Raw genomic sequence first — 47,470 nt, 5'->3', positions numbered from 1 at the left:
CGCGCGCACCCTCACCCGCAGCGCCGACAGCGCCATGTACCACGCCAAGGCCGGCGGCAAGAACCGGTTCGCGCTGTTCGACCCGGAGATGGAGCGGCGCGCCCAGAAGCGCATGAAGATCGAGGCCAACCTGCGCCGCGCGCTGGCCGAGGGCGAGCTGCGGCTGCACTACCAGCCGCAGATCGAACTGGCCAGCGGGCGCGTGGTCGGGGTCGAGGCGCTGGCGCGCTGGCACTGCCCGGAACTGGGCCACGTGGGCCCGTCCGAATTCATCCCGGTGGCCGAGGAGAGCGGCTTCATCGTCGCGCTCGGGCGCTGGGTGCTGCAGACGGCCTGCCGCCAGGCCGCCGCCTGGCGCGGGCTCGGCCTGCTCGACACCATCGAACACGTGGCGGTCAACCTGTCGGCGCGCCAGGCGCGCGAGGCGTCCCTGATGGACGACATCAGCGCGGCGCTGCGCGAGTCGAAGCTGCCGGCCGGCCTGCTCGAACTCGAAATCACCGAGGGCGTGCTGATGGAGAACGTGAACGCCAATGTCGACCTGATGCAGCGCTTCCAGAACGCCGGCATCCACCTCTCGATCGACGACTTCGGCACCGGCTACTCGTCGATGGCCTACCTCAAGCGGTTCCCGATCGACCAGCTCAAGATCGACCGCAGCTTCGTGCGCGACGTGCCCGGCGACGGCGAGCCGATCGCCACGGCGATCATCGCGATGGCGCACAGCCTGGGCATGACGGTGGTGGCCGAGGGCGTCGAGACGCGCGCCCAGCTCGATTTTTTGCGCGGCGCCGGCTGCGACATCGTGCAGGGCTTCTATTTCGCGCGGCCGATGGCGGCCGGCGAGCTGACGGCGCTGCTGCGCGAGCGGCGCGGGCAGTGGCCGCCGGCCGCGCCGGCGCCCGCCCCCGCCGGGGCCGTCAGGCCAGCCTGACGGCGTGCTCGCGCGTGGCGTGGAACACCAGCTTGGGCCAGCGCTCCTCGGTCAGGCGCAGGTTGACGTTGGAGGTGGCCAGGTAGGCCAGGTTGCCGGCCGCGTCGTAGGCCACGTTGTGGCCGAGCGCGGCCTCGAAGTCGGCCAGCACCCGCTTGTCGTCGCCGCTGACCCAGCGCGCGCTGCTGATGCTGGTGCCCTCGAACACGGCGTCGACCCCGTACTCGTTGAGCAGGCGGCTGGCCACCACCTCGAACTGCAGCACCCCGACCGCGCCGAGCACCAGCTCGCCGCCCTGGACCGGCTTGAACACCTGCACCGCGCCCTCCTCGCCGAGTTGCTGCAGGCCCTTGTGCAGCTGCTTGATTTTGAGCGGGTTGCGGATGCGCACCGAGCGGAAGAAGTCCGGCGCGAAGTACGGGATGCCGGTGAACTGCAGCATCTCGCCCTCGGAGAAGCTGTCGCCGATCTGCATGTTGCCGTGGTTCGGCAGGCCGATGATGTCGCCAGCAAAGGCCTCCTCGACCTGCTCGCGCGAGGACGCCATGAAGGTCACCACCGACGACACCTTGATCTCGCGCCCGAGCCGCAGGTGCTTGACCTTCATGCCGCGCTCGAAGCGCCCCGAGCACACGCGCAGGAACGCGATGCGGTCGCGGTGGGCCGGGTCCATGTTGGCCTGGATCTTGAACACGAAGCCCGAGAACGGCTGCTCCGCCGGCGCGACCACGCGCACGGTGGCGTCGCGCGCGCGCGGCGCCGGGGCCCAGTCGACCAGCGCCGAGAGGATCTCGCGCACCCCGAAGTTGTTGATCGCCGAGCCGAAGAACACCGGGGTCTGGATCCCGGCCAGGAAGCGTTCGAGGTCGAACCGGTGCGAGGCCCCGTGCACCAGCTCGACCTCCATCTTGAGCTGCTCGATCTCGAGCGGGAACATGGCCGACAGGCGCGGGTTGTCGATCCCCTTGACCACCTCGAAGGCCTGCTCGGCCTTCTCGTCGCCGGCCTTGAACAGCATGATCTCGTCGCGCAGCAGGTGGTACACGCCGCGGAAGTTCTTGCCCATGCCGATCGGCCAGGTCACCGGCGCGCATTCGATCTTGAGCACCGATTCGAGCTCGTCGAGCAGCTCGAGCGGATCGCGGCATTCGCGGTCGAGCTTGTTCATGAAGGTCACGATCGGGGTGTCGCGCATGCGGCACACGGCCAGCAGCTTGATGGTCTGGGCCTCGACCCCCTTGGCCGCGTCGATCACCATCAGGGCCGAGTCGACCGCCGTGAGCACGCGGTAGGTGTCCTCGGAAAAGTCCTGGTGGCCCGGGGTGTCGAGCAGGTTGATCACGTGGTCGCGGTGCTCGAACTGCATCACCGAGCTGGCCACCGAGATGCCGCGCTGCTTTTCGATCTCCATCCAGTCGGACGTCGCGTGGCGCCCGCTCTTGCGCGCCTTGACGGTGCCGGCGAGCTGGATCGCGCCCGAGAACAGCAGCAGCTTCTCGGTCAGCGTGGTCTTGCCCGCGTCCGGGTGCGAGATGATGCCGAAGGTGCGCCGGCGCGCCACCTCGCGCGCGATCGCGGCGGCCGGCTTGTGGCCGGTGCTCTCTGGGGTGTCGGACGGGGCCGGCGAGGTCATGTCGAGGTCGTTTGCCATAGTGGAGCCCGGGAGGGCCCTTGCGGAAAACCGGTGATTTTAGCAGAAGCGGGGCCATTCCCCCAGAGCGCCGATCGGCCGGCGCCCCGCGCCGGGCGGATAAATGTTGCATTGTCAGCATTTTGTCAGCAAAGATTCAGGCAAATGCAAGCTAGTATGTTTATACTGGGAAACATATTGAAATTCCCACGCCGTCCCCGCGAAAGCCGACCATGAGCCAAACCCGCATTTTGCGCCCCCCCCGCCCCCCCTTTTTTCCGCGGCCGCGCCACAACGGCTTCACGCTGATCGAATTGATGATCACCGTGGCCATCATCGGCATCCTCGCGGCCATCGCGTATCCCTCGTACACGGCGCACATGATCAAGAGCAACCGCGCCGCCGCCCAGGCCTACATGCTCGAACTGGGCCAGGCCCAGGCCACCTACATCAACGACAGCCGGCGCTACGCGACCAGCACCACGGAACTGGCCCTGACGCCGCCGATGGCCGTCTCGGGCAAGTACGCGGTGACCATCGCGGCCTTCAACGCCACCCTGCCGCCGTCGTTCCTGATCACGGCCACGCCCGTGACCGGCAGCAGGCAGGCCAGCGACGGCGGCCTCACCCTCAGTAGCACGGGCGCCAAGACACCGAGCGACAAATGGTAGGCCAGCCGGTAGGCCAGCCGCCGGCCGCGCGCCGCGCCGCCGGCTTCACCCTGATCGAGCTCCTCGTCGCGCTGACGGTGTTGGGCGTGCTGAGCGCGGTGGCGCTGCCCTCGTTCCGCGAAATGGTCGCCAACCAGCGCCTCAAGACCGTCAGCAGCGACATCTACACGGCGCTGGTGCGCACCCGCGGCGAGGCGATCAAGCGCAACACCCCGGTCACGCTCGCGCCGATCGATGCCAACCAGTGGGCCAGTGGCTGGCGCATCATGAACCCGACCCAGGCCGGCGTGGTCCTCGAGGAGCACGAGCCGCTCAAGACCACCACGATCGTCGCGCCGGCCACCGTGACCTATCTGGCCAACGGCCGCATCAGCGGCTCGGACGCGCCGGTCTTCAACATCGTCGTCGACGGCAGCGACAACCTGCGCTGCGTCACGGCCGACCTGAGCGGGCGCCCGCTCATCACCAAACTAGCTTGCTGACACCATGGCCAACCACCGCCCCCGCCGCCACGACGGCACCACCCTGATCGAAGTGCTGGTGACCATGGTCATCCTCGCCTTCGGCCTGCTCGGCCTGGCCGCCTTCCAGTCCAAAGTGCAGATCGGCTCGCTCGAATCGTACCAGCGCGCCCAGGCCGTGATCCTGCTGGCCGACATGCAGGCGCGCATGAACGGCAACTACGTCAACGCCGGCTCGTACGTGGGCGCGACCTACGGCGCCGGCGACACCGTCACCTCCTGCGCCGGGGTGGCCGCGGGCGGCGCGCGCGACCGGTGCGAATGGAGCCTGGCCTTGCTCGGCGGCAGCGAGAAGGGGACCGACGCGAGCAATCTCGGCGCCATGACGGGCGCGCGCGGCTGCGTCACCCAGATCCAGGCGCGCGTGTCGAACCCTGGCGTGTCGTGCGTGCGCGGCATCTACCTCGTCAGCGTGGCGTGGCAGGGCCTGCACGCGACCATCCCGCCATCGCCGGTCTGCGGCAAGGGCCAGTACGGCGAGGACACGATGCGGCGCGTGATCACCGCGCGCGTGGTGGCCGGCACGCCCGAATGTTTTTGAACAGGACCACCATGCACACCCCCATCCCCCCCTCCAAACGGGCGCCGGCGCGCGCCGGCGGCTTCTCGCTCGTCGAACTGATGGTCGCGATCGCGATCGGGCTGATCATCATGGCCGGCATGACGACCCTGTTCGTCAACAACAGCGCCGCCCAGGCCGAGATCGAAAAGGTCAACCGCCAGATCGAGAACGGCCGCTACGCCATGTCGACCCTGACCAACGACCTGCGCAACGCCGGCTTCCTGGGCGAATACTCGCCCGCCGCGCTGGCCACGCCGTTGGCGCTGCCCGACCCATGCGCCGTCACCGAGGCGGCGCTCGTGGCCGCCCTGCCGCTGCACGTGCAGGGCGTCGACAGCGTCGGCTCGGCCTCGCTTGGCTGCATCACCGACGCCATGCCCGGCACCGACGCGATCGTGGTGCGCCACGCGCGCACCTGCGTGCTCGGCGCGGCCAACTGCGGCGGCGTCGACGACCCCGGCCCGTTCTTCCAGGCCTCGCTGTGCAACAACAAGCTCGAACTCGACAGCGGCGACGCCGGCGACCACTACGCGCTCGCGATCGCCAAGACGGCCATGACGCGCACCAGGAAGGATTGCCTGACGACGGCGGTGGTGCGGCGCTACCTGGTCCACATCTATTACGTGGCCAACAACGGCGTCGGCAGCGACGGCATCCCGACCCTCAAGCGCGCCGAGCTCGAGGCGACCGACGGCGGGGCGCTCGAGTTCAACGTGGTGCCTCTGGTCGAGGGCATCGAGAACCTGCAGCTGCAATACGGCATCGACAACGCGCTCCCCGCCGACGGCGTGGCCGACAGCTACAGCGCCAGCCCGGCGACGGCGCAGGGCTGGCGCGACGTGGTCTCGGTCAAGATCAGCCTGCTGGCGCGCAACCTCCAGGCCAGCCCGGGCTACAAGGCGGGCAAGACCTACACGCTGGGCGCCGACGTCAACGGCAACGACATCGTCGTCACCAAGGCCGACGGCTACAAGCGGCACGTGTTCCAGGCCGTCGCCAGCATGGCCAACCCGGTCGGAAGGAGGATGCCATGAACGGCCACCCGCGCCCGCCGCGCCCGCAACGCCAGCGCGGCATCACATTGATCACCGCCCTGATCATGCTCGTGCTGTTGACCATGCTGGCCCTGACCAGCTTCAACCTGGGCAAATCGAACCTGCAGGTGGTGGCCAACATGCAGCAGCGCGACGAGGCCATCGCGGCCGCGCGCGAGACGCTCGAGGAGGTCATCAGCTCGCCCAATTTCACCGACGACCCGGCGGCGGCGCTCGCGGCCACCTGCGGCCCGGCCAACCAGCGCTGCGTCGACAGCAACGGCGACGGCACGGCCGACGTCAACGTGGTGCTGGCGCCGACACCGGTGTGCGCCAAGGTCCAGGCGATCAAGAACAACGACCTCACGCTCGGGGTCGCGGACGACGACAAATGCAGCAACGGCAACCTGATGACCGGCATCCAGGGCTCGAACACGGGCAACTCGGATTGCTCGGACACCACGTGGGACATCACCGCCGTGGCCACCGATGTGCTGACCGAGGCGCAGGTCAGCGTGACCCAGGGGGTCGCGGTCCGCGTCGACAACAACGTAGTAGAAAACTTCTGTCCATGAAAGAGGGTGCCATGAAAATTTACAACGGACCGACACTGGCGGCGCTCGCGCTCGGTGCCAGCATGCTCGCCGCGGCGCCGCTCGCGATCGCCGAGGACATCGACATCTTCACGGGCAAGTCGGCGGGCAACGCGGCCAAGCCGCGCATCCTGATCGTGCTCGACAACACCTCCAACTGGTCGCGCAACGACCAGGCCTTCACCAGCGGCGCCCCCAGCAACACCCCCATGAAGCAGGGCGAGGCCGAGGTGATGGCGATCATCCAGTCGGTGCCCCTGCTCGGCGCCGACGTGCGGGTCGGGGTGATGGAGTTCGTCACCAACGGCACCAAATCCGACAACGGCGGCTTCATCCGCTCGGCCGTGCTGCCGATGGGCCCGACCGAGCTGCGCGCCGACGGCACCAGCAACTACAACTACCTCAAGGGCCAGATGCTGACCGCCTACGGCGCCATCAACGGCCCCGGGGAGAAGGCCGCCTCGGGCCTGGGCTACGGCAACCTGATGTACGACGCGCACAACTACTTCGCCGGCGACAGCGCGTTCGCCCCGGGCGCGACCGACGCCGACCGGGCCGACGAGTTCGGCTACACCTCGGCCTACGGGACCTTCAAGTCGCCGCTCGATCCCGGCGAGACCTGCGGCAAGAACTTCATCATCTTCATCGGCAACCCCGACCCCAACGGCCCGACCCCGGACGGGGCGCCCAATCTGGCCGCGTTGAACGACCTCAACGGCACAGCCGTGACGCCGCTGCTGATGCCCTCGACCATCAGCAGCACGGCCAGTCCGGTGGTCAGGACGCTCGGCACCACGGCCGCCTGCTACGCGAGCAGCGCCGCGGCCGAGGCCGGCATTGCGTCCTACGCCGCCCGGTGCGCCCTCGCCTCCGAGGGCTGCAGCATCGGCGCGGCGGCCCCGGCCGCCGGCCAGACCTGCGCCGCCGGCACCAGCAGCTACACCGTGGTGCAGACGACCAACCACCCGGCCGGCGGCGCCGCACCGGTGGTCGGCGCGGCCGTCGCCACCACCGCCCCGAGCACGGGCTTCTACGCGAGCGCGGCGGACGTGCCCTCGGGCGACCGCGGCACCCTCGCGTGCCCGGCCAGCACCAGCACCACCAGCGGCGGCGAGACCGTGGTGACGAGCTACTCGTGCACCTACAGCGTTGGCGCGGCCGTCGGCAGCACCACGCCGACCACCGCGAACGCTTTCGCGAGCGCCTGCTACAAGGGCGTCGGCACCTCGAACCTCTTCTGGAACAAGCTCACGACCACGGATAAGGGCGGGCTCGACGCGACCTGCCCGGCCAACAACACGTGCACCTACGACGGCGCGCTCGGCGCCAGCTGCGGCGGCCAGAAGTTCAAGGTGCTGGTCACCCGCACCGCCACCCCCAAGAACCAATACACGATCACCCAAAGCGCGGTGCCGACGAGCACCAGCAGCGCCTCGGTGCCGGCCTACACCTCGAGCAAGGTGCTCGGCACGACGACCGGCTGCTACGCGAGCGGGCCGGCCAGCACGGACGACTACGCCAGCCAGTGCGTCGGCATCGCCAATGTCAGCTGCACCTACAACAACGCGCCGACCTCGACGAGCGGCAAATTCTGCGCCATCAACACCAACCAGTACAACGTGGTCAGCACCGACATCGTGACCACCGCGACCATCGGCGACGGCACCATCGCCGACACCGTCCCGGGCCGCTACGCCGACGAGTGGGCCAAGATGCTGTACCAGAAGGGCGTGCGCATGAAGGGCGCGGCGCTGGGCGACTTCCGTCCGCTCGTGACCACCTACACCATCGACGTGTACAACAAGAAGCCGAGCGCCGATCACACCGCGCTGCTGCTGAGCATGGCCAAGCACGGCGGCGGCAAGTACTTCGCCGCCAAGGACCAGAACGCGATCGTCGACGCGCTCACCAGCGTGTTCTCCGAGATCCAGGCCATCAACAGCAGCTTCGCCTCGACCAGCCTGCCGGTGTCGGCGACCAACCGCTCGCAGAACGCGAACCAGGTGTTCATCGGCATGTTCCGTCCCGACCCCGAAGCCAAGCCGCGCTGGTTCGGCAACCTCAAGCGCTACCAGCTGATCAAGGGCGCGGGTGGCTCGATCGACCTCGGCGACATGAACGGCCTGGCCGCGGTCAACAGCCTGACCGGCTTCGTGACCCCGTGCGCCCACAGCTATTGGACCACCGACAGCGCCAAGGACGGCAAGGGCTACTGGGACGGCATCACCATGAAGCCGGACCCGGTCGGCAGCTGCGACAGCGCCAATTACCTGCCGTACTCGGACGCGCCGGACGGCCCGCAGGTTGAAAAGGGCGGCGCCGCCCAGGTGCTGCGCCAAGGCAACATCAAGGCCAACAACGCCACCATGAACAACCTCAACCGGAACATGCTGACCCAGAACGGAAGCGCCGATTTCGTCCCGTTCACGGCCGCCACGATCGGCCTTGGGGACACCGCGCTGGTCGATTTCACCAAGGGCGCGGACATGATGAAGGAAAAGGCGGCCGAGGCCTCCGCGACCACGACGCGGCCGTCGATCCACGGAGACGTGATCCACTCGCGGCCGCTGCCGATCAACTACAGCGGCACCGCCGTCGACCAGGTCACCGTGTACTACGGCGCCAACGACGGCGCCTTCCGCGCCGTCGACGCCGATTCCGGCGTCGAGCAATGGTCCTTCGTGGCCAGCGAGCATGCCGGCAAACTCGAGCGGCTCAAGACCAACACCGACCTGGTCAGGTACGCCAACAACGACACCGGCGGCACCAGTCCCAAGGATTACTTCTTTGACGGCTCGACCGGGGTGTACCAGGATGAGAACAACAGCAACATCTGGATCTACCCGACCATGCGCCGCGGCGGACGCATGCTCTACGCGATCGACGTGAAAAGCAGGACCACGCCGAAATTCATGTGGAAGGCCGGCTGCCGCGACGCCGGCGACGCCGACTGCACCGACGCCAAACTGAAAGGCATCGGCCAGACCTGGTCGACCCCGGTGGTGGCCTTCATCAAGGGCTATTCGACCACCAGGCCGGTGCTGGTCATCGGCGGCGGCTACGACGAGTGCGAGGACGAGGACAGCAAGACGCCCGCCTGCGGCTCGACCACCGGCAACGCGATCTACCTGTTCGACGCCCAGGACGGCACGCTCCTCGCCACGGCCCCGACCGACCGCTCGGTGGCCGGCGACATCAGCCTGTCGGACATCGACAACGACGGCAAGGCCGACTACGCGTACGCCGCGACCACCGGCGGCGGGATCTACCGGGTCGACTTCATCGACGGCCCGACCACCCGCGTGGCGCTGCCTATCCTCGCCGGCATCACCGTGCTGCCGTCGCGCAAGGTGGCCTCGACCACGGCCGGGGCCGGACGCAAATTCCTGTTCGCGCCGGCGCTGTTCACCTCCAAGACGAGCGTCTACGTGGCCATCGGCAGCGGCGACCGCGAGCATCCGCTGGCCAAGCACTACCCCTACGCGGGCGTGACCAACCGCTTCTATGTGTACGCGGACGACCTGACCCTGCCGGCCTCGACCCCCACGCAGAGCCTCGACGCGATGCGCGACGCCACCACCGACCTCGGCTGCGCGGCGCCGAAGGCGATTCCGGGCTCGGGCCTGAAGGGCTGGTTCATGGACCTGCAGGCGGGCGAGCAGACCGTCACCACGGCCCTGATCAGCGGCGGCATGGCCACCTTCAGCACCAACCGTCCGCTGCCCGACGCGGTCGGCACCTGCGCCACCTCGCTGGGCGAGGCGCGCGGCTACTGGGTCAACCTGCTCAACGGCTCGGGCGCGATCGGCGTCGACGGCATCTGCGGCGGGACCCGCTCGTCGATCTTCGCCGGCGGCGGCCTGCCGCCCTCGCCGGTGCTCGCCTCGAGCGTCAAGGTCGGCGGCAAGTACGTCTCGGTGATCATAGGCGCGGTCAAGAAAACGGGCGAAAGCGTCACCGGCCCGATCGAGTCCCAGCTCAAAAGCACGACGATCTCGCGCAAGCGCAAGCGCACCTACATCTACACCTCGGGCGACTGAAAGCCCGGCGGGGCCCGGCGATCAGGCCGGCGCCCCGCTTTGACCCCGCCCCTTTTTGCTTCGGGCCGCCGCCAGGCGGCCTGTTTTTTTGCGCGCGCGGGCGCCGGCCGGCCTCTCAGGCGCGCGGGAAGCGCACCGTGACGACCAGCCCGGCGCCGCCGGCATGGTCCCCGAGCGCGATCTCGGCCCCGTGCGCGAGCGCGATGTCGCGCACGATCGCCAGCCCCAGACCGCTGCCGCTGCTCTTCTCGTCGAGCCGCACGTAGCGGTTGAACACCAGAACGCGCCGGTGCGGCGCGATCCCCGGCCCCGAATCCTCGACCCGCAGCAGGCCCGCCCCGCCCTCGGCGCGCACGCGCACCGTGACGGTGCCGCCCGGCGGCGTGTAGCGCACCGCGTTGTCGACCAGGTTGTCGACCAGGTCGCGCAGCAGGAAGCGCTCGCCCGCGACCATGGTCGGTTCGAGGTCGAAACCGATGTCGATGCCCTTTTTGCCCGCCTCCTCGACGAAATACTGGATCGACTCCTGCACCAGCGCGGCCAGGTCGAGCTGGCCGAGGCGGGCCTTCTCGAAATGGGCCGGTTCGGCGCGCGCGAGCGCGAGCAGCTGCTTGGTCTGGCGGATCATACGCTCGCCGGCGAGCAGCATCAGGCGGATCGAGTGGACCGACTCCGGGTCGTTCGCGTGGCGCGCGCTGAGCCACTCGAGCTGCAGCGCGAGCCCGGCCAGCGGGGTGCGCAGCTGGTGCGCGACGTCGGCCAGGAAGTCCTGCTGGGCCCGGGCCCCGGCGCGCACCTTGCCGAGCAGGCCGTTGAAGGCGGTCACCACGGGCGCGAGCTCGTAGGGCACCTGGCCGGCCTCGATCGGGGCCAGCTCGTCGCCGGCGCGCGCGTTGAGGTCGGCGCGCAGGCGCCACAGCGGCTTGAGGCCGTTGGTCACCGACAGCCAGATCAGGCCGACCAGGGCCAGCGTGAACATGCCCTCGAGCAGCAAAAGGGCGCGCACGATCGCCGCGCGCACCTGCAGCCGCTTGCGCAGCGTCTTGGCGACCCCGATCTGCACCGTGTGCGGCCCGACCCGCGCCGTCAGCGTGCCGATGCGCACCGGCTCGGCGCGCATCACGCCGTCGTAGGCGGGCGCGGCGGCGGCGCCGGCCAGCGCCGGGAAGTCGGCGTCGCCGGCGACGAGCCGGCCGCCGCCGTCGCGCACCACGAAATAGATGGCGTCGGTGGCGTCGGTGCGCAGCACCTGCTCGGCCTGCTCGGGCAGGTCGAGCAGCGGCCGGCCCGGGCCCGGCTTGAGGCGCGCCAGCAGGGCCGAGGCGGCGTCGCCGAGGCCCTGGTCGAAGGCCAGCTGGGCCGGGGTCCAGGCCAGCACGTAGGCCAGCGCGGCGCCGGCGATGTTGATCAGCAAGATCGGCCCGATCAGCCACCTGAGCAGGCGCACCCGGATGCTGTTCATCTCACGCCAGCTCAAGCATGTAGCCGAAGCCGCGGATGGTGCGGATGGTGACCCCGGCCTCGCCGATCTTGAGGCGCAGGCGCGAGATGTAGACCTCGACCGCGTTGAGGGTCAGGTCGTTGCCCCAAGGCAGGATGGCGTCGATGATCTGCTGCTTCGACACCACCCGTGCCGCGTGGTGCAGCAGGTATTCGAGCACCGCCCATTCGCGCACCGACAACTCGACGGGGCGCCCGCCGACGTGCGCGCGCCGGGTCTCGGTGTCGAGCGTGAGCGCGCCGAGCGCCAGCATGGCCGGGCGCGGCGCGTTGCGCCGCGCCAGCGCGCGGATGCGCGCGACCAGCTCGGCGGTGGCGAACGGCTTGACCAGGTAGTCGTCGGCGCCCAGCTCGAGCCCGCGCACGCGGTCCTCGACCGCGTCGCGCGCCGTCAGCAGCAGCACCGGCAGAACGCTGCCGCGCGCGCGCAGGCGGCGCACCACCTCGAAGCCGTCGAGGCCGGGCAGGCCGATGTCGAGCACGACGACGTCGGCCGCGCTGCCCTTGAGCAGCTGGTCGGCCAGGTTGCCGTTTGCGACCACCTCGACCGCGATGGCGTGGCCGCGCAACACGCGCGTGAGGCCGTCGGCCAGGATGGCGTCGTCTTCCACCAGTAGTACGTGCATGCGATCCGCCGTGAATGTGCGTGGCGGCGGCCCGCTGCCGCCCCCTGTTGCGCATTATGGGGCATTTGATGCCCGCGCCCAAGGGGGGGGATCGGGCGGGGATGCCTGCTCGACATGCCCGTTAGCGAAAGTTTATGCATGGACGCGGAAAAACGCCGAAAAAGCGCATTTTTCTCCAGTAGGACCAGTCCCACAAAATAATATGACCCAAGCCTACACCGGGGCGACTGCTAATCTTATGTTCGGCAACGGACTATAGATTTAATGTACACACAGCGCGATCCACCGTCCTGGCCCGGCCGGGCGGGACCGGCATGTGCCGCGTTGGCGGATCGTCCGATGTGGTGTAGAGAATAGTGAGGGAAAACATGAACAATACTCAACTTGATGCGACCGCGCAAAAGGCGCAAACGCTCAATCAGCTTCCCTTGAGTGCCCAGGAATTAAAAATCGCCTCCAAGCCCGTCGTCAGCTTCAGCGGCATCCAGCAAAACGAATTACTCGCCGCCCTGCCCCACGCCGACCTCGAAATGCTGTCCGAGCACCTCGAGCTGGTCGCCCTGCCGTTCGGCAAAGAACTGTTCGAGTACGGCAGCAAGCTCGAAAACGTGTACTTCCCCACCACCGCCATCGTTTCCCTGCTGTACGTCATGGAGGACGGCGCCACGACCGAAATCGCCGTGATCGGCCACGAGGGCGTGGTCGGCATGTCCTTGTTCATGGGCGAGCGCGCCATGTGCAGCGCCGTCGTCCAGAGCGCCGGCTACGGCTACCGCCTCAAGACCCAGTTTTTGCGCGACGCCTTCAACCAGGGCGGCGCCCTGCCCCAACTGCTCATGCGCTACACCAACGCGCTGTTCGCGCAGATGGCCCAAAACGCCGTCGGCGGGCGCCACAGCTCGATCGAACAAAAGCTGTGCCGCTGGCTGCTCGACCGCCTCGACCGCTCGCCGTCGAACGAACTCAAGGTCACGCAGGAGCTCATCTCGATCATGCTCGGCGTACGCCGCGAAAGCATCACCGCGGCCGCCGGCAAACTGCAGGACGACGGGCTCATCACCTACCGCCGCGGCAACATCACGGTCATCGACCGGCATGGCCTCGAGGCCTACGCGGGCGAATGCTACAAGGTCGCCAAAACCGAATACGACCGCCTGCTGACCGACGTGGCGCGCTGAATCGAGCGTTGCTTAATCCCTGCGAGGTCCGGGCGGCCGGATTCAGCTTGGACCAGGCGGCGCCTTGCGCGCTTGCGCCGCGCTCGAACCGGTCTTGAAGCCCGATTGCGCCGTGATTGCCCCGGGATTGCCCCGTTAGCGAACCCCGATCGCGCCGCATTTGCGACGTTCCTGAACCGGGTCTGAAGCGGGCGCGAACCCGACCCCGGCCGCCCCCGTCACGGCGTCAAACCAGCCCCTCGGCGGCGCGCAGTGGCGCGGCCGCCAGCTCGACATGCGGCGACGTCGCCTGCGCCGGCAGTGGAATGAACGCCTCGACGCAGGTTCCAACCCCGTTCACGCCCCGCCCCACTTTGAAATATCCGCCAAGCAGCATCGCGCGCTCGCGCATGCCAAGCAGCCCGTGCGATTTTGGCTTGCTGGCCGCATCGACATCGATGCCGACGCCGTCGTCGCTGATCTCGAGCGACAGGCCGGCCGGCGCGCGCGCGAGGTGCACGATGACGGTGCCCGCCTGCGCGTACTTGGCGATGTTGTTGAGCGCCTCCTGCACGATCCGGAACACCGCGATCGCCTGCATCGGGCCCGCGTCGTCGAGCTCGCCCTCGACGAGCAGTTCGCAATCGAGCCGCGTCACGCTGCCGAACTCGGCGCAATAGCTGTTGAGCGCGGCCTCGAGGCCGAGGTTGTCCAGCAGGCTGGGCCGCAGGTTCTCGACGATGCGCCGTTTCAGCTCTACCGTGCCGACCAGGGTCGCGCGCGCGCGATCGAGCATCGCCGCGAGCGCCGGCTCGCGCCCACGCAGGCGGTCGCAGACGGCGTTGAGGTCCATATTGATCGAGGTCAGGTTGGCGCCCAGCTCATCGTGCAATTCGCGCGCCAGGCGCGCCTTTTCCTCCTCGCTCACGCTGATCAGGTGGCGCGACAGCACCGACAACTGCTCGGTGCGCATGGCGACCGTCGTTTCGAGGTTCTCGTTGGCGTTGACAAGCGCGCGCTGGGTCGCCACGCGCGCCACGAAGCTGCTCCGGATCAGGCGGTAGAACAGCACGATGACGAGGATCGCGGCCACGTTGATGAGCACGCCGAGCATGGCGGCGTTCTGGTATTGCGCGTAAAAGGCGGCGCTGCGGCCTGCCAGCAGCTCGTTTTGCTCCTGCACCATGATCACCACCTGCAGGCCGATCTCGTCCATGGCGCTGCCGCTGTCGGACGTTTCGGCGATCTTGACGATGTCGCCGAGCCCGCCGGCGCGGTAGACCGCGAGCGCCTGCCCCATGCCGGCCAGCTTGCGCTCGACCAGGGTGCGCAGCTGCGCCAGGTTCTTGCGCTGCGAGGGATGCTCGACGAGCAGCTCGTCGAGGTCGGCCAGCAGGGGCGCGGTGTCCTTCTCGGCCGTGCGCAAGGGCCCGAGGTAGACCTCGGAGCCGGACAGGAAATAGCCGCGCAGGCTGCTCTCGGCGTCCATCATGAGCACGTTCAGGTACTGGACCCGGTCGATCACGCGCGCGGTGCGGCTTTGCAGTTCGTTGGCGCCCTTGAGCGAAGCGAGATTGTGCACCAGGCTAACCCCGTTGACGATCAGGATCATCACGCAGATCAGGCACAACATCGTCTTGTAGAACGGCAGCGTCGGCGTGCCTTTCGGGTCGGTCGTGAAATACATCGTGTGTTTCCTTTTGCTCGCCGCAGAACAAGTCTGGGGGCAATTATAGACCGGACCGCGCACGGGCGCAGCCACGCCCGGCGCGACGTGCGCGGGCACGTTGTTGTTTATTGGACGGCGTTGAGCGCGGTACGAGGGGTTTTAACAATAGATATTATTCAGAAGCAACAAAGCCGGCCTTCTCGGGCCGGCTTAGCGGGAGGCGGATAAACGGGCGCCTCTCAGTCGAGCAGATTGTTCTTCATCGCGTAATAGGTGAGGTCGCTGTTGGACTGCAATCCCATTTTTTCCATGATGCGGGTGCGGTAGGTCGACACCGTCTTGATGCTCAGCGACAGGGCGACGCCGATGTCGGATACGGTCGCGCCCTTGGCCAGGCGCAGGAACACCTGGAACTCGCGGTCGGACAATTCGGTGTGCAGCGCCGTGTTGGGGTCGCGGTCGAAACTTTGCGCGAGCAGTTCGCCGACCGTCGAGGACACATAGCGGCGCCCCTGGAAGACGGTGCGCACGGCCGTTTTGAGCTCGTCGGCCTCGCACTCCTTGTTGAGGTAGCCATTGGCGCCCATTTTGAACAGGTTCAGCGCGTACTGCTGCGCCGGGTAGCCAGACAAGATGAGCACGGGCAGATTGGGCTGGCCCTGGCGGATCGTGCGCAGGATGTCGATGCCGCTCTGGTCGGGCATGGCGATGTCGAGCAAGAGCACGTCGCAGATCTCGCGGCGCGCGATGTCGAGCGCCTCGCGCCCGGTCGCGCCCTCGGCCACGACGTCGAAGTCGGAGGCCGAGGAGAAAATCTGTTTGAATCCTGCCCGTACTATCTGGTGATCGTCACAAATGGCAACGCGTATCATCGTCTTTCCTTTAAGTTCTCTAGCTGCAGGAAAGCGCACGCGGCGAACTGCTTGCCGGCGTGCTGCACATGCGTCGAGTCATTGGCTTTTGAAAACAGCGCTTGAAAAAGCATGGTTGATTCTATCATCACGGCGTGCGGCTCCACTGCACGTTAGACAACGCACGAGCCGCGTGTTCAGTTCACCTGTAAAAGCGCGCCGCGGGCCGGCCGACAGACCGCGGCGGCGATCCGGCTTTACGGCGCGCCCCTGAGCAGCGCGAGGATCTCGCCGAGCTCGTGCCGCAGCGCCGCGCAGTCGGGCGCCGGGCGGGCCGCCGGCGCGCCAACGCCTTCCGCCTCCGGGGCCTGGCCGGCCCGGCTGTCGAGCTTGTTGCGAGCGCCGCTGATCGTGAAGCCCTGCTCGTACAGAAGTTCACGGATGCGGCGGATCAGCAGCACCTCGTGGTGCTGGTAGTAGCGGCGGTTGCCACGGCGTTTGACCGGCTTGAGCTGCGTGAATTCCTGTTCCCAGTAGCGCAGCACGTGCGGTTTGACGCCGCACAATTCGCTGACCTCGCCGATCGTGAAATAGCGCTTGGCGGGAATCGATGGCAACACCACGAGATCGGTCTTGCTGGGGCGGTCGTTCATATCAATTGGACTCCGGTGGAAACCCGGGCCGCGGGGCGCCGCGGCCTGATGCCAGTTGGTGCTCGCTCAATCAGGCGGCGCGCGCCAGCGGGCTGGTTTCTTCGACCATGACCTTGAGCTTCTGGCTCGCATGGAAGGTCACGACGCGGCGCGCCGTGATCGGGATTTCCTCGCCGGTCTTGGGGTTGCGCCCGGGCCGCTGCGGCTTGTCGCGCAGCTGGAAATTGCCGAAACCGGACAGCTTGACGGCCTCGCCGCGTTCGAGCGCGTTGCGGATCTCGTCGAAGAAGGTCTCGACCATGTCCTTCGCCTCGCGCTTGTTGAGCCCGACCTGCTCGAACAGCAGCTCGGCGAGCTCGGCCTTGGTCAGGGTCGGCAAGTCCTTCTCGGCCGCCTGGCGCACCTTGGCCACGAGCATGGCGCGGTGCAAATCGGCCGCCAGGGCGGACTGGAGTACGGCCGAATCAACGTCGTTGTTATTGATGATGCTGCCCTGCCTTATTTGAAGCGTGGTCCGGGATGGGTCGAGGTCGGTGTGAATGTCAGTGTCAGTGTCAGTGTCAGTGTCAAGCACGCAATCTCGCCTCGTGTTTTTGCACGGCCGCCGCGGTCATCGCGCCCAAAACGGCGTCGACCACATCGTCCTGCAAGGTGTTTTGAGTATCTTGCAAGCTAAAGCGGAATGCAAGGCTTTTTTCATCGTCGGCGAGACCTTTTCCGCGATATTCATCAAACAAAACAATGGCTTGCACAATATTTCCATTGGGCATTACCTGCAACTCGGCGGTGAATGTGTCGAGCAGCGCCTGCACCGCGAGCGCCTGCGGCACCAGCAGCGACAGGTCGCGCGTGGCGCCCGGGAACTTCGAAATCGCGTTGTAACTTGGCAACGGCTTGTGCTGGAGCGCGGCCGCGTCGACCTCGAACAGGACCGGCGCCTGCGGCAGGTCGTATTTTTGCAGCCAGCGCGGATGGAGCTCGCCGATGAAGCCGATCTCAACCCCGTCGAGTTCGACCGCGGCCGAACGGCCCGGATGCAGCGCCGGGTGCGCGGTCTTGACGAAGCGCAGCACGCGCGGCGCGAACATCGCCTCGAGGTCGGCCTTGACGTCGAAGTAGTCGACCGCGCGCGCCGGCGCCGCCCACTGCTCGTCCAACGCGGGGCCGTAGGCGATCGCGCCGACCCGCTTGGGCTGGTCGAAACCGGCCACCGACAGGGCGCCGTCGACGGCCGCGCCGTTGCGCCTGAAAATGGCCCCGACCTCGAACGCGCGCACCCTGCCCGCCTTGCGGTTCAGGTTGTAGCGCACATTGGCCACGAGCGAGCCGATCAGCGACGAGCGCATCACGTTCATCTGGCTCGCGATCGGGTTTTGCAGCCTGATCTGGTCAAGGTTGGCCGAGAAATCAAGCTCCCAGGCGGCATCGACGAAACTCATGTTGACCACCTCCTGGTAGCCGAGGTCGGCCAGCTGGTGGCGCACCGCCCAGATCGAACGGGTGTCCTCGGGCGCGATGCGCATGGTGTTGGGCGCGACCGGCGCGTTGGCCGGGATGTTCTCGAAGCCGTACACGCGCGCGACCTCCTCGATCAGGTCCTCCTCGATCTCGATGTCGAAGCGGTACGACGGCGCCGTCACGGCGAAGCGGCCCTCGCTGTGCGCGAACGGCAGCCCGAGGCGGGTGAAGATGTCTGCCACCATGGCGTCGTCGATCTTGACGCCGATGACCTTTTGCGCGCGCGCGGTGCGCATCACGACCGGCTCGCGCTTGGGCAGGTTGACGCTCTGGTCGTCGACCGGGCCGACGCGGGTAGCAAAGGTGCCGCAGATCTCGACGATCAGCGCGGTGATGCGCTCGATGTGCTCGACCGTGGTGGCGAAATCGACGCCGCGCTCGAAGCGGTGCGCCGCGTCGGTCGAGAAATTGAAGCGCCGCGCGCGGCCCTGGATCGCGTTAGGCCACCAGAACGCGGCCTCGAGGTAGATGTCCTCGGTCTCGAGCGAGACGGCGGCCGAGTCGCCGCCCATGATGCCGGCGAGCGACTCGAGCTGGCCGCCTGCGGCGATCACGCCGATCCATTCGTCGACCTCGACCGTACTGCCGTTGAGCAGTTTGAGCGTCTCGCCCTTGCGCCCCCAGCGCACCTCGAGAGCGCCGTCGATTTTTGCGAGGTCGAACACGTGCGACGGACGGCCCAGTTCGAGCATGACGTAGTTCGAGATGTCGACCAGCGCCGACAGCGGACGCTGGCCGCTGCGCTCGAGGCGCTGGCGCATCCAGTCGGGCGTGGCCGCCTTGGCGTTCAGGCCGCGGATCACGCGCCCCGAAAAGCGCCCGCACAGGTCCGGCGCGCCGATCGTCACGGGCAGCACCTCGTCGCTGGTGACGGCGACCGCGCGCGCGGTCGGCACGTGCAGCGCGGCGCCGGTGAGCGCCGAGACCTCGCGCGCCACGCCCAGCACCGACAGGCAGTCGGCCTTGTTCGGGGTCAGCTTGATGGTGAACTTGAGGTCGTTGAGGGCGAGGTAGTCGCGGATGTTCTGGCCGACCGGCGCGTCGGCCGGCAACTCGAGCAGGCCGGCCGCCTCGTCCGACAGTTTGAGTTCGCGCGCCGAGCACATCATGCCCTGCGACTCGACCCCGCGCAGCTCGCCCACCTTGATCTCGAACGGCTTGCCATCAAGGCCCGGCGGCAGCACCGCGCCGGCCATCGCGCACACGGCCTTCATGCCGGCGCGCACATTGGGCGCGCCGCACACGATGTTGAGGTGGGTGCCGGTGCCGACATTGACCTTGCAGACATTGAGCCGGTCCGCGTTCGGGTGGCGCACCACCTCCATCACCTCGGCCACGACCACGTTCGAGAACGGCGGCGCGACCGCCTCGACCTCCTCGACCTCGAGGCCGGACATGGTGAGCAGGTGGGCCAGTTCGTCCGAAGTCATCTTCGGGTCGACCATGGTGCGGAGCCAGTTTTCGGAAAATTGCATATTTTTCTCAGCCTTGTGCGACAAGATTCGGTGTGGAGCGGGAGCGGGGCGCCGGGCGCGCCCGCCGAGGTCAGTTAAACTGCTTGAGGAAACGCAGGTCGCCCTCGTAGAACAGGCGCAGGTCGTTGATCCCGTAGCGCAGCATGGTCAGGCGCTCGAGGCCGGAGCCGAACGCGAAACCGATGAATTTTTCGGGGTCCAGCCCGAAGTTTTTGACCACCGTCGGATGCACCTGGCCGGCGCCCGAGACCTCGAGCCATTTGCCCTTGAGCGGGCCGCTGCCGAAGGCGATGTCGATCTCCGCCGACGGCTCGGTGAACGGGAAGTACGAGGGGCGGAAGCGCACCTGCAGGTCGTCGGTCTCGAAGAAGGCCTTGACGAAATTGAGGTACACGCCCTTGAGGTCGGCGAAGCTGATGTCCTCGGCGATCCACAGGCCCTCGACCTGGTGGAACATCGGCGAGTGGGTCGCGTCGCTGTCGACGCGGTAGGTGCGGCCCGGCGCGATCACCTTGATCGGCGGGGTGTGGGTGCGCGCGTAGCGCACCTGCATCGGGCTGGTGTGGGTGCGCAGCAGCAGCGGCTTGCCGGTGGCGTCCTTGTCGTCGATGTAGAAGGTGTCCTGCATCGAGCGCGCCGGATGGTTCTCGGGGCTGTTGAGGGCCGTGAAGTTGGTCCAGTCGGTCTCGATCTCGGGGCCGTCGGCGACGTCGAAGCCGATCGAGCGGAAGATCTCCTCGACCCGCTCCCAGCTGCGCATGACCGGATGGATCCCGCCCATCGAGCGCCCGCGCCCGGGCAGCGTGACGTCGATCGCCTCGGCGTTCAGGCGCGCCTGCAGCACGATGTCGGCCAACGCGTCGCGCCGGGCCGTCAGCGCCGCCTCGATCCGCACCTTGGCGCCGTTGATGACGGCGCCCTGGATTTTTTTCTGTTCCGGGTCGAGCTTGCCGAGCCCCTTCATCTGTTCGGTGATCTGGCCGGTCTTGCCCAGGTATTTGGCTTTGGCGTTTTCGAGCGCGGCGGCGTCGTCGGCGGCGATAAAATCAGCCTGCGCGGAGGCGACCAGTTCTTCCAGCGGGTTCATGTTATTCCTGTGCTTTGTACGGGGACGGGCGCCGGGCGCCACAATCAAAAACGGGGCACAGGTTTGAACCTTTGCCCCGCTCTTTTCGCGCCACCCGGGGGCGGCGCTCGCAATCAAACAATGACCGTGCTTACGCGGCGATCTTTGCCTTTACCGCGGCGACAATGGCGGCGAACGCCGGCTTGTCCATCACAGCCATGTCGGCCAGGACTTTACGGTCCAGTTCGATCGCTGCTTTTTTCAGGCCGTTCATGAACACGCTGTACGTCACGCCATGCTCACGGGAAGCGGCGTTGATACGGGCGATCCACAAGCGACGGAACACGCGCTTCTTGTTGCGGCGATCGCGGTAGGCATATTGGCCGGCGCGCATGACTGCTTGCTTGGCGACGCGATATACCTTGCTGCGGCGACCACGGTAGCCTTTAGCTTGTACAAGAATTTTCTTATGACGGGCACGAGCTGTAACCCCACGTTTTACTCTAGGCATAGTATCTCCTTGGTATGAGGTTAGGCTGTTGGCATCATGCGCATGACGGAACGGACGTCAGCTGCATCGACATTGGTGATCCCGCGCAATTGGCGCTTGCTCTTGGTGGTCTTCTTGGTCAGGATGTGGCGCTTGAAAGCGTGACCCGACTTGACGGTTCCACCTGGACGCACGCGAAAACGTTTCTTCGCAGAGCTTTTGGTCTTCATTTTAGGCATAGCAGTTCTGTCCTTGAGACAGCTCCATTATTTAACAGGATTGCAGGTGGCAACAAACTGCTGCACTTAGATGCCTGCTTTCACTTGTTTGCGGCGGATGCGAGTCCGCCACATCGTACATTTCCCGCTAAGAAAAACAGGAAGCGCAGATTTTATCACAGTTCACCCAAGCGGCGAACCAAAAAAATAGGGGCAGAGTCGAATTGTTTGCAACAATTGCAAAAAAATGGGGCAAAAAAAATGGGGCCAGAGTCGAATTATTTGCAACAATTGCAAACAATTCGACTCTGACCCCATTTTCGACTTTCTGCTCTTACTTTTTCTTCTTTGGCGACAGAATCATGATCATCTGGCGGCCTTCCATCTTCGGGAACTGCTCGACTTGGCCGTACGGCTCAAGATCGGCCTTGAGGCGTTCGAGCATGCGGAAGCCGATGTCCTGGTGGGCCATCTCGCGGCCGCGGAAGCGCAGCGTGATCTTGGTTTTGTCGCCCTCGTCGAGGAACTTGATCAGGTTGCGCAACTTGATGTTGTAGTCGCCGTCATCGGTGCCCGGACGGAATTTGACTTCCTTGACGAGGATGATCTTCTGCTTCAGCTTCGCTTCGTGGGCCTTCTTCTGCTCCGAATACTTGAACTTGCCGTAGTCCATCAAACGGCAAACCGGTGGCTGCGCGGTCGGCGCGATTTCCACCAGATCGACGTTCGCTTCTTCGGCCAGGCGGAAAGCTTCGGCCAGGCTCACAATGCCGAGCGGCTCGTTTTCGACCCCGGATAGACGCATTTCAGGGGCGGTGATCTCGCCGTTGATGCGATGTGACTTGTCAGTAGCTATGTTGTTTCCTTTTAATATCTGATGAATAAGCCGCGCTGCGAGTTTCCTCGTTAAGCTTTGGCGTCGATCTCGTGTTTGAGACGTTCGACTAAGGCATCGACGGACATGACGCCCAGATCGATATTGCCCCGCGCTCGCACGGCCACAGTGTTGGCATCCCGCTCTTTGTCGCCTATCACGAGGATATACGGCAGTTTTTGGACGGAATGTTCGCGTATTTTATAGGTTATCTTCTCGTTCCGCAAATCGAGGTGAACGCGGAACCCCGATTTGATCAACTTGGCCGCCAATTCCTTTGCGTATTGGGCTTGCGCGTCCGAAATGTTGAGCACCGCAAGTTGCACCGGCGCGAGCCAGAGCGGCATGGCGCCGGCGCAGTTCTCGATCAGGATGCCGATGAAGCGCTCGAGCGAGCCGACGATCGCGCGGTGCAGCATGACCGGCACCTTCTTGGTGTCGTCGCTGGCCTTGTACTCGGCGCCAAGCCGGCCCGGCATCGAAAAATCGACCTGCATCGTGCCGACCTGCCACGGACGGCCAAGGCTGTCCTTGAGGTGGTATTCGATCTTCGGACCGTAGAACGCGCCCTCGCCCGGCAACTCGGTCCAGCTCACGCCGCAGGCGCGCAGCGCCGAACGCAGCGACTCCTCGGCCACATCCCACACCTCGTCGGAGCCGATCCGGTTGTCCGGGCGCAGCGCCAGCTTGACGTCGATGTTGCTGAAACCAAAGTCGCCATACACCTCCATCGCCTGCGCGTGGAAGGCCGTGACCTCGCCCTCGATCTGCTCCTCGGTGCAGAAGATGTGGCCGTCGTCCTGGGTGAAGCCGCGCACGCGCATGATGCCGTGCAGCGCGCCCGAGGGCTCGTTGCGGTGGCACTGGCCGAACTCGCCGTAGCGCACCGGCAGGTCGCGGTAGCTGCGCATGCCGGCGTTGTAAATTTGCACATGGCCGGGGCAATTCATCGGCTTGAGCGCGTAGGACCGGTTTTCCGAGTCCGTCGAGAACATGTTCTCGCGGTAGTTTTCCCAGTGGCCCGTTTTTTCCCACAACGTGCGGTCGAGGATCTGCGGCGCCTTCACCTCCTGGTAGCCGTTGACCTGGTATTTGTGGCGCATGTATTGCTCGACCTGCTGCCAGATCGACCAGCCCTTCGGATGCCAGAACACCAGACCCGGCGCCTCGTCCTGGAAATGGAAGAAGTCGAGCTGCTTGCCGAGCTTGCGGTGGTCGCGCTTTTCGGCCTCCTCGAGGTTGTGCAGGTACAGTTCCTGGTCTTCCTTCTTGGCCCAGGCGGTGCCGTAGACGCGCTGCAGCATCTCGTTCTTGGAGTCGCCGCGCCAATAGGCGCCGGCCAGCTTCATGAGCTTGAAGACCTTGAGCTTGCCGGTGTTGGGCACGTGCGGTCCGCGGCACAGATCGGTGAAGCCGCCCTCGGCGTACAGCGACACGTCCTCGTTGGCCGGGATCGAGGCGATGATCTCCGCCTTGTAGTGCTCGCCGATCGACTTGAAATAGGCGACCGCCTCGTCGCGCGGCATGACCGAGCGCGTGACCTTCTCGTCCTTTTTGACGAGCTCGGCCATTTTCTTTTCGATCGCGGCCAGATCTTCGGGCGTGAACGGGCGCTTGTACGAAAAATCGTAGAAGAAACCGTTTTCGATCACGGGGCCGATCGTGACCTGCGCCTCGGGGAACAGTTCCTTGACGGCGTAGGCGAGCAAGTGGGCCGTCGAATGGCGGATCACGTCGAGCCCCTCCGGGTCCTTGTCGGTGATGATGGCCAGTTCGGCGTTTTGCTCGATCAGGTGCGAGGTGTCGACCACCTTGCCGTCGACCTTGCCGGCGAGCGCCGCCTTGGCCAGGCCGGCGCCGATGCTGGCGGCGACCTGGGCTACGGTGACTGGGCCGTCGAATTGGCGCTCGGAACCATCGGGAAGGCGGACTGAAACCATGCTGTTCTCCTGAACAAAGACAAACTATAGGACCAACAATTAAATTGCGGAATAATTTACAAAGTGATTTACGAAAATGCGGACGAAAAAAAACGCGGGCTAAGCCGCGTTTATCTTTTCTTGGAGCAAAAGAATCCACCTCGACTAGCGTCGCTGGAACAACTCCGTTGTAGTTCGCGGTGTCATAACCATGGTGCCTTTCTCGCTCTTGCTTTTTGACTTCTATACTGCTTATGATACTTCACTTAAAAAAAATTCTGGTGGGCGGTGAGGAATTCGAATCCCCGACCCCTTGGATGTCGACCAAGTATTCTAACCAGCTGAACTAACCGCCCGAAGACCAGCATTATAGAGAGCCATTCCGAGAAAAACAAGTGCTTTTTTCAAGACAGTTCCAAGCCAGTTTTTTTTGGCAAAAGCGTCTTGCGCCGGGCCCGCGAAAAACGCGCCGCCGCGAGCGGCCGGCCACCCCTTTCCATTACACTAACAGCATCCTTTACAGTTGACGCCACCGATGCAAACAAAAGACCAGTCCCCCTCCTCCCACCTGCACGCCCACCACGCGGGCGACGCCAAGCATGCCCACTTCAGCGAGCAGCGCAGCAAGGCCACGCTGGCATGGGCGCTCGGCCTGACACTATGCTTCGCCGTGGTCGAGGTGCTGGCCGGCTTTGTCTCCAATTCGCTGGCCCTGATCTCCGACGCCGGCCACATGGTCACCGACGCCGCCGCGCTCGGCCTGGCGCTGCTGGCCCAACTGATCGCCAAGCGCCGGCCCTCGGCGCGCCACTCGTTCGGCTTCGGCCGCGCCGAGGCGCTGGCCGCGTTCGTCAACGCGCTGGCGATGCTGCTGCTGGTGGCATGGATCGCGTTCGAGGCGCTGCACCGCTTCAGCACGCCCGAGCCGGTGCAAGGGGCGGTCGTGTTCGTGGTCGCCGCGGTCGGCCTGGCGATCAACCTCGGGGTCGCATGGGTCCTGTCGAGGGACAGCGACAACATGAACACGCGCGCCGCGCTGGTGCATGTGATGGGCGACGTGCTCGGCTCGATCGCGGCGCTGGTGGCCGGCGCCGTGATCCACCTGACCGGCTGGATGCAGATCGACCCGTTGCTGTCGATCTTCGTCTCGCTGCTCATCCTGAAATCGACCGTGGCAATCCTGCGCGAGTCGTACCACTTCCTGATGGAGGGCGTGCCGCGCCAGATCGACTACCTGCAGGTGGGCGCCGACCTGGCCCTGATCGAAGGCGTGGTGTCGGTGCACGACCTGCATGTGTGGGAGATGTCGCCGGGCCAGCCGGCCCTGACCGGCCACCTCGAGATCGGCGACATGAACCAGTGGCCGCGGGTGCTGCGCGAAGTCAAGGCGATGTTGCTGGCGCGCCATGGCATCGACCATGTGACCTTGCAGCCGGAGGCGCCCTGAGCGTTTGAGCGTTTGAGCGTTTGAGCGTTTACTGCTGCGCGGGGCGCTCGCCCCGGTTGCCGGCCTTCTGGCGCAGATTTATCTTCCCTTGGACGTATCGATATCGGCGTCGGTGGTGCCGGGGAACGCGTGTTCGCGCGCGTCCTGCGCATAGACGAGACAATGGCTGCGGGGGCCGCAAAAAGAGCCACGTCATTCCTGCCATTGGCAGGAATGACTTCCCGCGAACGTGCACTGCTGTCCGGGATAAAAACCTTGACATGGCGATGCGCTGAATTGGTCACTACATCGCTTTAGAAGTCGCATCGCTGCCAACTTGCGATTCAAAATCAACGCCCCCCCGAAAGCGGGGACCCATGATGAGCATGCAGTTATGCGCCTTCCAAAAATTTAGACGCACAGTTCCCGGGTCTGAAGGTTTGAACTCCGCGTATAGGCAAGCTCAGCATGGGTCCCCGCTTTCGCGGGGATGACGTGGATGGCGGCGGGGATCACGTGGATGCCAGCGGGGATCACGTGGATGGCAGCGGGGATGACGTCAGCACGAGCTGACGATACGCGCGAGCGCGCCCCTAGGAGCCTGTCGGACTTAGGGAGTCGAAGCGAAAAAAGTGCCGGGCGAGGACAGATTTTGACGATTTCGCAGTGCCAATAGCGAGCTATTGGCCGAGAAAGCGGCGAAATATGGACCGTCCAGCACTTTTTGCAGCCGACGATCCTAAGTCCGACAGGCTCCTAGCCATCGCTGCGCAGCGCGGCGATCGGGTCGAGCGCGGCCGCCTGGCGCGCCGGGAACACCCCGAACGCCAGCCCCACGCCCACGCACGAGAGCACCGCCACGGCCAAGCTCAGGGGCGACCAGGCGACCGACCAACCGGCCAGCGCGGCGATGCTGTAGGCGGCGACCGCGCCGAGCACCACCCCGAGCAGCGCGCCGCTGACGGCGATCACCAGCGCCTCGGCCAGGAACTGCTCGACGACGTCGCGCCGGCGCGCGCCGAGCGCGCGTTTGAGGCCCACCTCGCGCCGCCGCTCGAGCACGTTGGCGAGCATGATGTTCATGATGCCGATGCCGCCCACCAGCAGCGACACGGCCGCGATCGAACTCATGACGATGGTGAAGATGCGCTGGGTCTGCTGGTTCTGGCGGTACAGGCCCATCGGCACGATCAGGTTGGTGTCGTCGGCGCCGGCGTGGCGCTCGCTGATCAGCCGCTGCAGCACGCGCGCGGCGTTGTCGGGCGAGGCCTTGCCGTCGAGGCGCACGCTCAGGCTGTCGACCTCGTCCTCGATGACCTTGAAACCGAAGCGCGCGCGCCCGCTTTCCCAGGGCACGAACAGACGCTCGTCGTCGAGGCCTAGCTTGACGCCCTCGAAGTCGGCCTTGCCCGGCGAGCGGCTGGCCAGCACCCCGACCACCTCGAGCCAGACATGGTTGAGCTTGACGCGCTGGCCGACCGCATCAAGCTCGCCGAACAGGCTCTTGGCCAGGCGCGCGCCGACCACGCACACGGGCGCGAGCGTGGCGCCGTCCTCGGGGGTGAACCAGCGTCCGGCCGTGGTGCGCAGCGCGCCGTGCTCGGCGTACCCGGGCGAGACGGCGAAGGCGCGGCCCTCGACCACGTTCTCGCCGCTGACCAGCAAGTCGACCTTGATCTCCTTCTTGAGCGCGACCGAAACCGCGCCCGGCACCACCGACAAGGCGGCGTCGCCGTCGGCGCCCGACAGGCCGAGCGAGCGCACGCGCACCTCCTTGAGCCGCTCCGGGTCCATCGCCTTGCTCTCGACGATGACGTTGTCGAGGCCCAGTTCGGACACCAGCCGCAGCGCCTCGCGCCGGCTGCCCTCGCCCACCGCCAGCATCGCCACGATCGCGGCCACGCCAAAGATCATGCCCAGCAGCGTGAGGCCGGTGCGCAGCTTGCGCCGTTTCAGTTCGGTGACGGCTTCCAGTATCAGGGCGCGGTTCACGATTTCTTCTCCTCTGTCTCGGGCAGCAGCAACACGCGCGCGCCGGCGGCAACGCCGCTCTTGACCTCGCTGCGCACCGGGCCGCGCAGGCCCAGCACCACCTTGTGCCTGACCGCCTTGCCCTGCTCCTCGGTGTAGACGGCGAAGCCGGAACCGTCCTGCACCAGCGCCATGTTGGGCACCGTCAGCGCCCCCGCCTGGTCGACCAGCTGCACCGTCGCGCGCATGGCCTGGCCCGGCTTGAGGCCGAGCTTGAGCGCGGTCGCCTTGTCGATGGCGGCCTCGAAATCGCTGTACTTGACGGGCGACTCGCCCGACTTGACGCTGGCGGTGCTGCCGACCCGGGTCACCTTGAGCGACATCTCGGTGCCGACGCCCAACAGGCGCACGCGCACCGGCAAGCCGACCTTGAGCCCGAACGCGCGCCCCTCGGCCACGCTGAAGTGCGCCACCAGCATGTCAAGGTCGGGCAGCGAGCCGAATTCCTGGCCGACGCGCTGGCTCGCGCCGATTTCAGCCTTGGTGCCGTCCCAGTCGGCCGCCTGCAGGAACACGCCGTCGTGCGGCGCCACCAGTTCGAGCGCGGCCAGGTTCTTGCGCTTCTGGTCGGCCATGAGCATCACGCTGTCGCGCTGCGAGCGCAGCACGGCGCTGTCGGCGCCGCTGCGCGCGGCCACCTGGCCGCTCTTCCAGCCAAGGTAGCCGCGCTTGGTCGAGAGGTAGCCGATGTCGGCCAGCGCGTCGAGCACCTTGTTGCGGGCGAACACGGACAGGTCGACCTTGGCGTAGCGCTCGCTCAAGGCCAGGTCCGCATCGACCTTGGCGCTGTCGGCGGCCAGCACCACCTGGTTGACGCCGGCGGCCATGGCGATGCCCTCCTCGCCGAGCGCCTTGCGCAGCAATTCGGTTTCGGCCTGGCTTAGCTCCATGCGCGATTGCGGGGCGTCGAAACGGGCCACCACCTGGCCTTTGCGCACGGCGCTGCCATCGGCGACCATGTCGACCAAAATCCGGCTTTCCCAGCCACTGCCGGGCACCGTCAGCGGGGTGTTGGCCGAGGCCTTGATATGGCCGTCGACCACCAGCGTCTCGCTCCAGGCGCGCGCGCCCAGCGTCTCGCTCGCCTCGAGCCGCGGCGCCGGCTCGGCGCCGCAGGCCGACAGCAGCAGCGCCGTCGTCGCCGCCGCCGCCGCCCTCACTGCCGCCCTCGTTGCCGCCCGCATTGCCGCCCGCATCGCCGCCCTCGTCGCCGCCCTCGTTGCCGCCCTCGTTGTCGGTGTCAAAACTGGCTTCATGGTTGTTTGTCCTTGTTGGCCGCAGCCGCAATCTGTTTCGCCGGCTGCGCCTCGCCGGCGAGCAGCGTGGCCTGCACTGCGGCGCCGGGCTTGAGCCCCTTGGGCGCGCTGTCGAATTCGAGTTCGACGTCGCGCACGATGACCGGTTGCGTGCTCGATTTGCCGTGGAAGATGCGGCCCAGGGCCGACACGCGCGCCGTCAACACCTCGTTCGAGCCGGTGACCGTGACCTTGGCGCGCTGGCCCACGCGCACGCGCGCGGTCTGCGCCTCGGGCACCTTGGCGTTGATGAACAACTGGTCCGGGTCGGCCAGCGTGGCGATCGACGATCCCATCCAGACCTGGCTGCCGATGTTGAATTTCTCGCCGTTGAAATTGGTCCGGTGCAGCACCCGCCCCTTGCGCGGCGCCAGCACGGCCAGTCCCTTGCGCCCCTTTTCGAGTTGATCGATCGCGCCTTTGAGTTGCGCGATCTCTGCCTCGAGGCCGCTGCGTTCGGCGCGCCGCGCGAGCCCCTCGGCCTTGCGCTGGGCCACGGCCAGCTTGGCCAGTTCGGCGCCCAGCGTGCGCTCGATGACCAGCTTGTCGTAGTCGATGCGCCGGATCAGCTCCTTGGGCTGGCTCGCCTTGCGCGCCGCCTTGTCGGCGTTGCTGGCCGCCTCGGCCACGGCCAGGTCGCCGGCGCGGTCGCCCTCGGCCTGGTCGAGCCGCATTTTTTCGAGCGCGCGCAGTTTTTCGTTGAGGCTGCTCTTCTGGCTTTCGAGCCGGGTCATCACGTCGTTCGAGCCGAACACCGCCAGCGGCTGGCCCGCCTCGACCATGCTGCCTTCGGGCGCCAGCTGGTTGAGCGTGAAATTCCACACGTACGGGATGGTCGGGGGCGCGACCGGGGTCGCGCTGCGCGAGGCGATCTCGCCCTCGATCGTCAGTTGCGCCGCCTTGACCGCGGACAGGCGCGCGCCGGCCGGCGCGCCCGCACGCGGCTCGATCATCACGCTCATGCCCGGCACCAGCGGCAGCGCGTGACCGTCCGGCAGCGTGATGCGGACGCGGAAATAGCGCCCGAGGCCCCACACTGCGCGCGCCTCTGGCGCGCTGGTGATGCTGGCGATGCTGGCGTCCAGGGACGCCGAGGGCAAGGCGTCGAAGCGCAATCGCATGCTCTGGCCCGGCGCCAGGAAGGCGCGGTCGGCCTCGAGCACCCAGGCGCTGACGGCCGTTTTTCCGGCGCCGTGCACCTGGGCCACGCTGTTGCCCGGATGGGCGCTGGTGCCCTCCTCGTAACGCTCGCCGCTCCACGCGTTGTAGCCGTGCACCACGATGCCGTCGTGCGCCGCGCGCACCTCGGACTCGGCCATCTGCGCGCTCTTGAACAGCAGGTTGATCTGCTGTTTTTTCGCTTCGAGCTCGCCGTCGGCGCGGCGCCGCGCGACCGCCTCGCGCGCGCCGTCGAACGATTTTTGCTTGACCACGAGGTCGCGCGTGCTGTGTTCGAGTTCGCCCTGGTAGCGGTCGTAGTCGAGCGCCGCGATCTGGGCCTTGGGCAGCGCCGCGTCGATGCGCGCCTTGGCCAGCGCCGCGCGCGCCTGGCCGACCGCCTTTTCGGCCATCACTGCGGCCACCTCGAGGGTGGCTCCCTCGCGCTCGGCCTTGGCGCGCGTCTGCGCGATCTCGGTCTTGAGGCGGTCGATGTTGGCGGCGTCGCCCGTCTCGATGCGCAGCACCACGTCTCCGGCCTTGACGCTGGCGCCCTCGGCCACCATGTAGCGCAGCACCACGGGCCGCGAATTGGACGGCGGCACAAACACCGTTTGGGCGCCGAGCGCCTCGACCTCGCCGGTGAGCAGGACAGGACGCGCCGGCTTGACCTCTCCGGCCGCCAAGGCCGGGCGCGCGGGGGGCGCGGCGACCGCCGCCATGAGCCCGGCGGCGCCGAGCGCGGCGAGCACGAACAGCGCGGCCCGGCTCATGCCCGCTCCGCGGCGATGCGCCCGTCGCGCAGGTGGATGGTGCGCTGGGCGCTGGCGGCGATGGCCGGATCGTGGGTCACCAGCACCAGCGTCTGGCCGGCCGCGTGCAGTTCGCGCAGCAGTTCGAGCACGTCGCCCGCGCTCTTGGAGTCGAGGTTGCCGGTCGGTTCGTCGGCCAGCAGCAGCGCCGGCGCGTTGAGCAGGGCGCGCGCGATCGCGGCGCGCTGCAACTGGCCGCCCGACAGTTCGCCCGGCAGGTGGTCCATGCGTTTACCCAGGCCGATGCGCTCGAGCAGAGCGCGCGCGCGCGATGGCGCCTGCGGGTCCGCGACCTTGGCATAGCGCTGCGGCAGGAGCACGTTCTCGAGCACGGTCAGGCGCGGCAGCAGGTGGAACGACTGGAACACGAAGCCGATGCGGCGGTTGCGCACGTCCGAGGCGGCGTCGTCGTCGAGCGCGCTGACCTCGTCGCTGGCGAGGCGGTAGCGGCCGCTGTCGGGCCGGTCGAGCGCGCCGAGCACGTTGAGCAGGGTCGACTTGCCCGAGCCCGACGGCCCCATGATGGCGACGAATTCGCCGGGCGCGATGGCCAGATCGATGCCGTCGAGGGCGCGGATCTCGTTGCCGCCCTGGCGGTAGGTCTTGCGTATATTGCTCAATTCAATCATTGACCGCGTTCCTCGCAGGAAATTTCCGTTCCGAAGTATCAACGGGGCGGGAACGGTTTGTCAAACAGTCATTTTTTCTATCTATCCATCTTGCATATTTGCACATTGGGCGCTCCGGTCCGACAAACGCGCGGGCGGTGCGCCGACACGCGCGGGCAGCGCACTTGCCGATAATTGCGCCATGACCGAACCGACCACACCCGACGCGACCGCGCTGTCCTCCCTGCCCCCGACGGTGTTCGACACGCTCGTCATCGGCGCCGGCCCGGGCGGCCTGAGCGCCGCCATCTACCTGCGCCGCTTCCTGCGCAGCGTGGTCGTGGTCGACAAGGGCCACAGCCGGCTCGAGCTGATCCCCGTGACCCGCAACTACCCCGGCTTCGCCGACGGCATCCCGGGCCGGGCGCTGCGCGCGCGCCTGCTCGAACAGCTCGCCCAGTACGACGCCCGCGTGATCGAAGGCGAGATCACCGGCCTGCGGCGCGAGGGCGAGTATTTCGTGGCCGACTACGAGGGCGGCCAGGTCTGGGCGCAGACGGTGCTGCTGGCCACCGGCATCGCCGACGCCGGACTGCCGATCGCGCAATGGCGCGAGGCGGTCGCCCGCGGCGCCGTGCGCATGTGCCCCGTGTGCGACGGCTTCGACGTGATCGACCGCAGGGTGGCGCTGGCCACCGGGCAGGCCACGCCGGTCGCGCACGCGCTGTTCATGCGCACCTTCACGGCCGACGTCACCTTGTTCGAGCGCGGCGCCGACGCCCGCCTCGGCGCGGCCGAACTGCGCGCGTTGGATCTGGCCGGCGTGCGCTACATCGAGTCGCCCCTCAAGGGCGTGAGCATGAGCGCCGCGATGCGCCCGGTGCTGCACACCGAAGACGGCCGGGACCACGAGTTCGATGTGTTCTACCCTATGCTGGGCGAGAATGCGCGTTCCGAACTGGCCGGCGCGCTGGGGGCGCAAATGGCCGACTGCGCCGAACTCGTGGTCGACCAGTACCAGTGCACCACGGTGCCGGGCCTGTACGCGGTGGGTGACGTGGTCAGGGGCCTGAACCAGATCAGCGTGGCAGCCGGCCAGGCCGCCGTGGCCAGCACCCACCTCCACAATATGCTGCCGCGCAGGCTGCGCGCCACGCAGGCGTGACGGCCGGCGCGGGGATGCCGCCGCGCACAACGACGACGTTTATGAGGCGCCCGTCTATACGGCGGACGTCTATACGGCGCACGTCTATACGGCGCACGTCTATGCGGCGGAGCGTCCCAGGCCGGCCAGCAGGGCCTCGACGGTGGAAAATTCGGCCGGCTTGGTCAGGTGGTGGTCGAACCCGGCCGCCTTCGAGCGGGCGCGGTCGTTCTCGGCGCCCCAGCCGGTCAGCGCGACGAGCATGATTTGTCCGAGGCCGTCGATCTGGCGCAGCGCCGCCGCCACCTCGTAGCCGTTCATGTGCGGCATGCCGATGTCGACGAACGCGACCTCGGGCATGAAGTCGGCCGCCCTGGCGAGCGCGTCGCGCCCGTCGTTGCAGCCGAGCGTGGTGTGGCCCGAGAGGCCGAGCATCATCACCAGCGTCTCGGCCGCGTCGACGTTGTCGTCGACCACCAGCACCCGCAGCGGCCTGGCGCCCGGGTGCGCGACGCCGCTCGGGGCGTCGGCCACGGCGGGCGCCGACAGCGCCGGCGCGAGCGGCAGGCGCACGCTGAAGGTGGACCCTTGCCCGGCGCCGGGGCTGCTGGCGGCGACGCTGCCGCCATGCATTTCGACGAGCCGGCCCACCAGCGACAGGCCGATCCCGAGCCCCCCCTGCGCGCGGTTGCGGTTGCGCCCCACCTGGCTGAACATGGCGAACAGCGCCGGGAACGATTCCTCGGGGATGCCGACCCCGTTGTCGGTCACCGACAGCAGCACCTCGCGGCCGTCGCGGCGCGCCGCGATGGTGATGCGCCCGCCCTGCGGCGTGTACTTGGCCGCGTTGTTGAGCAGATTGGCCAGCACCTGCGAGATGCGGGTCGGGTCGGCCTCGAGCGTCAGGCCGGCGTCGGGCATGTCGACGCGCAGCGCGTGCCCGCCCGCCTCGATCAGCGGCAGGCTCGTTTCGATCGCGTTGTCCATGACCAATTTGAGGGGCACGCGCTCCTTGCGCAGGTCGACCTTGCCGCCGCTGATGCGCGCGATGTCGAGCAGGTCGTCGATCAGGTGCACCATCTGCGCCACCTGGCGCTCCATCATCGCGCGCGTCTTTTCGAATTGGTCGGGGCGCTCGCGCACGATGCGCAGCACGCTCAAGCCGCTGCGGATCGGCGCCAGCGGGTTGCGCAGCTCGTGCGCGAGCGTGGCCAGGAACTCGGTCTTGCGGCGGTCGGCCTCGGACAGTTCGCTGGCGAGCCGGCGCAGGTCCTCCTCGGCCTGCTTGCGGCTGGTGATGTCGCTGAACAGGATGGCGACCAGCCTGCTGCCATCGCCGCCGATGCGGCTGGCATAGACGTCGAACCAGCGGTGCATCGCCTTCGATTCGCTCTCGAGGCGCACCGGCTCGCCCGTGCGCGCCACCCGTCCGTAGGTCTCGTACCAGATGCGGTCGATGTCGGGCACCATCTCGCGGATGGTCCTGCCGACCACGTCGACGAGCCCGGTGTGCCGCTCGAACATGTTGTTCATCTCGAGGTAGCGGTAGTCGTAGGGTTCGCCGTCGGCGTCGTAGATCATCTCGATGATGCAGAAACCCTGGTCCATCGATTCGATCAGGGTCCGGTAGCGCTCTTCGCTGTTGCTCAACGCCATCTCGGACAGCTTGCGCTCGGTCTGGTCGACACCGTGCACGAGGATGCCCACGACGGCGCCGTCGGCGTCGCGCAGCGGGTTGTAGACCAGGTCGACATAGCGGCCCTCGGGCGCGCGGCCGGCGTTGCGCTGCAGACTGACCAGCATGTCGACCCCGATGAACGGCACGCCCGAGCAATACACCTGGTCGAGCAGCTCGTAGAAGCCCTGGCCGTCGATGTCGGGTATGGCGCCGCGGACGGTCTTGCCGATCACGTCGCGCCGGCCGACCAGTTGCAGGTATTGTTCGTTGACCATCTCGAACACGTGCTCCGGGCCCGTCAGCACGCACATGAACGCGGGCGCCTGGTCGAACACATTGGCCATGCGCTCGTTGGCCGCCTGCACCTGGCGCAGCAGCAGTTCGCGCTCGGCCTCCTGCCGCTTGCGCTCGGAGATGTTGGTGAAGGTGACCACCGCGCCGGCCGGGACGGCGTCGACCACGATCGGCGAGACCGCGCACGAGACGGGCACGGCGCTGCCGTCGCGGTGCCAGAACACGTCCTCGTCGATGCGCACCGCCACGCCCTCGCGCGCGGCGCGGACCTGGCGGCAATCGCCGACCGGATAGCGCGTACCGTCGGCGTGGTGGTGGTGGATGCGCTCGTGCAGGGGCCGCCCGATCAATTCGTCGGGCAGGTAGCCGAGCATGGCCGCGCCGGCCGCGTTGATGAAGGTGCACCTGGTGTCGGCGGCGATGCCGTAGATGCCGTCGACCGAGGACTCGAGCAGCAGCGAGAACAGGTTGTGGCTCGCCTTGAGCTCGGCCTCGTGCGCCAGCAACCGCTCGGCCGCCGTGCGCTCGGCGGTGGCGTCGCGGAAGATTTTGGCGAATCCGTGCAGCGTGCCGTCGGCGTCGCGCAGCGGCACCATCACGCCGTCGGCGAAAAACCGGGTGCCGTCCTTGCGCAGGTACCAGCGCCGGTCCTGGGCCTGGCCGCTGGCGCGGGCGGTTTCGAACTCGGCGCCTGGGAGGCCGAGGGCGCGGTCCTCGGAGGTGAAGATGCGCGCCAGCGGCCTGCCGGCCATCTCGCGGGCGCTCCAGCCGGTGACCGACGCGGCCCCGCCCTCCCACTCGGTGACCAGGCCCTCGAGGTCGGTGACGATGAAGGCGTGGCTGCGCGCGTTGTCGAGGATCAGGCGGATGCGCGCATCCTTGGCGCTGAGGGCGGCCGCGTGGCGCTCGCGTTCGGCCGCGGCCAGCAGTTCGGTCTTGCGGTACAGGTCGACGAAGAACGCCACCTTGGCGCGCAGGATGGTCGCGTTGAGGGGTTTTTCGAGGTAGTCGACCGCGCCCAGCGCGTACGCCTCGTCGATCGGGAATTCGTCGAGCCCGGAGGCGGTCACGAAAATGATGGGCGTGTCTTTGGAGCGCTCGCGCTGGCGGATCAGCTGCGCCACCTCGAGCCCGCTCATGGTCGGCATGTGCAGGTCGAGCAGTATCACCGCGAATTCGCTCTTGAGCACATGCTTGAGGGCCTCCTCGCCGGAACCGGCGGAAACCAGGTTTTCGTTGAAGTCGCCAAGCAGGGCGTCGAGCAGCATCAGGTTGGTGGGCTCGTCGTCGACAATCAGTATATTGACCGGATCTGGGGTCATCGGACCTGCTGGGAACTTGGTTTATCGGTCGTGCCTCGGCATGCCCTTACCACCGGCAGCGTCCTACTTTAGCGAGGGTGCCCCCCAAAAGTCAATCGTGCCCTGCTTTTTCGTGCTTGGTGACCGGCTTGTCGTATTTCGTCACCGGCCGCTGGGGGCGGTTGGCCGCTTGCCTTAGACTGCGTCCAGTGGTCTCAATCAGGCGGCCAAATCAAGCGGACAACAGGGAGCGCGACATGTGGGGCAAATTAGTAAAATGGTATGACGACTGGGAGGAGGAGCAGGTCGCCATCCTCGACAATCCGGCGCTGGCCGACACCCTTCCCGCGGGCTACCGCAGGTATGCGGGCCAGGTGCTGGCCAAGCTCTCGCCGATCGAGCGCAAGCAGCTGCGCGAGTTCTCGGTCACCTACCGCGGGCGCAGGCTCTACCTGGCCGTGGCCAAGTGGGCGCTCGCGTTCACGGTCGTCGGCGCCGCGCTGCATCTGGCCTTTCCGGCCAAGGTGAGTTGGCTGCTCGGGATCGGGGCGGCGAACCTGTTCGGCTTCAGCCTCGTTTTCGCCACCATCGGGGCCTGGTTCAACTACCGCAAATACGCCGGGCGCGAGCTGTGGATTTTCGCCTTTTTCGGCGGCATGGCCATGTTCGGCGGGATCGTCGGGATGGCGATGGCGCTGGCCGACTCGGGCAAGCCGTTCACGTTCGAGAAACTCGGCATGACCCTGCTCGCCGCCACCGGCGCCGGCCTGGTCATGGCGGCGCCGTTCGTCATCGTCGGCATGCTGCGCAACCGCCAACACGAGGCGCTGACGGCCGAACTGCAGCGCGAGGCCGAGCGCGAGCAGATGTCGCGCCAGCTCAGCGAGTCGAAGCTGCGCCTGCTGCGGGCGCAAATCGAGCCGCACTTTTTGTTCAACACGCTTGGCGCGGTGCAGCAGTTGGCCGAGCAAGGCGCCCCGCGCGCGGCCGAACTGACGGCCAACCTGATCGCCTTCCTGCGCGCCAGCCTGGGCGAGATGCGCTGCGACGAGGTCGGCCTCGGGACCGAGTTCGGGCTGCTCGAATCGTACCTGAAGGTGATGCAGGCGCGCCTCGGCGAGCGGCTGCGCTACACGCTGGAGCTGCCGGCGGCGCTGGCCGGGGTCAACCTGCCGAGCATGATCGTGCTCACGCTGGTCGAAAACGCCATCAAGCACGGCATCGAGCCGTCGCTGCGCGGCGGCGAGGTGACGGTGCGGGCGCACGGGGCCGGCGGCACGATCCGGATCCGGGTGGCCGACACCGGGGTCGGCATGAGCCTCACGCCGGGCGGCGGCATCGGCCTCGAGAACGTGCGCCACCGGCTGCAACTGGCCTTCGGCGACGCCGCGGGCCTGAGCTTGCAAGATGGCGAGGACGGCGGCATGATTGCCGAGATCGTCATGCCACAGCCAAGCAAGGAGTTTAAATGAACACACGGGTCATGATCGCCGAGGACGAACCGCTGATGCGCGAGCGCCTGCTCGAGATGCTCAGGGTCGAGTGGCCGGGGGCCGACGTGGTCTTGGTGGCCGAGAACGGCAACGACGCCTGGGACGGCTTTCTCGAGCACGAGCCGGACGTGGTGTTCCTCGACATCCGCATGCCGGGGCTGTCGGGGATCGAGGTGGCCCAGCGCATCGGCAAGGCGGCGCACGTGGTGTTCGTGACGGCCTACGACCAGTACGCGCTCGAGGCCTTCGACGCCGGCGCCATCGACTATTTGTTGAAACCGGTGCAAAGCGACCGGCTGGCCAAGACGATCGCGCGCATCCGCGACAAGGTGCAGGCGCCGCCGGCCGAGATGGGCGACATCCTGCGCCTGCTCAGGGCCAAGATGCCCGAGGCCGAGCCCGAGAAGATGAAGTGGATCAAGGCCACCGTGGGGCGCCAGATCCGGCTCATCGATGTCGAGGACGTGCTGTTCTTCCAGTCCGACACCAAGTACACGCGGGTGGTGCTGGCCGACTCCGAGGCGCTGGTCAAGATCGCGCTCAAGGACCTGCTGGGCGGGCTCGACGGCGAGCGCTTCTGGCAGATCCACCGGGGCACCGTGGTCAATGTCAAGGCGGTGGCGGCGGTCGAGCGGGTCGACGCCGAGCGTTTGCAGGTGATCGTCAAGGGCAGCGACGAGATTTTGCCAGTCAGCCGCACGTTCGCGCACTTGTTCCGCGATTGAGGCTGTCGCGAAAGGGGCTGCTATTAACCACCACCTTAACCAACGTCTTCCCCGCGCAAGCGGGGACCCTTTCTGAGTTCGCCGATTCGCGCAGTTCGAAGCTTTGGCGCGCGAACAACGCCGTCAGCATTTGGCGATGGCGCGTGGCGGCTTGCTCAGTATGGGTCCCCGCTTGCGCGGGGATGACGTGGAGGCGGGATGACGTGGAGGCGGGATGACGGTTCTAAGGTCTGCTTCAATCGCATATTTCGCGCATCGACGGCTCGTTCCGAGTTTTGCGACAACCTCGAAAGCAGGGACCCATGCTGAGCCTCCCTATATATAGTTTGAACTGCACGCGTGGAGTTCAAACCTCAGGACTGGGGAAACGCGGGGTGAATTTGCCATGTCACGGCGGCGTGCCCGCCGCCAGCGCGATGCGGCGCTCGATGCGCGCCGCCTCCGCCACATCGCCGCCGGCTTGCGCGCGCTTGAGCGCGACGCTGAGCCACATCAGCAGCGGCCGGCGCCAGCCCTGGTCCGACGCCGTCTCGGTCGCGTTGGCGATATCGACCGGCACGATGCGCAGCTTCTTGAACATCACCCCGGCCGCGACCAGCCGCGCCAGCGGGTCCTTGATCGCCGCCAGCACGCCCTTGGCGTCGCCGCCGGCGGCGAGCACCGCGCGGTGCTGCGCCGGCAGCAGCGCCGCGTCGAGCCCCTGCCAGCGCCCGTCCAGATAGGCCGCGTAGGCCCGTTCGGCCGGCGTGGCGTCCTGCTCGAGCGCGGCGAACCCCGGACAGCTGCCCAGCTCCAGGCTCGCCACCCGCGTCGCGCAGCGCACCAGCTCGGCGTGCGCGACCAGTTCGGGCTTGCCGGTGCTGGCCATTTCGGCGCGCGCGCGCGCGAACTCGGTCGCGGCGATGGCGCCCTCGCCCTTGAGGTAGGCGTCGCTGAAGGCGTCGAGCGCGCCGGCCGCGTTGGCCTTCCAGTCCGGCGCCGCCGGCTTGCCGGCGCAGCCGCCCAATGCCAATGCCAGCGCCAGCGCCGGCAACACGGCGTGGCCCATCGGTGTGGTGTTTTTCATGGCAGTTTCAACTCCGTTTCGCGCGCAAATGGCCATTTCCGGTTGATCTCCTCGATCATGCGTGTCACCTTGCGCAGGCTGGCGTCGACCTCGGCGCGCAGCGCGCCCAGGTCCTTGCTCGCGCCGCGCACGTTGACGGCGGCGCCCTGCGCCTCGACCAGCACCGCGTCGACTTTTTTAAGGCTGTCCGAGGCCTCCCTGAGCACCACATTGAGCTGGCGCACGGTCGTTTGCGCGTCGTTCATCAGGCCGTTGGAGCCGAACACGCGCTTGTCGGTCTTTACCAGCAGGGTGTCGACCCGTTCGAGCGTGGTGATCAGTTTTTGGGCCTCGGCGTCGGAGCCGAGCACCCCTCCGAGCAGGCCGTAGCGTCCACTCAGGCGCCCGGTCGCGCCCTCGATGTTGGCGAAACTCGCGTTCAGGCTCGATTCGCTGCGCGTCATGCTCTCGAGGTTCTCGAGCACGGTGCGGGCGGTGGCGACGAGCCGCGGGATCTCGCCGGCGACGTCGCCGCGAAGCACGTCGCGGGTGGCGCCGTCGGGCAGCGGCGGGTCCTCGAGCAGCCCGGTGAAGGCGCGGATGCGGGTGTCGCCGACCATGCCGCGCTCGAGCGTGAACACGCTCGAGGTGCGCAGCCATTTGGCGTCGGTGCTGGCGACGTCGATCAGGATGCGCGCCTTGCCGTCGGGCGCGAGCTCGACCCGGCGCACGCGCCCGATCGGAAAGCCCGAGAACGTCATGTCCATGCCCGGGATGACGCCCTCCGAATCCTCCGACACCAGCACCAGCCGCTGGGTGTTTTCGAACACGCCGCGCGCGTACATCACGTACAGCAAAAAGGTGCAGATCAGCGCCAGCATCAGCACCAGCAGCGCCACCGCCTTGACCTCGACGTGGGCGACCGGCTCGGCGGCCCCGTCTTCGGGGCTGTCTTGTGGTTCCTGCATGCGCGTATCCCCTTAAATGTATTTGACGGCGAGCGACGCCGCCTCGATCGAAAACAGCACGAACAGCAGCCGCATCGCCCCCGGCTGCACGCTGGTCGACGGCGCCCGCCCGCGGCGCTGGATCTCCAGCATGGCCGCGCTTGGAATGACCGCCACGGCCAGCCCGAACATGACGGTCTTGAGCCCGAAGCCGATCGTCACGAGCGGGTCGAACACGCGCCCGACGGTGCGCGTGTAGTCGCCCAGCCCCCACGGCGAGAAGCCATACACGACCAGGTAGGCGAGCACCAGCACCATGATGCTGCTGACCATGGCCAGCGCCAGCACCGAGAACGCGCTCGAGATCACCTGCGGCACCAGCTCGCGGCGCAGCCGGTTCTGGGCCCTGGCCGCCGCCTCCTTCGAGTCGGCCGTGGCCACCGCCACGGCGAGCGCGTCGCGCGGGTTGAACGCGAGCCCGGCGCGCAGCGCCACGAACATCGCCGCCGACAGCGGAATGAGTTCGAGCACCAGCACCCGCACCACCATCTCGAGCGCGTAGCGCGACAGACCATAACTGAGCGCGCTGACGACCACGATCCGGATCAGCACCAGGCTCACCAGCGCCGACAGCATGGTGAACCAGGGCAGCACCTGCCACAGGCCGATGTACAGGTGGCGCGAGGTGGCGCGCCGGTTCTCCTTGTTGTAGGTGGTCGGCGAAAACGCCATCACCAGCGAGATCGCGCCCAGATGCAGCATGTACCACCAGCTCGAGGCGGTCGCCACCAGCAGCGGGCCCCAGCGGCTCGGTGTGGTGTGCAGGTAGGATTTGCGGCGCATCGGGGGCGGGCCTGCTCTCTATTGGCGGCGCGCTTGCTGCACGCCGACCACCTCGGTGATCGCCGCGAGCGCCTTGTTGAGCTGCGCGGTGGCGCTGATCTCGGCGGTGAAGGTCATGCGCGCCTGGCCCTTGGCGCTTTGCGTGTTGACCCCGATGACGTTGATCTTCTCGCGCGAGAAAACCTCGGAGATGTCGCGCAGCAGGCCCTGGCGGTCGCCCGCGAGGATGAACACGTCGACCGGATAGACGGTGTCCTGGCCGGCCCGGCCCCAGTCGGTGTGGAGCACCCGCTCGGGCGCCTTGGCGCGCATCTCGGCGAAGTTCTTGCAGTTGGCGCGGTGGATCGAGACGCCCTTGCCGCGCGTGACGAAGCCGACGATGCCGTCCGGCGGCGCCGGCTTGCAGCACCTGGCCAGCGCCGTCATCAGGCCCTCGGTGCCGACCACCAGCACCCCCGACTTGGCGCCCTGCTCGACGCTGGTGGCGCGGCTCTTGTTGAGGACCACCGCGTCCTCGACCGGCGCGGCCTCGACGTCGTCGTGCAGGGCCTGCTCGACGTGGCGCAGGCTGAACTCCTCCTTGCCGACCGAGACGAACAGGTCGTCGAGCTTGGAAAAGCCGAGCTTGTGGGCCAGCGCCTCGAGGTTGACGGCGGTCTTGCCCTCGCGCTGGAGCGTTTTTTCGACCAGCGCGCGCCCGTGCGCGAGCGTCTCTTGCAGGTCGATCGCGTGGAACCAGGCGCGCACCTTGGTGCGGGTGCGGTTGCTGACCGTGTATTCGGCGCCGAGCCAGTCACGCGAGGGGCCGGCGGTGCCGGGCGCGCCCTTGGCGGTGATGATCTCGCAGGTCTGGCCGTTTTTGAGCGCCGTGTTGAGCGGGACCATGACGCCGTCCACGCGCGCGCCGCGGCAACGGTGGCCCACCTCGCTGTGCAGGTGGTAGGCGAAGTCGATCGGGGTCGCGCCGACCGGCAGCTCGAGCACCCGCGCCTGCGGCGTGAGCACGAAGATGCGGTCGTCGAGGGTGGTCGACTTGAGTTTCTCCACCCACTCGCGCTGGATATCCTCCTGCCCGACGACGGCGCCGGCGACGTCGCTCTTCCAGGCCAGCAGCTGGCGCAGCCAGGCGATCTTCTCGTCGTACTTCTGTCCCTTGAAGTCGGAGCCGCCCTCCTCCTTGTAGCGCCAGTGCGCGGCGATGCCGTACTCGGCGAAGTTGTGCATCGCCTGGGTGCGGATCTGGACCTCGAGCGGGCGCGCGTCGTCGGCCATGACGACCGTGTGCAGCGACTGGTAGCCGTTCGGCTTGGGGCGCGAGATGTAGTCGTCGAACTCCTTCGGGATCGGGGTCCAGATGTTGTGGACCACGCCGAGCACGGTGTAGCAGGTCTTGTCGTCGGGGACGATCACGCGGAAGGCGCGCACGTCGTAGAGCTCGCTGAAATCGAGATCCTTGCCGCGCATCTTGTTCCAGATGCTGTAGATGTGCTTGGGCCGGCCGAACACCTCGGCCTTGATGCCGGCGGCGTCCAACTCATTTTGCAGGCGCGTGATCGAGGACTGCACGAAGCCCTCGCGCATCATGCGTTTTTCCTCGAGCATCTTGGCGATGCGCTTGTAGGTGTCGGGCTCGATGAAGCGGAACGAGAGGTCCTCGAGCTCCCACTTGAGCTGCCAGATCCCGAGCCGGTTGGCCAGCGGCGCGTACAGGTCGAGCGTCTCGCGCCCGTAGGCGCGGGTCATGTCGTTGAACAGCTTGAGCTCGGCGAAATAGCGCAGCGTGGTCACGCACGAGGCGAGCCGCACCAGCACCACGCGCATGTCGGAGGCCATCGCCAGCAGCATCTTGCGCAGCGTCTCGACCTGGGCCACTGCCTGCTGGGCCGCGTTCTTGCCGCGCCCGACGGCTTGCTGGCCGACCGTCATGTCGCGCAGCCGGATCAGCTGGCGCACGCCGGTCACGAGGTCGGTCGCCTCCTTGCCGAAGCGCGTCTCGAAACCGGCGGCGGCCGCCGGGTCGACCACGGCCAGTTCGAACAGCAGCCCGGCGATGCGGGTCTCGCAATCGCTGCGCAAAAACGCGAGCGTGCCGGCCACGCCGACGGCGAACTCGAACGCGCCCTGGCCCGAGCTGCAGGTCGCGCCCTGGTAGGCGTCGCTGGCGTAGTCGAGCGCGGCCTGGACGCGCGCGCTGTCCTCGGGGCCGAGCCCCTGGACCAGCTCCGCCGCCGTGCCCCCCAGCGCCGCTATGGAAACCACGGGCGCCTAGCGCAGGGCCGCGGTGACGACGACCTCGACGAGGCAGGCCGGATTGGCCAGTTTGGCTTCGACGGTGGCGCGCGGCGGGGTGTGCCCGGCCGCCGCCCACTCGTCCCAGACTTCGTTCATGCCGGCGAAATTGGCCATGTCGCCGATGAAGATCTGGCACGTCAGGATGCAGGTCTTGTCGCTGCCAGCCTCGGCCAGCAGGCGGTCGACGTGGCCGAGCACTTCGCGCATCTGGCCGACGATGTCGGCGCCGGTGTCCTCGGCGATCTGGCCTGCGAGGTAGACGGTCTGGTTGTGGATCGCCACTTCGGACAGGCGTTTTGCTACGTGCAGTCGGGTGATTTCCATGGTGTGCTTCTCTAAAATTAAAGGGTTGTTTCGGTCGGCCGGTCAGCCGATCAGGAATTGGCGGGCGATCGCGATCTGGTCCGCATGCAAAAAGGTCGGCGCGTGGCCGACGCCGGCCAGCTCGACGAAGGCCGGCCGGGGGCCGCGCGCCAGCATCGCCTGCGCCGTCTCGCGCGAGAGCAGGTCGGAGTCGGCGCCGCGCACGAGCAGCGTCGGGCAGCCGATGGCGTCGTAGGCGGCCCACAGCGCGGCCTCGTCGGCCTGGGTCGATTCGAGCGTGGCCTCGCGGAACGGCTGGGCCAGCGCCATGTCGTAGCGGCGCACCCACTTGCCGTCGCCGTCCTTTGCGAGCACGTCGCTGGCGAGCTTGTGCCATTCGTCCTCGGTGTGCTCGCCGAACGAGGCCGACACCGCGCGCACGAAACTGGCGCCGGCCTCGAAGCTCGGAAAGCGCAGGTCCTGCCCGATGTAGTCGCCGATGCGGTGCAGCGCGACCGAATCGAGCGTGGGGCCGATGTCGTTGATGACCAGCCGCGCGACCGGGCTGCCCGGCTTGGACGCGAGCAGCATACCGATCAGTCCGCCCATCGAGGTGCCGAACCAGTCGACCGTGCTGGCCCCGCCATTGGCCGTCACGCGCGCGATCAGGGTCACCATGTCGTTGACATACTGTGGAATGCCGTACAAGGCGGGGTCGCCCAGGCGGCCCGAGCGGCCGCGCCCGACCACGTCCGGGCAGACCACGCGGTAGTGGTCGGACAGCGCGCGCGCCAGGTTGTCGAAGTCGTCGCCGGAGCGCGTGACGCCGTGCACGCAGATCAACACCCGCGGGTTGCTTTCATCGCCCCATTCCTTGTAGGCCATCTGATGCAGGCCCGCGGTGGAGATGCACTGGACCGATTTGATTCTTGCTTCAATCATGCCAGTTCCTTGTTGGACCGCCCGGGGCGGCCCTAATTTAGTGATGTGTGTTCGATATCGCGCCACGCGCCGACATTTTACCGGGCATTGCGTTTAGAATTCTACCGAAGTGTAGCGCACCGCGCTGCCAAAGCATGTTCCAGCCAACCATTTTCCCAGAGGATTCAATGAAAACCAGCATGTTAAGTGGCAAGACCGCCCTTGTGACCGGCTCGACCTCGGGCATCGGCCTGGGGATCGCCCGCTCGCTGGCCGAGCAAGGCGCCAATATCTTGTTCAACGGCTTCGGCGACGCGATCGCGATCGAAAAGCTGTACCAGGACGTCGGCGTCGAGTTCGGCGTCGAGACCGCCCACCACAACGCCGACATGTCCAAGCCGGCCGAGATCGCGGCCATGTTCGCGTTCGCGCAGGACAAATTCGGCGGCGTCGACGTGCTCGTCAACAATGCCGGGATCCAGCATGTGGCCAATATCGAGGATTTTCCGGCCGAAAGATGGGATGCGGTCATCGCCATCAACCTGAGCTCGGCCTTCCACACGACGCGCCTCGCGCTACCCGGCATGAAGCAAAAGAACTGGGGCCGCATCATCAACCTGGCCTCGGTGCACGGGCTGGTCGGTTCGGCGCAAAAGTCGGCCTATGTCGCCGCCAAGCATGGTCTGGTCGGTTTGACCAAGGTCACCGCGCTCGAGACGGCGCAAACGGGCGTCACGTGCAACGCGATCTGCCCGGGCTGGGTGCTCACCCCGCTGGTGCAAAAGCAGGTCGACGACCGCGCCGCGAAGGAGGGCCTGGGCAACGACGCCGCCAAGAAAGCCTTGCTGGCCGAAAAGCAGCCCTCGGGCGAGTTCGTCACGCCCGAGGAATTGGGCGCGCTGGCGGTGTTCTTTTGCAGCCCGGCCGGGGCGCAGGTGCGCGGCGTGGCGTGGAACATGGATGGGGGCTGGACCGCGCAATAAGCGGCGCCTTAAAAACCGGGCCCTAAGCCCCAAAATGCCATAGACCAACATCGTCCTCGCGGAGGCGGGGCCCCATAGAACGCTTGCTATACGCTACAGTCCTATGGGTCCCCGCCTCCGCGAGGACGATGTGTGGGTATTTTTTGCGTGACGATCATCGCAGTTTCTACAGCGCTTCACCCTTCACCTCCCTTTCACCGGCAGTCCCCTGTGGATTTCCACAATAGATGTGTTCGCGCGTTTCGATGATGATGGGTTCATCAACCATCCCGACGCGAGAGCCCACCATGAAAACCCCGTTCTACAAAATCCTGTACGTCCAGGTCCTGTTCGCCATCGTGTGCGGCATCGCGCTCGGCATCTTCTACCCCGCGCTCGGAGTCGACATGAAGCCGCTCGGCGACGGTTTCATCAAGCTCATCAAGATGATCATCGCGCCCGTCATCTTCTGCACCGTGGTCGCCGGCATCGCCGGCATGCAGGACATGAAAAAGATCGGCCGCGTCGGCGGCAAGGCCCTGCTGTACTTCGAGGTCGTCTCCACCGTCGCGCTGGTGATCGGCCTGGTCGTGGCCAATGTGGTGCGTCCGGGCGACGGCTTCAACGCCGACCCGACCAAGCTCGACGCCTCGAGCATCGCCGCCTACACCGACAAGGCCAAGACCCAGAGCACGGTCGAGTTCGTCATGAACATCATCCCCAACACGGTCGTCGACGCCTTCGCCAAGGGCGACATCCTGCAGGTGCTGCTGTTTGCGATCCTGTTCGGCTTCGCGCTGTCGATGCTCGGCGAACGCGGCCGCCCGGTCACCAGGCTCATCGACGACATGTCGCACGTCATCTTCGGCGTGGTCGGCATCGTCATGAAGGTCGCCCCGATCGGCGCCTTCGGCGCGATGGCCTTCACCATCGGCAAGTTCGGCCTGGGCTCGCTGTTGCCGCTGGCCAAACTGATGGGCTCGTTCTACCTGACCTGCGCCCTGTTCGTGTTCGTGGTGCTGGGGCTGATCGCCCGCCTGACCGGCTTTTCGATCTTCCGCTTCATCGCCTACATCAAGGAGGAACTGCTGATCGTGCTCGGCACCAGCTCGTCGGAAAGCGCCCTGCCCGCCCTGATGCGCAAGCTCGAAAAACTCGGTTGCTCCAAGCCCGTCGTCGGGCTCGTCGTTCCAACCGGCTATTCGTTCAATCTGGACGGCACCAATATCTACATGACCATGGCGGCCCTGTTCGTGGCCCAGGCCACCAACACCGACCTGTCGCTGGGACAGCAACTGACCATCCTCGGCGTGGCGATGCTGACCTCGAAGGGCGCCTCCGGCATCACCGGCGCCGGCTTCATCACCCTGGCGGCGACGCTGGCGGTGGTGCCGACGATCCCCGTGGCGGGCATGGCGCTGATCCTCGGCATCGACCGCTTCATGAGCGAATGCCGCGCCCTGACCAACTTCGTCGGCAACGGCGTGGCCACGATCGTCGTCTCGCATTGGGAGAAAGAACTCGACCATGAGCGCCTCCAGAGCGAGCTCAAGTCGCCTTCGCCGGACGTGCATCCCGCGCTGCACCCGGCCCAGCCGACCCAGCCCGCCCAGCCCGTACAGCCGCTCGCCGCCTGACGCATCCACACGGTTTTCGCACGGCGCCCGGAGCAATCCCGGCGCCGTTTTTTGTTTTCGTGATCTGCTCAATAATTATGTAGACAATCGTGTCTAGACAAAGTATTCTACTTGGACTGAACCACGAGGAAGCAGCATGTCCAAGAGCAACACGAGCACAACGATCCCGAAACCGACCGCCGCCGAACTCGATTTATTGCAAACCCTGTGGCCGCTCGGCGCAGCCAGCGCCAAGCAGGTGCACCAGGCGATGCAACAGGAGCGGCCCGACATCGCCTATGCGAGCGTGCTGCGCCTGATGCAGATCATGCACACCAAGGGCATTTTGCTGCGCGACGAGAGCGAGCGCTCCCATGTGTACACGCCGGCCCAGGCCCAGGATTCGCTGCAGACCAACCTGCTCAAGGACCTCATCGAAAAGGCGTTTTCTGGCTCGGCCAAGGCGCTGGTGATGGCGGCCCTGCGCAGTGGAATTTCAAAAAAAGAGCGCGAAGAAATCGAATCCCTGCTCAAGGACGACAAAGCATGACACTCCCACTCGCCACCATCGTCAG

General features: G+C 66.9%; 39 protein-coding genes, 1 tRNA gene and 1 pseudogene (1 of these 41 cut by a window edge). 16 read left to right on the top strand and 25 right to left on the bottom strand.

Translation table 11 applies throughout. The features are described 5' to 3' along the window. Nucleotides 1–934: putative bifunctional diguanylate cyclase/phosphodiesterase (locus C7C56_RS24560; protein ID WP_146204630.1), on the top strand; the 934-nt coding region annotated here is incomplete at its 5' end. Here C7C56_RS24560 and C7C56_RS24555 read toward each other — a convergent pair. Next, nucleotides 921–2,585, bottom strand: coding sequence for a peptide chain release factor 3 (locus C7C56_RS24555; RefSeq protein WP_106759974.1), 1,665 nt, complete (start codon nucleotides 2,583–2,585; stop codon nucleotides 921–923). The genes C7C56_RS24560 and C7C56_RS24555 overlap by 14 nt on opposite strands. Before the next feature lie 212 nt (nucleotides 2,586–2,797). On the opposite strand from C7C56_RS24555, the gene C7C56_RS24550 reads away from it, so the two are divergent. From C7C56_RS24550 to C7C56_RS24525, 6 genes are read left to right on the top strand one after another with little or no spacing between them, the layout of a single operon-like run. Next, nucleotides 2,798–3,235, top strand: coding sequence for a type IV pilin protein (locus tag C7C56_RS24550; protein WP_106759973.1), 438 nt, complete (start codon nucleotides 2,798–2,800; stop codon nucleotides 3,233–3,235). Next, nucleotides 3,229–3,717 carry a GspH/FimT family pseudopilin gene (locus C7C56_RS24545; protein WP_106759972.1) on the top strand — a complete coding sequence of 163 codons (489 nt, stop codon included), beginning with the start codon at nucleotides 3,229–3,231 and terminating at the stop codon, nucleotides 3,715–3,717. The genes C7C56_RS24550 and C7C56_RS24545 overlap by 7 nt, the downstream gene beginning before the upstream one ends. 4 nt (nucleotides 3,718–3,721) lie before the next feature. Continuing rightward, the gene (locus tag C7C56_RS24540) at nucleotides 3,722–4,297 is read left to right on the top strand and encodes a type IV pilus modification PilV family protein (RefSeq protein ID WP_106759971.1); all 576 of its coding nucleotides are present in this window, start codon (nucleotides 3,722–3,724) and stop codon (nucleotides 4,295–4,297) included. A gap of 11 nt (nucleotides 4,298–4,308) precedes the next feature. Beyond that, complete coding sequence (locus tag C7C56_RS24535) at nucleotides 4,309–5,352, top strand: PilW family protein (RefSeq protein ID WP_181373339.1); 1,044 nt, start codon at nucleotides 4,309–4,311, stop codon at nucleotides 5,350–5,352. Continuing rightward, nucleotides 5,349–5,927 (top strand): pilus assembly PilX family protein, encoded by a 579-nt coding sequence (locus C7C56_RS24530; RefSeq protein WP_106759969.1) that lies wholly within the window; start codon nucleotides 5,349–5,351, stop codon nucleotides 5,925–5,927. Before C7C56_RS24535 ends, C7C56_RS24530 begins: the two co-directional genes overlap by 4 nt. Nucleotides 5,928–5,938: 11 nt before the next feature. Further along, nucleotides 5,939–9,985 carry a pilus assembly protein gene (locus C7C56_RS24525; RefSeq protein WP_106759968.1) on the top strand — a complete coding sequence of 1,349 codons (4,047 nt, stop codon included), beginning with the start codon at nucleotides 5,939–5,941 and terminating at the stop codon, nucleotides 9,983–9,985. Nucleotides 9,986–10,100: 115 nt separating this feature from the next. On the opposite strand, the gene C7C56_RS24520 is transcribed toward C7C56_RS24525, so the two are convergent. Further along, complete coding sequence (locus C7C56_RS24520; protein WP_106759967.1) at nucleotides 10,101–11,447, bottom strand: sensor histidine kinase; 1,347 nt, start codon at nucleotides 11,445–11,447, stop codon at nucleotides 10,101–10,103. 1 nt (nucleotide 11,448) lies between these two features. After that, on the bottom strand, nucleotides 11,449–12,111 hold the full coding sequence (locus tag C7C56_RS24515) for a response regulator transcription factor (RefSeq protein ID WP_106759966.1): 663 nt from the start codon (nucleotides 12,109–12,111) through the stop codon (nucleotides 11,449–11,451). A 368-nt stretch (nucleotides 12,112–12,479) separates the two neighbouring features. Between C7C56_RS24515 and C7C56_RS24510 the strand changes: the two genes are divergently transcribed. Next, the gene (locus C7C56_RS24510) at nucleotides 12,480–13,289 is read left to right on the top strand and encodes a Crp/Fnr family transcriptional regulator (RefSeq protein WP_106759965.1); all 810 of its coding nucleotides are present in this window, start codon (nucleotides 12,480–12,482) and stop codon (nucleotides 13,287–13,289) included. A gap of 226 nt (nucleotides 13,290–13,515) precedes the next feature. On the opposite strand, the gene C7C56_RS24505 is transcribed toward C7C56_RS24510, so the two are convergent. The 11 genes from C7C56_RS24505 to C7C56_RS24455 form a co-directional block, all read right to left on the bottom strand. Then, nucleotides 13,516–14,955, bottom strand: a complete 1,440-nt coding sequence (locus C7C56_RS24505; protein WP_106759964.1) for a sensor histidine kinase — start codon at nucleotides 14,953–14,955, stop codon at nucleotides 13,516–13,518. A gap of 221 nt (nucleotides 14,956–15,176) precedes the next feature. Then, on the bottom strand, nucleotides 15,177–15,809 hold the full coding sequence (locus tag C7C56_RS24500) for a response regulator (RefSeq protein ID WP_106759963.1): 633 nt from the start codon (nucleotides 15,807–15,809) through the stop codon (nucleotides 15,177–15,179). Between the two features lie 236 nt (nucleotides 15,810–16,045). Beyond that, nucleotides 16,046–16,441, bottom strand: a complete 396-nt coding sequence (locus C7C56_RS24495) for a MerR family transcriptional regulator (protein ID WP_106759962.1) — start codon at nucleotides 16,439–16,441, stop codon at nucleotides 16,046–16,048. A 70-nt stretch (nucleotides 16,442–16,511) separates the two neighbouring features. Further along, nucleotides 16,512–16,859, bottom strand: coding sequence for an integration host factor subunit alpha (locus tag C7C56_RS24490; RefSeq protein WP_106759961.1), 348 nt, complete (start codon nucleotides 16,857–16,859; stop codon nucleotides 16,512–16,514). A 148-nt stretch (nucleotides 16,860–17,007) separates the two neighbouring features. Then, nucleotides 17,008–19,434 carry a phenylalanine--tRNA ligase subunit beta gene (gene pheT / locus C7C56_RS24485; protein WP_106759960.1) on the bottom strand — a complete coding sequence of 809 codons (2,427 nt, stop codon included), beginning with the start codon at nucleotides 19,432–19,434 and terminating at the stop codon, nucleotides 17,008–17,010. Between the two features lie 70 nt (nucleotides 19,435–19,504). After that, nucleotides 19,505–20,521, bottom strand: coding sequence for a phenylalanine--tRNA ligase subunit alpha (gene pheS / locus C7C56_RS24480; protein ID WP_106759959.1), 1,017 nt, complete (start codon nucleotides 20,519–20,521; stop codon nucleotides 19,505–19,507). A 130-nt stretch (nucleotides 20,522–20,651) separates the two neighbouring features. Then, nucleotides 20,652–21,011 carry a 50S ribosomal protein L20 gene (rplT, locus tag C7C56_RS24475; protein ID WP_106759958.1) on the bottom strand — a complete coding sequence of 120 codons (360 nt, stop codon included), beginning with the start codon at nucleotides 21,009–21,011 and terminating at the stop codon, nucleotides 20,652–20,654. Nucleotides 21,012–21,031: 20 nt separating this feature from the next. Then, entirely contained in the window at nucleotides 21,032–21,229 is a 198-nt protein-coding gene (gene rpmI / locus C7C56_RS24470) for a 50S ribosomal protein L35 (protein WP_106759957.1), read from the bottom strand. A 313-nt stretch (nucleotides 21,230–21,542) separates the two neighbouring features. After that, nucleotides 21,543–22,082, bottom strand: a complete 540-nt coding sequence (infC, locus tag C7C56_RS24465) for a translation initiation factor IF-3 (protein WP_106759956.1) — start codon at nucleotides 22,080–22,082, stop codon at nucleotides 21,543–21,545. Between the two features lie 32 nt (nucleotides 22,083–22,114). Then, nucleotides 22,115–24,022: a threonine--tRNA ligase gene (gene thrS / locus C7C56_RS24460; RefSeq protein WP_106759955.1), complete on the bottom strand. Its 1,908-nt coding sequence runs from the start codon at nucleotides 24,020–24,022 to the stop codon at nucleotides 22,115–22,117. A gap of 258 nt (nucleotides 24,023–24,280) precedes the next feature. Further along, nucleotides 24,281–24,357 (bottom strand) — tRNA-Val (locus C7C56_RS24455). Between the two features lie 179 nt (nucleotides 24,358–24,536). On the opposite strand from C7C56_RS24455, the gene C7C56_RS24450 reads away from it, so the two are divergent. After that, nucleotides 24,537–25,448, top strand: coding sequence for a cation diffusion facilitator family transporter (locus tag C7C56_RS24450; protein ID WP_106759954.1), 912 nt, complete (start codon nucleotides 24,537–24,539; stop codon nucleotides 25,446–25,448). 735 nt (nucleotides 25,449–26,183) lie between these two features. Here the strand turns inward: C7C56_RS24450 and C7C56_RS24445 are convergent. The 4 genes from C7C56_RS24445 to C7C56_RS24430 all read right to left on the bottom strand — a co-directional run bounded on the left by C7C56_RS24445 (nucleotide 26,184) and on the right by C7C56_RS24430 (nucleotide 31,352). Beyond that, nucleotides 26,184–27,419 carry an ABC transporter permease gene (locus C7C56_RS24445; protein WP_106759953.1) on the bottom strand — a complete coding sequence of 412 codons (1,236 nt, stop codon included), beginning with the start codon at nucleotides 27,417–27,419 and terminating at the stop codon, nucleotides 26,184–26,186. After that, complete coding sequence (locus C7C56_RS24440; RefSeq protein ID WP_181373337.1) at nucleotides 27,416–28,618, bottom strand: efflux RND transporter periplasmic adaptor subunit; 1,203 nt, start codon at nucleotides 28,616–28,618, stop codon at nucleotides 27,416–27,418. The genes C7C56_RS24445 and C7C56_RS24440 overlap by 4 nt, the downstream gene beginning before the upstream one ends. A gap of 92 nt (nucleotides 28,619–28,710) precedes the next feature. After that, nucleotides 28,711–30,684 (bottom strand): HlyD family efflux transporter periplasmic adaptor subunit, encoded by a 1,974-nt coding sequence (locus C7C56_RS24435; RefSeq protein WP_106759952.1) that lies wholly within the window; start codon nucleotides 30,682–30,684, stop codon nucleotides 28,711–28,713. After that, nucleotides 30,681–31,352: an ABC transporter ATP-binding protein gene (locus C7C56_RS24430; protein WP_106759951.1), complete on the bottom strand. Its 672-nt coding sequence runs from the start codon at nucleotides 31,350–31,352 to the stop codon at nucleotides 30,681–30,683. Before C7C56_RS24430 ends, C7C56_RS24435 begins: the two co-directional genes overlap by 4 nt. Nucleotides 31,353–31,533: 181 nt before the next feature. Between C7C56_RS24430 and C7C56_RS24425 the strand changes: the two genes are divergently transcribed. Further along, on the top strand, nucleotides 31,534–32,496 hold the full coding sequence (locus C7C56_RS24425; RefSeq protein WP_106759950.1) for an NAD(P)/FAD-dependent oxidoreductase: 963 nt from the start codon (nucleotides 31,534–31,536) through the stop codon (nucleotides 32,494–32,496). A 99-nt stretch (nucleotides 32,497–32,595) separates the two neighbouring features. Here the strand turns inward: C7C56_RS24425 and C7C56_RS24420 are convergent, their stop codons facing one another. Then, nucleotides 32,596–35,769: a PAS domain S-box protein gene (locus C7C56_RS24420; RefSeq protein ID WP_106759949.1), complete on the bottom strand. Its 3,174-nt coding sequence runs from the start codon at nucleotides 35,767–35,769 to the stop codon at nucleotides 32,596–32,598. 236 nt (nucleotides 35,770–36,005) lie between these two features. Between C7C56_RS24420 and C7C56_RS30555 the strand changes: the two genes are divergently transcribed. Both C7C56_RS30555 and C7C56_RS24410 read left to right on the top strand, forming a co-directional pair. Further along, the gene (locus tag C7C56_RS30555; RefSeq protein ID WP_106759948.1) at nucleotides 36,006–37,220 is read left to right on the top strand and encodes a sensor histidine kinase; all 1,215 of its coding nucleotides are present in this window, start codon (nucleotides 36,006–36,008) and stop codon (nucleotides 37,218–37,220) included. Continuing rightward, complete coding sequence (locus C7C56_RS24410) at nucleotides 37,217–37,966, top strand: LytR/AlgR family response regulator transcription factor (protein ID WP_106759947.1); 750 nt, start codon at nucleotides 37,217–37,219, stop codon at nucleotides 37,964–37,966. The genes C7C56_RS30555 and C7C56_RS24410 overlap by 4 nt, the downstream gene beginning before the upstream one ends. 388 nt (nucleotides 37,967–38,354) lie before the next feature. On the opposite strand, the gene C7C56_RS24405 is transcribed toward C7C56_RS24410, so the two are convergent. Genes C7C56_RS24405 through C7C56_RS24380 form a run of 6 tightly spaced genes read right to left on the bottom strand, consistent with a single transcriptional unit; the run spans nucleotide 38,355 to nucleotide 44,338 of the window. After that, nucleotides 38,355–39,032 (bottom strand): hypothetical protein, encoded by a 678-nt coding sequence (locus C7C56_RS24405; protein ID WP_229458970.1) that lies wholly within the window; start codon nucleotides 39,030–39,032, stop codon nucleotides 38,355–38,357. Continuing rightward, the gene (locus C7C56_RS24400; protein WP_106759946.1) at nucleotides 39,029–39,979 is read right to left on the bottom strand and encodes an MlaD family protein; all 951 of its coding nucleotides are present in this window, start codon (nucleotides 39,977–39,979) and stop codon (nucleotides 39,029–39,031) included. The genes C7C56_RS24405 and C7C56_RS24400 overlap by 4 nt, the downstream gene beginning before the upstream one ends. A gap of 12 nt (nucleotides 39,980–39,991) precedes the next feature. Next, complete coding sequence (locus C7C56_RS24395) at nucleotides 39,992–40,801, bottom strand: MlaE family ABC transporter permease (RefSeq protein WP_106759945.1); 810 nt, start codon at nucleotides 40,799–40,801, stop codon at nucleotides 39,992–39,994. A gap of 18 nt (nucleotides 40,802–40,819) precedes the next feature. Next, a complete protein-coding gene (locus C7C56_RS24390) occupies nucleotides 40,820–43,060 on the bottom strand; it encodes a RelA/SpoT family protein (protein WP_106759944.1) in 2,241 nt (746 codons plus the stop codon). Nucleotides 43,061–43,066: 6 nt separating this feature from the next. Next, entirely contained in the window at nucleotides 43,067–43,417 is a 351-nt protein-coding gene (locus C7C56_RS24385) for a RidA family protein (RefSeq protein ID WP_106759943.1), read from the bottom strand. 42 nt (nucleotides 43,418–43,459) lie between these two features. After that, on the bottom strand, nucleotides 43,460–44,338 hold the full coding sequence (locus tag C7C56_RS24380) for an alpha/beta fold hydrolase (RefSeq protein ID WP_106759942.1): 879 nt from the start codon (nucleotides 44,336–44,338) through the stop codon (nucleotides 43,460–43,462). A 167-nt stretch (nucleotides 44,339–44,505) separates the two neighbouring features. Here C7C56_RS24380 and C7C56_RS24375 point away from each other — a divergent pair, with 167 nt between their 5' ends. The 4 genes and pseudogenes from C7C56_RS24375 to C7C56_RS30825 form a co-directional block, all read left to right on the top strand. Further along, complete coding sequence (locus tag C7C56_RS24375) at nucleotides 44,506–45,300, top strand: 3-hydroxybutyrate dehydrogenase (RefSeq protein ID WP_106759941.1); 795 nt, start codon at nucleotides 44,506–44,508, stop codon at nucleotides 45,298–45,300. A gap of 287 nt (nucleotides 45,301–45,587) precedes the next feature. After that, on the top strand, nucleotides 45,588–46,916 hold the full coding sequence (locus C7C56_RS24370; protein WP_106759940.1) for a dicarboxylate/amino acid:cation symporter: 1,329 nt from the start codon (nucleotides 45,588–45,590) through the stop codon (nucleotides 46,914–46,916). Nucleotides 46,917–47,052: 136 nt separating this feature from the next. After that, nucleotides 47,053–47,445 (top strand): BlaI/MecI/CopY family transcriptional regulator, encoded by a 393-nt coding sequence (locus C7C56_RS24365; RefSeq protein WP_106759939.1) that lies wholly within the window; start codon nucleotides 47,053–47,055, stop codon nucleotides 47,443–47,445. Beyond that, nucleotides 47,442–47,470: pseudogene (locus tag C7C56_RS30825) on the top strand (M56 family metallopeptidase); its annotated part runs 718 nt beyond the window's last position; the annotation flags it as partial. The gene C7C56_RS24365 and the pseudogene C7C56_RS30825, both read left to right, overlap by 4 nt.

The organism is Massilia glaciei, assembly GCF_003011895.2.
In the GTDB taxonomy this organism is placed as follows: domain Bacteria; phylum Pseudomonadota; class Gammaproteobacteria; order Burkholderiales; family Burkholderiaceae_D; genus Telluria_A; species Telluria_A glaciei.
Note: the sequence above shows the minus strand (reverse complement) of the source record. Positions and strands in the feature narration are given on the sequence as shown.

Bases quoted from the DNA above. Each gene is read 5' to 3' on its own strand.
- C7C56_RS24410 (WP_106759947.1), top strand. From the start codon at position 37,217: ATGAACACACGGGTCATGATCGCCGAGGACGAACCGCTGATGCGCGAG.
- C7C56_RS24450 (WP_106759954.1), top strand. From the start codon at position 24,537: ATGCAAACAAAAGACCAGTCCCCCTCCTCCCACCTGCACGCCCACCAC.
- C7C56_RS24375 (WP_106759941.1), top strand. From the start codon at position 44,506: ATGAAAACCAGCATGTTAAGTGGCAAGACCGCCCTTGTGACCGGCTCG.
- C7C56_RS24525 (WP_106759968.1), top strand. From the start codon at position 5,939: ATGAAAATTTACAACGGACCGACACTGGCGGCGCTCGCGCTCGGTGCC.
- C7C56_RS24395 (WP_106759945.1), bottom strand. From the start codon at position 40,801: ATGCGCCGCAAATCCTACCTGCACACCACACCGAGCCGCTGGGGCCCG.
- C7C56_RS24405 (WP_229458970.1), bottom strand. From the start codon at position 39,032: ATGAAAAACACCACACCGATGGGCCACGCCGTGTTGCCGGCGCTGGCG.
- C7C56_RS24490 (WP_106759961.1), bottom strand. From the start codon at position 16,859: ATGCTCGTGGCCAAGGTGCGCCAGGCGGCCGAGAAGGACTTGCCGACC.
- C7C56_RS24520 (WP_106759967.1), bottom strand. From the start codon at position 11,447: ATGAACAGCATCCGGGTGCGCCTGCTCAGGTGGCTGATCGGGCCGATC.
- C7C56_RS24365 (WP_106759939.1), top strand. From the start codon at position 47,053: ATGTCCAAGAGCAACACGAGCACAACGATCCCGAAACCGACCGCCGCC.
- C7C56_RS30555 (WP_106759948.1), top strand. From the start codon at position 36,006: ATGTGGGGCAAATTAGTAAAATGGTATGACGACTGGGAGGAGGAGCAG.
- C7C56_RS24420 (WP_106759949.1), bottom strand. From the start codon at position 35,769: ATGACCCCAGATCCGGTCAATATACTGATTGTCGACGACGAGCCCACC.
- C7C56_RS24545 (WP_106759972.1), top strand. From the start codon at position 3,229: ATGGTAGGCCAGCCGGTAGGCCAGCCGCCGGCCGCGCGCCGCGCCGCC.
- thrS (WP_106759955.1), bottom strand. From the start codon at position 24,022: ATGGTTTCAGTCCGCCTTCCCGATGGTTCCGAGCGCCAATTCGACGGC.
- rpmI (WP_106759957.1), bottom strand. From the start codon at position 21,229: ATGCCTAAAATGAAGACCAAAAGCTCTGCGAAGAAACGTTTTCGCGTG.
- C7C56_RS24370 (WP_106759940.1), top strand. From the start codon at position 45,588: ATGAAAACCCCGTTCTACAAAATCCTGTACGTCCAGGTCCTGTTCGCC.
- C7C56_RS24515 (WP_106759966.1), bottom strand. From the start codon at position 12,111: ATGCACGTACTACTGGTGGAAGACGACGCCATCCTGGCCGACGGCCTC.
- C7C56_RS24495 (WP_106759962.1), bottom strand. From the start codon at position 16,441: ATGAACGACCGCCCCAGCAAGACCGATCTCGTGGTGTTGCCATCGATT.
- pheS (WP_106759959.1), bottom strand. From the start codon at position 20,521: ATGAACCCGCTGGAAGAACTGGTCGCCTCCGCGCAGGCTGATTTTATC.
- C7C56_RS24510 (WP_106759965.1), top strand. From the start codon at position 12,480: ATGAACAATACTCAACTTGATGCGACCGCGCAAAAGGCGCAAACGCTC.
- C7C56_RS24430 (WP_106759951.1), bottom strand. From the start codon at position 31,352: ATGATTGAATTGAGCAATATACGCAAGACCTACCGCCAGGGCGGCAAC.
- C7C56_RS24380 (WP_106759942.1), bottom strand. From the start codon at position 44,338: ATGATTGAAGCAAGAATCAAATCGGTCCAGTGCATCTCCACCGCGGGC.
- C7C56_RS24385 (WP_106759943.1), bottom strand. From the start codon at position 43,417: ATGGAAATCACCCGACTGCACGTAGCAAAACGCCTGTCCGAAGTGGCG.
- C7C56_RS24400 (WP_106759946.1), bottom strand. From the start codon at position 39,979: ATGCAGGAACCACAAGACAGCCCCGAAGACGGGGCCGCCGAGCCGGTC.
- C7C56_RS24435 (WP_106759952.1), bottom strand. From the start codon at position 30,684: ATGAGCCGGGCCGCGCTGTTCGTGCTCGCCGCGCTCGGCGCCGCCGGG.
- C7C56_RS24555 (WP_106759974.1), bottom strand. From the start codon at position 2,585: ATGGCAAACGACCTCGACATGACCTCGCCGGCCCCGTCCGACACCCCA.
- C7C56_RS24540 (WP_106759971.1), top strand. From the start codon at position 3,722: ATGGCCAACCACCGCCCCCGCCGCCACGACGGCACCACCCTGATCGAA.
- C7C56_RS24500 (WP_106759963.1), bottom strand. From the start codon at position 15,809: ATGATACGCGTTGCCATTTGTGACGATCACCAGATAGTACGGGCAGGA.
- rplT (WP_106759958.1), bottom strand. From the start codon at position 21,011: ATGCCTAGAGTAAAACGTGGGGTTACAGCTCGTGCCCGTCATAAGAAA.
- C7C56_RS24550 (WP_106759973.1), top strand. From the start codon at position 2,798: ATGAGCCAAACCCGCATTTTGCGCCCCCCCCGCCCCCCCTTTTTTCCG.
- pheT (WP_106759960.1), bottom strand. From the start codon at position 19,434: ATGCAATTTTCCGAAAACTGGCTCCGCACCATGGTCGACCCGAAGATG.
- C7C56_RS24425 (WP_106759950.1), top strand. From the start codon at position 31,534: ATGACCGAACCGACCACACCCGACGCGACCGCGCTGTCCTCCCTGCCC.
- C7C56_RS24535 (WP_181373339.1), top strand. From the start codon at position 4,309: ATGCACACCCCCATCCCCCCCTCCAAACGGGCGCCGGCGCGCGCCGGC.
- C7C56_RS24505 (WP_106759964.1), bottom strand. From the start codon at position 14,955: ATGTATTTCACGACCGACCCGAAAGGCACGCCGACGCTGCCGTTCTAC.
- C7C56_RS24530 (WP_106759969.1), top strand. From the start codon at position 5,349: ATGAACGGCCACCCGCGCCCGCCGCGCCCGCAACGCCAGCGCGGCATC.